Source organism: Shewanella sp. ULN5 (genome assembly GCF_030731885.1).
Lineage (GTDB): Bacteria > Pseudomonadota > Gammaproteobacteria > Enterobacterales > Shewanellaceae > Shewanella > Shewanella holmiensis.
This window is the reverse complement of record NZ_JAPJEE010000010.1, coordinates 70,520-128,190: the sequence shown is the minus strand read 5'-3', so window position 1 is coordinate 128,190 and position 57,671 is coordinate 70,520. Positions and strand designations below refer to the sequence as shown.

Sequence of the window (57,671 nt, the reverse complement as noted above, 5' to 3'; positions counted from 1 at the left end):
CACCCTTGCGCCAGAATATGAACCTTTGATCAATATGATGGCGATTGTTCATCGTCGTTTAGGAGATAATGTCACCACGGAAAAATTATATCGTTACGGTCTAAATATTGAGCCAGGCTCCTTAACAATATTAAGTAATTATCGCTTATTACTTGAATTACAGGGTCGTAAAGAAGACGTTGCTCGAATAGAACAACAATTATTATCTATTGAGTCTAGGGTCTGTTGATCTTTCAAGGTTGTTTTTGCAGCGAATTGTTGGCCTTTTATACAAGGCAGAGACTTTGAGGTGTAGTTATTCTACATAAAAAGTCGGTAACGCAGTAAAAATGGCCAACAAACGCTGCCCGGAGGGTTCGGCTAAAAACGTTTTGCTCTTTGTTGAATGGATTTTGCTTAGATGACTAGGCATCAATCCATTCGCCTCGATTAAAACGTTTTTAACTCGAACAAAATTTAACCAGCAAAGATCAACAGACCCTAGTAACCCTTATCGATACTACGGTTTGGGGATTGAAGCGTTAGAAAGTAAGGATTACCAAACCGCGACGGTTTTTATGAGCAAGTTTTTACGTGAAGCCCCTTATTTTCATCTTGGTTATCTTGCTTTAGCTCGGGCACAATTAGGAATGGGAAACAAAGAACAAGCTGAAGAAGCTTTAAATAAGGCGGTTATTTTGACGAATTTACCTGAACACAAAAAGGTTTATTTAGCCAAATTAGATTGGCTAAATAAACCTAGCCATTAATGTGTAAATTTAACCAAGCGTTAAAGCTATATTGGCAATAAATCAATTGGTTGAAATTGACTTCATTCTTTTATTTCTCTTAACCACGAAATTAAAAAATTTTAAGCAATATTTTGCTTTATGGGTAAGGACTCATTGACTGAATTTGCTCGTTTTATGACAAAGTCGATGAAAGTTTTTACTGATTGGCTTTGAGTCTTACCCGCCAAACTGATAATACTAAAATGTGCATTTAGTTTTGGCATGAGTTGGGGGGTTAGTTGAATTAATGTCCCCATTGTTAGTTCTTCCCGCACAGCAATTTCAGGTGTTAATGCGACTAAATCTGAATGATAAATAGAGGATTTGATGGCATGAAATTGATCAAAACGTACCAAACCAGCAAAGTTCTTTCTACGCAACTCAAACAGATCATCAAATTGGTTGGCAATATTAGTAGGCAAATGCGTAGGAATGGCTAAAGGATAGTCTTTGAATGAAGCCAAATATAATCGATGTAATGATGCTAGAGGGTGTTGGGGTCGACAACAAAAAATAACGGGAAAGGGGGGGAGCTCTATGACGTTAAAATGTGGGTGTTCATCGAGTTTAGTAAATCGTGATTCTGCAACAAATACATCGAGATTACCTGCTAGTAATTGCTCAGACAGCGATTGCCAACCATCTACTTTTAAATCTAGAGTCATGCTTGGCCTTGCTTTAATATATTCGCCAAGAATTGGGCCAACTAAACTGTTTGACGGAATTGGACTAGCACCAATTTTTATTTCAAATTCATTATTACCATGGAAGCTGGCTAGCTCTTCAATTAACTTATCGTGTTCGTTGATTATTTTTAAACAATGATTAAGTGTTATCACACCTAATGCCGTAATCGACATATTTTTAGAGTCGCGCTCAAATAGTTTACCGCCAACTAATGATTCTAATTTTTGAATGCTTCTAGAAAGTGATGGTTGGGTGATACTTAATTTTTGTGCTGCACGATTGAAGTGTTGAAACTCTGCTAGGGTCACAAAATGTTTAATGTTGCGTAATTCCATATTTCCTCCATATCGTATTGAATCAATTTTTACATTTAAGGTTTTGTATAAAAACAATGGTTTATTTTGCCCAAAAATAAGGCTGATGTTCTAGCGCGGGTCACGTCATTTATTTATGTTAACAACGTTAAATTAATGTGCTGACGACTGCAATGGCGTATTAACTCTGACATGTTTCATTTTGTATCCCACTCCCTTGATTGTATACGGTTCTAGTCGTTATTAATCTCTTATATTGATTTGATTTATATCTAATAAATATCAAGTTATTGTTTTAAAACTGTATTTTGTTTTTTACTTTTGAGCTAAACATGTGATGTATACGCATTGGCTATGGTTTGATGTTTTAAATGAATTAGCCCTGATACCTAATTAACCGTTAAATATGGGTGTGACAAATTTGTTAAAAAGTTTGAGTAATCAGACATTGATGGGAAGTCAAAACAATGAAACTAAAAAAAGTACATATAATGACCCTAGCGGCCATTTATGCTGGTGCAGCAGGAGCAAGTGCTGACAGTACAAATACGGGCGCTTCATATTCAGCGAATATTAAGCCAATCGTGATCACCGATGCGATAAAAAAATATAACGAAAATAAACACAAAGATCGTGTGTCAGGTGAAGTGGTTGCTGAAACTCGAAATAGTAATGGCCGAAATGTTCATCGTGCTATTTCAGGCGCTGACCAAAAAGTCCCTTTTGTTTATGAAGATAATATTGCTGGTGAGCAAATTTATATTATTCAATTAGCAGATAAACCTGTTTCTTTATATCAAGGTGGTGTGGCAGGCTTAAATGCAACGACCCCTAGAGCGAATAAACTCCCTGCAGCGTTAAGCCCACAACTACATGATAAAGTTGATCTAAACAGCAGTGATGTACGTTCTTATCGTAGCTACCTTGCTGATAAACAAGCAGGTGTTACCTCTCAAATTACCAGCTTAGTGGGTAATACTAAAACTATTGCTAACTATCAACTTGCCTTTAATGGTATGTCGATGAGGATGACCCAAGACCAAGCAGCACGAGTTGCTGATTTGGATGGTGTTGTCAGCGTCACTCGTGAGATCATTTATCAATTACAAACCGATGTAGGCCCACAACATATTGGTGCTGACAAGTTTTGGACCGGTGAAGTTACTGGTGAAGCGTTCACCGGTAAAGGTATTGTTGTTGGTGTATTAGATACCGGCATTAATACTGACCATGACTCATTTGCAGTGCAAGGTGATGATGGCTATGTACATCAACTACCCTCTCGGTATGCGGGTTATTTAGGTGATTGTGAACTTGAAGAGTTTGCTGGCATGTGTAATGACAAGTTAATCGGTGTGCACTCTTATCCAGTGATTACCGATTCTTATAGCGATGCAAGCTTTCAGCCTGATAAGGGCTGGTGGGAAATCGAAGGGCCACTGAGACCCGCGAATGGTGAAGATTATAACGGTCATGGTTCACACACAGCTTCTACTGCTGCCGGTAATATATTATTAGATCGCGCTTATATGGTGCCTGATGTTGGTGTCACTAGTGATGGTAAAGAAACCAACCTAGTACTACCGCGGATGTCAGGTGTCGCGCCACATGCTAACGTGATCATGTATCAGGTTTGTCATTCAGGTGATGGCAGTTTTAATAATTTCACCGGTTGTCCAGGTTCTGCGCTACTTGCCGGTATTGAAGATGCCATTGCTGATGGTGTTGATGTTGTTAACTATTCGATTGGTACTGCTTATGGTGCTTTTCCTTGGGAAGACCCAATGGAAATGGCATTTTTAGCTGCTCGTGAAGCAGGTATTTCGGTATCAGCCTCTGCGGGTAACTCGTTTGACCCATCACAAGCCGCTCAACGTCGTGGCGCCATTGACCATTTATCTCCTTGGGTGACTTCGGTTGCGGCAACCACCCATACACGTGAATTCAGTGTGGAAGGTAAAATGCTAACTGGTGCAACAGGCGGCGTGCAGGAGTTACCTGAGCTGGTTGGTGGCGGGATCACTGAAGGTTACACAGGCCCTGTGGTTGAGGCAAAAGCTTATGGTTGGGAGTATGGAAAGTGTAACAACCCATTCCCAGCAGGCTTTTTTGATAACTCTCCTGATGGTATTCCATACGACACTGCACCAATTGTAGTGTGTCAACGTGGTGATATTGCCCGCGTAGAAAAAGCCATTAATGTTGCCGAAGGTGGCGCTGGTGGTTTTATCTTACGTAACTCCAGCTCAAGTGAATCGGTTAACAATGATGCTTATGTGATCCCTGGTATCCACTTGTCTACCGCTGGTTACTACGGTGATGCATCAACTAACTGGTTTGGTTTATCAAGCTGGTTATCTAAAGGATCTGACCATAGGTTAACCATTACGCCATCAAATGTGGTGACTAAAGAACGTGTTGCCAATACCTTAGCTGACTTCTCTTCTCGTGGTCATAACTTTGATAATCCAGAAGTGATGTCACCCAACCTTGCCGCGCCTGGTGTCGATATCTATGCGGCATGGGCTGATGATATGCCATTTTCTGGTGTAGGCGTTCCGGGTGATTTTAATAGTATCAGTGGTACGTCGATGGCTGCGCCACATGTTGCTGGTGCAATGGCATTGTTAAAGCAAGCTCAGCCAAGTTGGACGCCTGCTCAAATTCAGTCTGCATTAATGACGACAGCTAATTTAGCAGAGGTGACACGCACAGTTGAAGCCTATCCATTTACTGACATTGAGCCTGCTGGTTTTAGCGATGCAGGTAGTGGGGTGATTAACGTTGCCCGCGCTTATAAAGCGGGTCTAGTGATGGATGAAACCGGTGATAATTATCGCGCGGCCAATCCTAAAAATGGCGGCACAGTGAATACGCTAAACGTGCCATATTTTTACAATGAAAGTTGTAACGGCACTTGTACCATGATGCGTACGTTCACCGCCACAGCTGATGGTAGCTGGACTGTTGATGCACAGGCATTAGCAATGGAAGGTGCTGACATGTTGTCGCTTGAAGTGTCACCTAAGACATTTAGTCTTAGCAAGGGTGAAACTCAGGCAATCATGCTGACCGCTAAAGTGTTAGAGGTGCAAGCGCCTAATGCAGATTCATCCTCATTACGCTTATTAGGTGATGTGACCATTACCCCTGACAACACCGATATGCCAATGCAGCACTTACCTGTCAGCATTCGTTATAGCGGCACAAGTATGCCTGAAAACGTGATGGGTAAAATCCATCGTCAGCAAGGTCATATTTTAACGCCAGAAATTCATAGCGAAGAAATTCAGACGTTTAATAGCCGTGTAAATGGCTTGGTTAAAGCTGAAGTTTTTGACGTGCAAATGCAACGTAGTGAAGTACGTAACTTAGATTACAGCGCTCAAGAGCGTATCGATGATGGCCAAGTGGTTAAGTTTTTTGACGTACCAGAAGGCACTAAGCGTATCGTGTGGGAAGTGGTAAAAGCTGACTATAATGCTTATGCATCAATCGATATCGGTATGGATGTCAATAACGACGGTGAAATCCAATGGAATGATGAAGCTATTTGTTATTCACGCATCGATAACAATGACTATTGTGCTATCAATAATCCAACACCTGGAACCTATTGGGCCTTTGGTTCAAACTATAAGTATGACTATGAAGATGAGGCTAATTTAGCCGACAGCATGATTTTTGCCTTAGCCATAATTGGTGACGAAGATTTTGCCAATCTAACCGCAGTAGGTCCTGATTCATCGAATGGTATTGACCCATATCGCGTGCAGCTAAACTATGATTTAGCAGATGCACAAGAAGGTGATGTTTACTATGGTTACGTGGGGCTTGGTAGCGACAGTTATAACGATGATAACTTGGGTTACATTCCAGTAAAACTTGTTCATAGCGGTGCAGATACCAGTGTTGAAGCCAGTCAAACAAGTGCTAAAACGGGTGATGTTATTAACTTTGAAGTGACTTTAGCGCCTAATTTATTAGGTGGTGAGCGCCAAGTAACGTTAAACACTGAACTTGCTTCAGGCTTCCAACTGTTACAAGACAGCATTAAGGTGGCTGGTTTACCACAATACGCACAAGACATGACCGTTGAAGGCAACACTATTAGCTTTAACACAGTGCAGCCATCGTCAGCCGATACACGTCGTCATTATGTATTTACTACAAGTGTTGAAGATGCGACTTGTCGTATTCCTGCACAAATACAAGACGGCAGCGATACCTATATTGATCTTCCATCAGCGTATCAAATGGATGGCTTAGTGGGATATTCAAACCAGTACCTAAGTATACCAATGTCATCAAGTGGCTTGCCTCATGTACCATTATATGGTGCACAGCAAGACATGCTGCATGACTTACTTGAAATCTCACCGTTTGGTTATGTGAAGTTTGATGAAATGCCTGATTTCTATAACTATCATGTTGAGTTTAATGATGAGTTTCAAAACTTCCCAGACACCATTGTTGCACCGTTATGGCGTGGTGATGTGATGATGCCAGAACTTGCCTTCCGTGAAGATCTTGGCGTAGCAACTAACCGAGTTTACGGCGCGGTCATTGATGACTACTACGTGTTCCAGTGGAAAGGGGGGGAAGAAATTTATAACCGCTTTACTGGCAACCGTAACCCAGACCCATCAGCTTACTTTGATGTTGAAACCATTATTTCAACTAAGTTAGATTTTGCACCAGGTGCTCATGAAATCATGTTTGGTTATCAAGCTATTCAAACGGCTAACGCCCACTTTGGTTCAATTGGTCTTCATGGTTATTATGGCGAACGAGGCACTTATGGTCCTGTTGAAGGTTGGTTGAATGATGGTTTTGCATTTAACAATGTCGATGAAAAAGTCGCTGAAGGTATGTTAGTTTGTGCTGACTACCAAGGCCCTGAAAGCTCAGGTTTAACCGTAAGCTTCTCTGCTCGGGTATCAGCCGCTGCTGTGGGTATTGATAATGCTGTTACTGTAACCAGTCAATATGCTGATTCAGAGTCAGTCATGGTTAGTGCAAGCGTATCATCACCAAGCAACATTCAGGTGGCCGGTATTGCTGACCAAAGCATTGGTGAAAACACCTCAATCACTTTAGATGTTATTTATGCAGATCTTAAAGCCACTGCAAATGGCATTATGGTTGCTGGTGATAACATCACTGCGGTAGTTGAAGGTGATAGCATTACGATTACCCCAGATGCCGATTGGTTTGGTGAAACTATGGTGTCGGTAACTGTGCATGATATGGCCTACCCATCGGATGCAGCCTCTACCAGCTTCATGCTAACAGTAAGCTCTGACGGTATTGAAAATGGTTGTACCGATTCAAGTGCAACTAACTATGATGCAAATGCCAATACTGATGATGGTTCATGTACCTTCCCGGCCCCACCAGTGAAAGAGGATACCTCATCAAGCGGCGGTAGCTTAGGCTTCTTAGCTTTAGGGGTTTTAGGCTTTATGGCTGGACGTCGTCGTAAAGTTCACTAATAGATAGGCATGTTAAGCAAACAACACCTATAAAAGAGGCCCTCGCATGAGGGCCTTTTGTTTTCAATTTTTTATTAACTAATTATTTATCAATTAATTGTTAGCGCGACTATCTTCAATGGATGATTATCATCAAATGCAGGAAAGTCCTGATGACAGTCTAACCATTCAAAATGGGTTACTTTACGGCCTTGTTTTTCAACACATCTGACTAAGCTGTCTAGCCAAGATTGGCGCTCCACTTTGGCGACATTATTACAGCACACTATGGTGCCGCCGGGTTTTGTGGTTAGCATGGCGGGTTTAAATAAGCCTTGGTAATCATTGATTAAATCGACGACGCCGAACGCGCTTTTAGCAAAACGTGGCGGATCTAAAAAAACCAAGTCAAAAGTGGCTTTAGCCAGTTTAGGGAACTTGGGCAACTTTTGATTACGACGTCCACCCACAGGTAAACCTGCAAGTTGACGTAGGGCTGGAAACGCATCGCTTTGCACAAACTCACATACAGAATCAACCTGATTTAGCGCTGCATTTTTTTGGCCAGCAGCCAATGCAAATGATGAAAAATCGACATTCATTACTCGCTTGGCGCCACCAACAGCCGCCGCGGTACCAATACCGCAGGTGTAAGAAAATAAATTTAATACCGTTTTGTTATTACTGTGCTGGCGAACGTACTCACGGCCAATACGCATGTCTAAAAATAATAATGGGTCTTGACCTTCATGGCGTAATTTAGTGGTAAATGCGATGCCGTTTTCGTGCATCACTTGTTCCGACATCGCATAGTCTTGTGCTTCATTGACTAAGTTATTGGCAACGCGAGAATTTTTTTGCGAGCGGTCGTTATACACCAGGGGGAAATCGCCATGCTTAATCAATACTTGGCTTATTTGTGCTAGCTGTTGCTCTGATAATGTCTCGTGAAAAGATTGCACTAACCATGCATCGCCATAGCGGTCGATGTTCAAGCCATTAGCGCCTTCTACCGTGCCATGAAATACACGATAGCAGTCAGTATTGTGCTGTTTTGCATGCGCAAAAAAGTCTTCTCGTTGGGTAAAGGCATCAGCGAGCACTTGTGTAAAATCGATTGCCGCTTGTTCAGGTGTGGCAATGCTAGCAGAAGTTGGGGTCGTCATAGAAAAAGGCCGCTGAGTTAGGGTAGAAAGCGCGTCATTATATCAGAGTCTTATGCAGGAAGCAGTCAAAGTCATCAGTGGGTTTAGGTAAGAGCTGATTGAAAAAGGTGCCTTTATAAAAATAAAGGCACCGAAGGTCTTGCTTGGGTTGTTGCGGGGGAACGAATGATTGGTGCTAGGTATCACCTAGCACCAATAGGGTTATAGCTTGTGACCGTGATGCTCCATAATTTTTTCAGGGCTATGACAGGTAGCACAGGCTTCTTTAGCTGATTTAGCTTGTTGCTTATCTGGGCCAAAGTACGCGCCATTACTTTGCATATGGGCCATTGCCGCATCTGAAAGATACTTCTGGTGACAGCTAATACATGATGCAGCATCAGATGATGCGTACCAGGTTTCAACTGGTGTTAGGCTAGGATCGTTTTGTTTACCAGGAATAAAGCTTGGTACAGCATGTGCCTGCCCAGCATTACGACCTAACTCAAATCCGTAAGCTTTACCGCCCCATCCTTCAACTTCAGCATGACATGTCATACAGTCGGTCTTGAGTATGGTGCCACTACCACCATGGCCATTATCATGTCCTTTGGCTCTGTGGGCTTTATACATAAAGCTTGTTGACTTCATTTCACCCCATGCCACAGCGTCACCGTTAGTATCTTCAACCGCACCAAGTTTCTTATCATTGGTGTGGCAAGCAATACAGTTTACGCCGTTTGAGTCATGGTAAAACTCAAAGCTATGACAGCTATGACAGGTTTGGTTATCAACAATTGCACGGCGCATCGCAACCACAGCTTCATTGTCATCTAGCACTGTGCGGTACGCGGGTGTTTGTACATAAGCTGGATAAGCGTCGGTATTATCACACGCTGTGCGTGTAGATGTTCCTTCGGTAAAACACACTTTCAGTACTGGTAACACTTCAAGCGAACGAGAAGCAATGTCAGTAGGGAAGTTCATGCCCACTTTTACGCTGACACTATTGTCTGCATTCCAGGTGGCTTTGTTGGCATCTTTGATGTCAATACGACGCTCACTATAGGGTGATTGATCAAAATCAGGGTAGTCTTTTTCAACATCCCAGCTGATCACTACATAGGGCTTGCTATAGCCTTTTTTGTAGATTTCATTCTGCGCAACAGCGTTGCCAGTGCCATCTACAATCTTCATTTCGAAGCTGATTTCATTGGCGGCACTAATTGCAACATTACTGACAGACACGTCATACTCTTTTGCCCCTTGGTAAGGCTTAGTATGATTGTCATGCACCGCAGCGCTATGACAGTCGGTACAGGTCAGTTGTGGGTTTTTATCTGATTTATGCTGTGCTGGTGAATCAGTATGGCAGCCAATACAAGCATTGGCATTGGCATTGGCAAGCCACAGGTCTTTGTCGGCTAAAGAGTCATCTTCTACGTGACAGGTTGCACAATCCATAAAGGGTTTAGTTGGGAACGCTGGGTAATCAAAGGCATGATCACCGCCATAACCTGCAATGGTATATGGCATAGGAACGATATTGCCTTGTTCGTCTTTACCTTCCCGGTTAGGCCCCATATGAATCGCGTGAACCATATGACCTAGCTCAACCGATACAGCATTCGGATCGGTCACAATACCATTATGGCAAGATTGACAGTTTTCCATGTCTAAACGACGTCCGCCATGGGCTTTAAGGCTGTCTGGCTGATGACAGGTATAGCAGGTTTGTAATGTGACTAGATCACGGGTTTCTATGCCTTCAGACGCATTTGTTGCGGGTATCCAGTCAAAATGGGCATTCTCTGCTAACTCTTTCCCTGAGTCATATTCAAATTGCATTTCAATCGCGATACGTTGGGTTAATGCAGGGTCAAAAGTCACTCCCGCTGGGTCATCTGATGCAGTTAGATCGGTTTTGAAGGTGTAACTGTAAGTACCATTTTTATGATCGACTAAACATTCAACGCAGTTTTTAATTTGTTCAAAACCTTGTTCAAAGGTTGTGCCAGCATCATTGGTGGTTTCGTTAAGTAGCGACATCCACTGTTTTAACTCGCTGCCTTCTGTGGTTTGCAATTGCGCTAATGAGAAGCGGAAATCATGAAATGGATTCGTGCCACTTAAACCAAATAAGCCAACACCCTGTTTGTTTTCTAATTCAAAATCAACGCTAATAATGCCGTTGCTATAGCTTGCTTGGGTAATATTAGCGATAGCTTCATTCGCCATATCAATATTTAAACCGCTAGTGCCAGGCGTACCAGGAATACCTGGGGTGCCGTCTTCACCATTTTTACCATCATCGCCATCACTACAGGCCGATAACATCATGGTGGATGCGATCAGCAGTGCAAGTGTGGTTGTTTTTGTTTTTATCATCATCTTTATCTCCAATGTTCACTCTAGGTGTCACAGGTGTAAATGTTAATGATTGGTAGGAAATCTGATATGAAGCTCATCACTCAAACAGCTATTATTCCGTTTGTTTTTTGTGCTGTACTTTTGTGGTTTTTAAGTGATTAATATGGCTTATATAGCCGTTATGGCGAATGTTAGTGACATTTATATTGTCAATGTGGTGTATTGCTAGTGTTTTGTATCAAATTTCACAAAGTAAAACTCTAATATCTATATTCAGCAAATCACAATCATGCATTTTAAATACTCTAACCAAGTACAATTATCACTTTGTTTATGTTAGCTATTTATTATCCAGCAGGCTTCACAGTTATGCACTAAATACAGGAATATCAGCAGTAGTCTATGTAAAATAATGATCAATAATGTTATCAAGCTTGCGCAGCACAAAGGCGTTCACTACCAACTCACGTAAAATTGCATAACCAACCTTAAGATGGCTAAAGTTGACGTTTACCAGGGAGAGGCATGAGCCGGATTAATTCTAATACGCTATTTAATATCAAAGTCTTTGTTTTACTATTTGAAACCTTAAATTCCTCAGAAGTCGCTCAACAATTAGGCGTGGCAGCATCTAAAATTAGCCGCAGTCTTAAAGCTTTACGCCACTCTTTTGATGAGCCGTTATTTATTCGTAAACAACACGGTTTTGAACACACGCCTTTTGCACAGGAAATTTATCCGCAATTAAAACAAATGCTGCTTTTATCTGAGCAATGTTTAGCTCTGTCGGAGTCTGAAAGTAGCGATATTAGACAAGAGGTGATGATTGCCTGTCCGCCATCATTATCATTGAATTTACTCAGCTATTTACAAGATAAAGCCTCACAGTTAAAGCAACCTTTAACTTTTAATATTAAGCCTTGCAGCCACAATATTGACAAGCTGCTGAATCGTTTTGATGTTGATTATGCGATTACTTTTGAGGCATATAATTCTGAACGATTAGCTTCCACGTTTGTGGCAAAAGCCAATGCATATGTACTGCTTGGAAATGCTGAACACCCTGTTTTTCATGGTAATGATTTTGTCGATATCGATACCATCATTAAATATCCATATATCAGTTTTAACGGCCATGAATTTGAACAGGGGCATGACCCTTTGTTGCTATATGCCTTAGATAAACACTATCGAGTGGATGTGGTTGCTAAAATTTGCTTACTGGCGGATTTGATGATCCAGCTTGAACGCAGTAACGCTTTAACCTTGGTGTGTTATCGCGATGCGGTTGAGTTTTTGTGTACCAAAGGCAACATACAAGCAATGTCACTGCCAGAGGAGCAAAATAGACTGCTTAATCAACGCGCGGATGGGCATAGGCACTATTTAACTATGTTGAGGGAAAGCCACAGTAAACCCCAATGGATAGCAGATGAAATTGCTTCGTATATTCAGGGTAATGTCATTTTAAATTATGAAGGTAAGACAGATGCCAAAAGATAAATTACTCGATATTTCATTAGAGACAATTGAGATATTCTGTCAGATATACCTCAAAAAAAATGCTATTGAGGTGGCAAATCATTTGGACTTATCTCAGCCTAAAGTTAGCCGATCCCTTGGTGCGTTAAGAAGCGTATTTGATGACCCATTATTTTTACGCCGTGAAAATCAATTTCAAGCCACCGATATTGCCCATAATCTCTATCCCATATTCAATAACATGATCCAATGCCGGCAAACGCTGGACGACATGATGCGAGGTTCCGCAGGTATTATTGCCAATGCGGTTGAAGTGGCCACAGTGCCACAATTACAGGTTAATTTAATTCAAAGCGTTAAACAGGCGGTAGTGGAATTAACCGCGGCCGACATTATGATTTCAACCACTCAATGGGGAGCGGGCACTGCACAACAATTATTGAATGATGAAATTGACGCCGCCATTTGTTTTGAGCGGGCCCCAAGCCATTCAATTTTGTCTAAATCCATTATTCAACATCGGGGGGGGTATTTGGTGGCGCGAAAGCACCATCCCATTTGGGATAACCCCTGTATTGATAAGATGATTAATTATCCATTGATTAAGTTAATCACTATGCCGTTTCCTGCTAATAAGTCTCCCTTGGGCAATTATGCCAAGCGCTTAGGCAAAACATTGCAGTGTTATGCCACAGTGCCAGATCTTGGCACCGCCGCCAGTAACTTGCTTCAGTCGGATGCGATTATTGTCGTCGGGGTGAAAGAGGCGGTTAACTTTTTTAATAATGTAAATGGTTTGCATGCGCAAAAAATTGATTCAGCGCAAGACCAATCCATTTTAGAAAATTTCAGTCATCCCACAGTGTATTTGTGGTTAAAACTGGATGCTAGCGGCAAAGTGACTACCCCGTTTTGGCTTCAAAGATGTTTAGAAGATTACATCATTCAAGCGCATCAATAACGGGGCGTTAAGGTGGTTAGTGTGGCGCGTTATTATCCTGTACGTGTTTAAGCGCAGCTTGTAATGCAAACTGATAACCTTGTGCGCCCAATCCACAAATGACCCCAAGCGCTTTATCAGAAAAATACGAGTGATGTCTGAATGGCTCACGAGCGTGAACGTTAGATAAATGCACTTCAATAAACGGAATCGCCACACCCAAAATCGCATCGCGGATCGCCACACTGGTATGGGTAAATGCGGCAGGGTTAATAATCATAAACTGTGCATCAGTTGCGTGAATGGCATCAATAATTTCATGCTCAGCATTAGACTGAATATGTTCCAGCACGACACCGGCAGCACTGGCAGCGCTTTGTAATTCAGACACAATAGTCGCCAAGTTTTGCGTGCCATAATGACCCGGCTCGCGGCGGCCGAGTAAGTTTAAATTAGGGCCGTTTACTAATAAGATTTTTGCAGTTTGGCTCATGATAATCCTTTGGCAATCACAACTTATGGCGATTATTCACCGTTTTAGTTAACCTAATTTCAGGTTGCTTAGTTTGTTTTTAACGCAAGTTAGTTGTTCAGTAAACCAAAATTTATTCATTAATCAAACTTGGGCTTACTTTGACGTAATGCTTTGGTGGCGCCGCGTTGTTTCTTGGTTTCAATACGCCGCTTTTGGCTGCCTTTAGTGGCCTTAGTCGCAATGCGTTTTTTGGCCACAATAGTGGCACTTTTTATGAGCGCAATAAACTGCTCTAACGCCAGTTGGCGATTAAAATCTTGGCTGCGAGATTGCTGACACTTGATGATGATTTTACCGCTTTGGGTAATACGATGATCTGCCTTGGCCAATAATTTTTGTTTATAAAAATCAGGTAAAGACGATTGATTGATGTCGAAAATCAGCTGTGCAGCAGTCGACACTTTATTTATGTGTTGGCCGCCTGCGCCACTTGAGCGGACAAATTGCCACTCAAGTTCTTTATCTTCGATTGTCACACTATTGGAAATATTTATCATAGTGTAAAGGGTATCACTTTTTAGATTAAAAATAGTTATATATTGGCGGCGGTAATATTTGTTATGATTTGCGCCATTGAAGTGAATGGGTTGCTAATCGATATTTATCGGTTAGTCACCATGACTCCGGAGCTGTTTATGTTATGCCAAATTTCTGATATCACCAAAGGGGTTATCAGCCTGTTTGTAAGCGGGCGATTATCGGCACAAGATTACCGAAGCCGTTTACAGCCCGCGATTAAATCTTACCGCAAAGACTGGGGGCAGGTGTGCTTGTATATTGAAGCGGATGTGCTGTTAGAGGGCTGGGAGTTTGGCTCGCTAACTGGCAGCGGCGAAGTACAATTGCCCGCATTTGATGCATTAGTATTTGTTGGTGGCCCTGACTGGGTAGGTAACTCTGTCAGATTAATGGGACCGTTTATGCAAGGTGAGGTGGCCTGGTTTCCGCTTTCACAAAAACAAGATGCGATAAACTGGATCACTAAGCGATCACAACATTAAGATCATTACTCTCTGCAAGTTTGTTATGTGGGGGAATTATTGTTAACTCAATCAAGGAAGTATTATGTTATTCAAAAAACTTTTAGCACTATCAGCAGTGAGTATTTTCACGTTAGGTTTAACAGCATGCGCACCAGAAGTGGGTAGCGAAGCATGGTGTAAGCAAATGAAAGAGAAACCAAGCGGTGATTGGTCTTCAAATGAAGCTGCCGATTATGCTAAACACTGCGTGTTCAAGTAAACGCCGTTTTAGATGATTAATATGATCCACCTTAATTCGTTTTCAATGATGCGATCAATCAAGCTTTTGATCGCTATTATTGTGCTGCAATTTGCCGGCGCGAATTTAGGTGGGCATCAATTACACCTAGGCAATAGTGCTGAAGATAAAGGCAATCATGCCCATGTTCAGTTCACGCCAACCTTAGATATTGCCGCCCTTAGTCAACTTGCTGAATGTATACAATGCAGTTGCGCTGCAGAGGGGGCCCGTGAACATGCGCCTTCAGATGATCATTCTCACCCAGCGCCTACTAACAAGACGGTTGATTTGTGCCTAGACTGCCAGTGTCACGGTGGTTTAGTGGCTATCGTGCTGCCCGAACAACTCTATACGGCTGATCAAGCTAATCAACAACCGCTTCAAACCGCTCAATCTTATTTAGCCCCCGCTTTAGGTGCGACTTACCGCCCCCCGATAATATAAATCCTGTTTAAATTCATTCATTAAAGGTTTGCTGTTTCGACAGACAAGCTTGATTATTTTTATGGCTAAATTGAATGCTTATCGAAGCATTTCAACTTGGTCATGCTTGAGTTCTAGGATTTATTTATGACAATTCCAGTTATCAATTTGCCGGTAAATACTCGGTTTTTAGCATCGTTTAGTTTCATTGTACGTCAATTAGTGTGGCTAGCCGTTATCGGCCTTGGCTTAATGCTTTTTAGCAATACGGTTATGGCAAGTGATGATCATGAACCACAGCCGTCTGCAGCTCACCCCCAAGGGGATGAGGATGAGGATGAACATGACGACGCCTTAACGTTAACAGCGCAGCAACGCGAGTTGGCTAACATTCGAGTAGAAACCCTCAATAGTAGTCCTTTTGATTTGACTTCCGTTGCCACAGCTCAGCTGGTGGTTGATAAAGATAAAACCGTCACCATTGCCCCGCAGTTAGCAATGCAAGTATTAAAACGCCATGTGGTGCCGGGGCAGCAAGTGTTAAAAGGGCAAGCATTACTCACTTTAGGTGGCACCGACATTGCTCAAGCTCAAGCCGATTATATTAATGCGGCGACAGAGTGGCAGCGCGTGAGTCGTATGGCTAAAGGGACGATTAGTGCCAGTGAGAAAATGCGCACAGAAGTGAATGCCGAGCTTAAACGTGCGGTGCTTAATGCCATTATGATGACGCCAGAACAAATTAGCGCCCTGACAACTTCGCCTCAATCGATTGGCCAATTTCAATTATTAGCGCCAATTTCAGGACGGGTTCAGCAAGATGCCGCCATGCTAGGGCAGGTATTAGCAGCGGGCACAGCGTTAATGCAACTTACCGACGAGTCGTTTTTATGGGTTGAAGCACAATTAACCCCTGTGCAGTCTGAACGTGTCGCCATTGGGCAATCGGCCTTGGTGCGCGTTGGGCAGCGAAATGTCACCGGTGTTGTGATTGGTCGCTCGCATGAGCTTAATGCCATTACCCGCACAGAACAGGTGTGGATCAGTATGCCGAATCAGCAACATGTGCTGCATGCCGGCGAGTTTGCCGAGTTGTACTTTCAGCAAAGCGGCCTTGATACCAGTAAACCAGTGGGTGGCCATACTCATGAAAAAGGGAGTTTACACGGCATTATTGTGCCTGATAGCGCATTAACCCGCAGTAGTGATGGGGATTGGCAAGTGTTTATTGAAGATCAAGATGGCTTTGAGGCAGTTGAAGTTGATGTGGTGCAAAGTCAGCGTGGGCTGAACCTTGTCAGCGGAATTGAAAGTGGCTCAAAAGTGGTGGTGTCAGGGGCGTTTTTTCTAGCATCTGAATTGGCTAAATCTGGCTTTGATATTCATAACCACTAGGAGTTTGGCATGTTAGCAACATTCATTCGTTCGGCGATAACTCAGCGACTGCTGGTGGTATTGGCGTTACTTGCAGCAATGTTCGGCAGTATTGCTGTTTTACCCAAATTGAATCTGGATGCGTTTCCAGATGTGACTAACGTACAGGTAGCGATTAACACTGCCGCCGAAGGCTTGGCAGCCGAGGAGGTTGAAAAGCTTATTAGTTACCCGGTTGAGTCGGCAATGTATGCCTTACCTGCGGTCACTGAGGTGCGATCGTTATCGCGTACCGGGTTATCAATTGTGACCGTGGTGTTTGCAGAGGGCACCGATATTTACTTTGCGCGCCAGCAAGTTTTTGAGCAGTTACAAGCTGCAAAAGAATCGATTCCTGCTGGGGTGGGCACACCAGAAATTGGCCCTAATACTTCAGGGCTTGGGCAAATATATCAATACATTTTACGCGCTACTCCAGAATCTGGTGTGGCTGCTGCCGAGCTTCGCAGCATCAATGATTACTTGGTAAAGCTTATTTTGATGCCAGTATCTGGTGTCACTGAGGTGTTGTCGTTTGGCGGCGAGGTATTGCAATATCAAGTGCAAATCGACTTAAACAAGCTACGCAGTTATTCACTGTCGATGGCGCAGGTTATTGAAGCGCTTGAAAGTAATAACCGTAATGCGGGTGGCTGGTTTATGGACCAAGGGCAATCGCAGCTAGTCGTTAGGGGTTATGGATTATTGCCGTCCGGTAATGCCGGATTAGAGGCCATTAAGCATATTCCGTTGACTGAATTTAATGGTACGCCCATTAGAGTGATGGACATCGCTAATGTCGATTATGGCAGTGAAATTCGCGTTGGTGCGGTCACCATGACGCGCAGAGAAGCTAGCGGCGAATCAAACCCATTGGGTGAAGTGGTTGCAGGCGTGGTGCTTAAGCGCATGGGCGCAAATACCAAGCAAACCATTGATGATATCAATGCACGCATTAGCTTAATTGAACAGGCTTTACCCGATGGGGTAACGTTTGAAGTGTTTTATGACCAAGCGGATTTAGTTAAGCAGGCCGTTGATACCGTGCGTGATGCTTTGCTGATGGCCTTTGTGTTTATTGTGGTTATCTTGGCACTGTTTTTAGTCAATATCCGCGCCACTTTACTGGTGTTGTTATCGATACCGATTTCAATCGGGCTGGCGTTAATGGTGATGGCGTATTTTGGTCTGTCAGCTAATTTAATGTCTTTGGGCGGCCTAGCCGTTGCCATTGGTATGCTAGTTGATGGTTCGGTGGTGATGGTTGAAAACATTTTTAAGCACTTAACCAAAAATGACAACTTGCCAGCACTTCATTCTCAGGCCGACACCCAAACTCAAAGTGGTGATGAAGCCAACTCGATTAGTCACAAAGTGTGGCTAGCAGCCAAAGAAGTGTGTAGTCCAATTTTCTTTGCCACCGCCATTATCATCGTGGTGTTTGCCCCGCTATTCGCCCTAGAAGGGGTGGAAGGTAAACTGTTTCAACCTATGGCTACCAGCATTATTTTAGCCATGATTGCTGCGTTAGTTGTGGCGCTATTTGCGGTGCCTGCGCTTGCGGTTTATGCCTTTAAACGTGGGGTGGTGATCAGACAAAGTTGGTTGTTAATGCCAGTGGAGCGGGTTTATCGTCAAGGGTTAAAGGCCACATTAGCTCGGCCAAAAATCGTGATAGCTATCGCATCATTGATGTTTATTAGTAGCATGGCGTTGCTGCCACGTTTAGGCACTGAGTTTGTGCCTGAGTTAGAAGAGGGCACCTTAAACTTGCGGGTAACACTTGCACCTACTGCCAGTTTATCTACCTCAATTGATATCGCCCCTAAACTGGAAAAGCTGCTACTTGAGTTTCCTGAAGTCAATTACGCCCTTAGCCGTATTGGTGCGCCAGAGTTGGGGGGGGACCCTGAGCCTGTCAGCAATATTGAAGTATATATTGGCTTAAAACCGGTTGAACAGTGGCAAAGTGCCAAAGACCGATTTGAGTTACAGCGTTTAATGGAACAAAAACTCAGCGTATTTCCGGGGTTATTATTGACGTTTTCACAACCGATAGCCACTCGGGTAGATGAGTTGTTATCAGGGGTTAAAGCACAATTAGCCATCAAAATATTCGGCCCCGATTTAGACGTATTATCGGCAAAAGGTCAGCAACTGACTGAATTAGTGCAAAAAATTGACGGCGCAGTCGATGTGTCGTTAGAACAGGTCAGTGGAGAGGCACAGCTTGTCGTTAGGCCTAAACGAGATGTGTTAGCCCGTTATGGTATCAGTGTTGATCAAGTGATGAGTTTGGTCAGCCAAGGAATTGGTGGTGTTAGTGCTGGGCAGGTGATTGATGGTAATGCTAGGTATGATATCAATGTGCGCTTGGGGGCAGAGCAACGCAATTCGCCAGATGCCCTTAGGGATTTAATCCTCACAGGGGTAAACGGTGCCACGGTGCGTTTAGGCGAAGTGGCAGATGTGGTGGTTGAAATGGCACCGCCTAATATTCGCCGTGATGATGTGCAACGCCGCGTGGTGGTGCAAGCAAACGTATCGGGGCGTGATATGGGATCTGTGGTTAACGATATTTATGCCATCGTGCCACAAGCTAATTTACCTGCAGGTTATACCGTGGTGGTGGGTGGTCAGTATGAAAATCAGCAACGGGCACAAAAACGCTTAAGTTTGGTAGTGCCTATTTCAATTGTGTTGATTGGATTGCTGCTGTATTTCTCGTTTGGGTCGATTAAGCAGGTGATGTTGATTATGGCTAATGTGCCGTTAGCATTAATTGGTGGCGTAGTAGCCTTGTACGTTACCGGTACCTATTTGTCTGTCCCTAGCTCAATTGGGTTTATCACCTTGTTTGGTGTGGCGGTCCTTAATGGCGTGGTGCTGGTGGACTCGATTAATCAACGCAGGCAAGCCAGTGTCGATAATCACTCGGGTGAAACCCTATATGATAGTGTGTTTGAAGGTACGGTTGGCCGTTTACGACCGGTATTAATGACAGCGTTGACCTCCGCATTAGGCCTGATCCCTATTTTGTTATCAAGCGGTGTCGGCAGCGAAATTCAGCAACCATTAGCCGTGGTGATTATTGGCGGATTATTCAGTTCAACCGCATTGACCTTATTGGTATTACCCACGGTTTATCAATGGCTGTACAAGGGCAAATAGCACTCACTTAAGTGGATGACACCAAGCCCAATCTTTCGATTGGGCTTTTTTATTGCAATCATTGCTAATAAATAGATCAAATAACTGCTTGCTTATTTTAGATTACAGTTGTAATTTAATTATATGGATTACATGTGTAATCTTAATAAGTGAACCACAACCTAGTAAGTGACTAAGCATGAAAGAAATCAGTAACAGTGAATTGTTAGTATTACAGCAACTTTGGCTGCGGTCGCCATTAACCTCTAATGAGCTGGTAGAAGCATTAGAGCAAAGCCATGATATGCATGAGAAAACAGTAAAAACCTTGCTGAATCGTTTAGTTAAAAAAAATGCGTTGAGTTTTGAAAAGCAAGGGCGCACATATCATTACTCGCCGTTAATTGCTGAGCAAGAATACACATTAAAAGAGTCAGTGTCTTTTGTAGATAGACTATTTGCCGGAAAATTAACCCCATTAGTGGCCGGTTTTGCTGAGAAAAATAAGCTATCGGCTGAGGATGTTGCTGAGTTACAAAGCTTGCTTGATGATTGGCACAAGGAGCAAAAGTGATGATCAGTTGGTTTATGGAACAAACCCTATTACTTAGTTTGGTTTGTATAACATTATTAATTTCACATCGTTTTTTATTGTCAAAAATAGGCGCGCATTATACTTATAGTCTTTGGCTTGTTGTGCCATTGTTACCGCTGGCGGATGTAGTGCAAACTCTGTTACCACAGTACTTTAATTGGTTAAGCCCAAATCAAACACTGGGTGTTATTCAACAATATTATGTGCAGACTACTGATACCGCATCGATGTCGAGCAGCTTGTTTAAGTTATTATATTTGCCTTACCTGTATGCTGCTGTTGTGCTGGTATTGGTGGTTAATTTAGTCTCAGATTCTATTCATCTGCAACAGCTCACGCGACGCGCCAAGCCTTTTGTGATTGAGTCAGGCAAGCTTAATGTATTTATTCATCCCAATATTGAATCGCCCATGTTAGTTGGGTTAATCGCGCCGCAAATATTAGTGCCAAACAGTTTTACCTTGCTTGATAGTCATCAGCAAGACGCCATTATTCAGCATGAGCTTTATCATTATCAGCGCGGTGATTTATGGGCCAATATATTGGCTTATAGCTTAACGATTATGTTTTGGTTTAACCCGCTGATGTGGTGCGCTTACCGTCGTTTTAGGCAAGATCAAGAGCTGTCATGTGACGCACAAGTGACAGCCAATATGGAAACAGATTCTAAAATTGCCTATAGCAAAGCGCTATTGGCTTATTCGCAGCATGCACCGTTAAGCATGCTACATACTCACTATGGGGACAAAACCATACTTAAAGAAAGGATCTTACAAATGAAAAAACAACATGGAAAAAATACCTTGGTATTAATGGGAGTGACGCTATTACTTAGTGTTAGTGCGCTAACCTTAAATCAGCAAGCGCAAGCAGGCGACAATCAAAGCCATACGCAAGCTAAAGCTGATGGAATACACCCTACAATCCGTATTGAACCTGTTTATCCTATTGAGGCTGCTAAAGAAGGAATGAATGGTTATGTGCAATTGTCGTTTGATATTAATCCAGCAGGAAAGGTATCAAATGTGATGGTGATTAAGTCATCTCCTGCCGGGGTATTTGATGCCTCAGCGGTGACAGCACTTGAGCAGTGGCAATATCAAACCTCCGCTAATGGCATGAAAGGTGCGCAGGTTCAATTAGACTTTGTTATTCATCAGCCAGATGCTTCAGTGGAAAGAATACAGGTCCGCTAAAATGATTAAAGCTAAGTTATTAAAGCTAAGTTATTAAGGCTAAGTTAGTCTGGCTAAATTAACAGGTTAAGTACAACGCTGAGGTGTCAGCTTGAGCCTGTAAATAATAATGTGCCCGTATTAGCATTGCACTAGCGTTTGTGTAGGTTTGGCTTGATCAACTAAACCTTACACTTAATCAATATTGAGATGAATTTTCTGTGTTTACTTTCCAATCAGTTTTACTGATGTCTGCTTGAAGTATTACCTCCTTAGTGATGACTTTATATTTCTATTAAGCTTAAATTTATCTTCAATAAGCGTGATTTCGTCAAAACACGATACATTTACGACATTTTTGTGAAAAAAATAATTCCCTTAAAACATACTCAAAGCCGCATTCTCACAGGGTTTTCATAATTTCGTCATGTTATAGAAATGTTGCTGTCATTTTAAAGCAGTCTTTTTGTCATTTTTACTCGTTAGTTTTATGCACCAGCAAATGCGTATGCCTGTGGCGCGCAATAAAACCTCACTAACGTTTAATACAATCCGTCTTCGGAGATGATAATGGAACTGAAAAACCTTTTTAAACTTACCGCGCTTTCAACTGCTTTAGCTGCAACTTTAGGCCTTGCGGGTTGTGGTGGTGATATTAATATCAACACTGGTAATGAAACCACAACACCAACAACACCGACGACTCCTACAACGCCAACAGAATCGGCACAGCAAAAATCTTACAGTGGTTTTGCCACTAAAAGCACTGCGTTTACTACGGTCGATGGTAAAGAAGTTTGGGAGTTAACAGGCACATTATCACCGTCTAGTGCAGCATCAACGATTTCAACGGGTGGTCAAGACGGCGATAAAATCGTGTTAGGTAACGACGTTGTTTGGTTACTAAATGGTGCAGTGGTTGCCGGTGGCGACAATGAAAACTCTGTTGAGTTATCTATATTACCCGGCACTAAAGTATTGGGTGGCAGTGATTCATATTTAGTCATTAGCCGTGGTTCAAAAATCATGGCAGAAGGCACTGCTACTGCGCCTATCGTATTTACCTCGGCTGAAACGGCCTTAGGTCAGGAAGGCAAAGCTGGCCAATGGGGCGGTTTGGTTTTATTGGGTAATGCACCGGTAAACACCTGTCCAGATTTAGCCAATTGTGATGCGTCATTCGAGGTCGGCAACCATAACTATGGCGGCGACAACACCCAAGATAACTCGGGTGTGATCCAATATGTGCGCGTTGAGTTTGGTGGATTTAAAATTAACGATACCCAAGAAATGAACGGGATTAGTTTTGCCGGTGTGGGTAGCGGCACTCAAGTTGACCACATTCAAGTGCATTTAAATAACGATGATGGCGTTGAGTTTTGGGGCGGTAACGTGTCAATTTCAAACGTCGTGTTAACTGAAAACTTTGATGACTCGCTAGATTGGACTAACGGTTGGCAGGGTAGCGCACAGCACGTTTATATTCGTCAAGCTGATAACGGTTCTAACCGTGGTATTGAAGCTGACAGCAACAGCGATGCCAACGCAATGCCAATGTCTAAACCTGCATTAGCTAACATTACTATCGAGGTGGCTGACGGTACAAACTCTGGTGGTGATGATGCTGAAGGGATTTTGTTCCGTAAAGGCACTGGTGTTATGGCCTATAACCTACTGGTTAAGGGCGGTGTGGATTCTGGTGAATGCTTAGAAGTGAATGATGACAACACGGTCAATAACGCCAATGGTGCAGAGTTAACCGTACAAAACAGTCTAATTGACTGTGTAGAGCCATTTAAAAATGCTAAACCCGATGCTGCAGAAGGCCGTACTTTAGCGCTAGATGTAGAAGCTTGGTACAAAGGTCAAGATGGCAACTTAGTCGGCGCAGCAGATTTAACTGATTATATGCCAAACGCTTCATCAGTAGCATTAACGGGTGGTAAAGCAGATTTAAGTAACCTAGATGATCGCTTAGTCGACGCCCAATATATTGGTGCCTTTGATGGTTCAAACGATTGGACAGTGGGTTGGACAACCGCAATACATGACGATGCCGCGGCGACTCCAACAGCCTTACCTACATTGACATCTTGTCCTGTTGGCACAACGGCTGAAACCGTAGTGGCAGGTTTATACAAAGATGACAAGGTGACTTTAGTGTGTACCTTACAGGGTAATGTACTCAGCAATACCACCTTGTTAGCAGGTCAAAATGTGATGTACAAAATTGATGGCGGCGCAGTGGTTGTTGGTGGCGATAATGAAAACGCGACTACGTTAGCGATTCAAGCAGGTACCAAGTTATTTGCCACAGACAACAGCTATATTGCCGTAAGCCGTGGTTCTAAAATTATGGCTCAGGGCAGTGCAACACACCCAATTGAGATGACTTCACAACAGGATGTGATTGCCGGCGCAGAAGGTGCACGCGGTCAATGGGGCGGCTTGGTGTTGTTAGGTAAAGGTTTAACCAATACTTGTCCTGATAAAAATGCATGTGATGCTTCTTTCGAAGTTGGCGATTTCCCTTACGGCGGTAACGACAACGCAGACAGTAGCGGTCAAATCAGCTATGTAGTGATTAAGTATGCTGGTTTTAAAGTGAATGACACTCAAGAAATGAACGGTATTTCATTTGCCGCAGTGGGCAGCGGCACTCAAGTTGACCACATCCAGGTGCACGCTAATGGCGATGATGGTGTTGAGTTCTGGGGTGGTGCGGTTAACTTAAAATATGTTTACCTTACACACAACTTTGACGACAGCTTAGATTGGACCAACGGTTGGACCGGTAAAGCCCAGTTTGTTTACATTACCCATGAAGATGGCAATGCTAACCGCGGTATCGAAGGCGACAGCCATAAAGGTGCAACCGATACCCCAGTATCTAAGCCAAAACTGGCTAACTTCACTATCTTACCGGGTGTTGACATTGAAAATGCGAGTGGTGATAAAGGCGAGGGTATCTTACTTCGCGTAGCCACAGCAGGTGAGCTTTATAACGTGCTGGTTCAAGGTCGTAAAGGTAGTACAAGCACGACTGAATCTGGTGAGTGTTTAGAGCTAGATGGTAGCTATGCAGGGTTAGTTGACAATGTTAATAACAACACCTTAACCATGTCGCACTCAATTATTGACTGTAACGAACCATTTAAATACAGCTCAGATAATGCTGCAACCGCAGATGCTATCAATGTTGAAACCTGGTTTATGGGTCAAGAAGGTAACGCGACTACTGCGGTAACCTTAACTGACGGTATGCCAGCAACAACCGATGCGGCATTAATCGGAACAGGTAAAGACTTAAGTACAGATGACAACTTCTTCGAAGCAACCAACTTTATTGGTGCATTCGATGGCCAAAACGATTGGCGTCAAGGTTGGGCTTACTTTCCACAGTAAACCAAACGATTAAGTATTTAAGTTAATAGCCGCCCCATGCAGTCATATTGGGGCGGTTATCTCTGAACCGCATACAGGACTTATCACGTATGAAAACCAAGCCGAGTTTTACCGCCAACAAATTAACGCTCGCGATTCTATCAGTGCTTTCAGTAACATCATTGGCCGCCACTCAGGCAATCGCTCAAGATGAAACACTCAATGAGCCAACATCTAAAACGCAAACGTCAACACAAGCCACTGGTGAATCTTTTCCGATAGAACCCATAGAAGTGATTTCGGTTACCGGGCGATTACGTACCTCAGCTTCGGCCGCGACAGAAGAGCGTCGCGAACAAATTGCTGTAGCCGATATTATGGGCTCAGAACAAATTTCTAGAACGGGTGACAGCGATGCGGCCGCCGCATTACGCCGTGTAACCGGTTTAACCTTAAAAGACGGTAAGTTCATTTATGTGCGTGGTCTAGGTGAGCGTTATTCAAGCACCTCATTAAATGGTGCGACAGTACCCTCACCGGATCCGACCCGAAATGTGGTGCCATTAGACATGTTTCCCGCATCGATAATTGAATCATTATCAGTACAAAAATCAGCCTCTGCTGACAAGCCAGCCGCATTTGGCGGTGGCCACGTGGATATTCGCACCAAAGCGATACCGGCTAATTTTTTCTTTAAAACCTCTGTTGGCGGACGCTTCAACACTAACGACAGCAATGATACCTACACTTACAATGGTGGCGGTGATGATTGGACAGGCAGAGATGACGGCACCCGCGGCATGCCAGCCAGTATTGATAACACCATTAATCAATATGGTGGTATTAGCCCTATTGATATCGTTAGCGGCTCAAATGGGGCAATCAATTATCCTGCAGCCCAAAAAATGAATCGCGAATTGGCCTTAGACATGTATCGTGACATGGCCGTTAACACTAAAAGTACCGATCCCGGTTTTAGAGGCGACATCGCGATTGGCGATCGCTTTGACATTTCAGACGATATGGTCTTTGGCGCATTGGCGGCTTATTCCTATAAAGAGCAAGCTGAAAACTACACCAAGTACGAAGTTGAGCTTGATGGTGACAGCGAACAAACCCAAATTGAAAACCAAAAAGACATTATCGGCACCGACTCTATCGTACAAATGTCGGCCATGCTTAACCTAGGTTTAGAAATTGGTTACAACCATAAAATTGAAACCTTCAGTACCTATTTGCGTGACACCTCAGATGATGTTTCCGTTGGGATTGAAGAAACCATAGACACCCTTGGCGAGCCTAATGCGCTACAGGTTTATGGTATTGATTATGAAGAAAGAACCTTAACCAGTAATCAAATTAAGGGGCACCACTTTATTGAAGCATTCAACGATGCTGAATTTAATTGGATGTTTTCTGATGCTAAGTCAGAACGTAATGCCCCAAATGAGTTGTCTTACACTTATAACGTTATTTTAGATGAAGCCAACAGCCCCGTATCGCGTAATTTGAATACCCAAGATGCGCCAAAATATGTGTATTCAAACCTACAGGATGACAGCCAAAACTACGGTTGGGATTTTGCGTATCCTGTGCAATTTGATGCTGCCCTGATGAAAGTCAAAGTCGGTTATCAATATTATGAACGTACCCGCGAAAGCTATGCCACTCGCTTAGGCTTTGATGTGGATTTAAGCCCAACCGATCCCAATGGCGATATTTTGTCTGAAGAGTTCGACAAGATTTTTTCTGACGATAACATCAATAACAATACTTTAGGCCTTGAATTAAAAGACGCCTCAACAGACACAGAAGACTATATTGCCGCTGAGAAAAATGATGCTGGCTTTATCAGTGTTGATGTCGATTTTGATGACGTGTGGCGCTTCTACGCTGGTGTGCGTTATGAAGATTTTCGTCGCGTGACGTTACCGATAACCCCTGAGGGTGAAATATCTGACGAGGGCGGCCGTTACGACCTACAAGACTACGCCATCGCCGAAGACGGTTGGTTCCCTTCAATGTCATTAACCTGGAAGCAAACCGACACCACTCAATGGCGTTTAGGCGCAAGTAAAACTATTGTGCGCCCAGACTTACGTGAAGTGTCACCAGTGCGATTCCAAGACCCAGTTACCGGATTTGATTTCTTCGGTAATCCTGAGTTAACCAGTTCTGACATGTACAACCTAGATTTGCGCTGGGAATATTACTCAGATGAAGGTGATAACTACAGTTTAGGGGCATTCTATAAAGATGTTGATGCGCCTATTGAGCCTATTCAACGTATTTCAGAAGCTGGCCGTCAGCTTAAGTTTTATAACGCTGAGTCTGGATACGTATACGGTATTGAAGCCGAGTTTTTACAAACATTAGACTTTTTGGGTGAAGGTTCTGCATGGGAAGATTTCTTTATTGCCGGTAACTTAACCTTAGGTGATTCAGAAATTGATATTGTGCCTAATGGTGAAATCGACCCAACTAATACTAAGCGCCGCATGACAGGACACTCTGAATGGGTGGCTAACGTACAGTTAAGTTACGACTCATCAAACAGTTATCACAGCGCAACTTTAGTTTATAACGTGTTTGGTGAACGTATTGCTTACGGTGGCCGTGGTGGTTTAGATGATGTCTATGAAAAACCATTCCACAGCTTAGATTTCACCTATAGCTATTTTCCAACCACTAGCTTTGCAATTAAGCTAAAGGCTAAAAATTTGTTAGGTGAAACAACAGAGTATGATCAACAAGATATATTAGTTTACGCCAAAGACCCTGGCACAGAATACACCCTACAATTTAGCTATGAGTACTAGGGTCTGTTGATCTTTGCTGGTGGAATTTTGTTCGAGATAAAAACGAATTAAGCGCGGCGAGTGGAGTGTAGCCTAGCAATCTAAGCAAAGTTCACTCAACAAAGCGTAATTCGTTTTTAGCCGAATCCTTCGGACAGCGTTTGTTGGCCATTTTTACTACGTTATCGGCTTATTATGTAGAATAACTACACAGCAAAGCCTCTGCCTTGTATAAATGGCCAACAATTCGCTGCAAAACAACCATGAAAGATCAACAGACCCTAGAGATTAATACTGGAAAACGCATAACGTTAGGGAAAACGAGTACTGATTTTTAGGCGCATTTACTCATCATTTCTGCGGTTAAAAATGTACATGGCCACTTTCTTTTGGAACAAGAAAGTGGCCTTTTTATTGATCTGTTAACCGCAAGTTTTGCACCTAGGTGGTGTTAGTTGCAATTCGCTCATGCCCGTGTCAAATTAATTCAATCTGTTTTATCCGCATAGTGATTAGATTAGGTATTACATCAATACATAATCTGGATGTTCTTCTGGTTGGTTAAGGCTGAGTTATTAAATTAATTTGGATGGGATTTTAGGGGCAAACTGCCCCTAGTCTTCTTGACTCAAAATAAAATTATTCAACGCTTTTGAGATCAAATCTTTTTTCATACTGGTACGCGCTACTTTTTGGTTAAACCAAAAACTCATGGGTTGATCAAAACCGATACCGTGCATGTAGTTATAAAGTGCTTTACGTAACCCTTCGCCTAACATGTCGTGATCGGTGCCGGTTGGGTCAGTGAACTCGACATCGTTTTCAGCAAAAAAGACCTCAGGGCGTTCATCAAGCGTAATACCAAACTGCTCTGGGTTCATGCCTATTGGGCTGTGGGCTGTGGCGACAAATCGATGCCAGTAAGCAGATTGAAAACACCCTTGTTGCATTAATTGGCGGACCATTTCTAACGAATCAACGGTTTCCTGCTCGGTTTGAGTAGGAAAACCATACATGAGGTAAGCATGTACCAATATGCCTGCGTCGCTGAACGCTTTGGTTACTTGGGCCACGCGCTCAACACTCACGCCTTTTTTCATCAGCTTGAGTAATCTGTCTGATGCCACCTCAAGGCCACCGCTGACGGCGATACAACCTGAGTCGGCCAGTAATTGGCAACGGGCAGGGCTGAAGGTACGTTCAAAACGGATATTGCCCCACCAACTGATCACTACATTGCGTTCAATTAAGCGTTTGGCGAAGGCAAATAAGGTTTTTGGTGGCAAGGCTTCATCAACAAAATGAAAGCCTGTTTGGCCAGTTTCGGCGATAAGCGCTTCAATTCTGTCAACCAGAATATCGGCACCTGCGGTATCGTAGCGGTCAATATAATCTAAACTGACATCGCAAAAACTGCATTTACGCCAATAACAACCGTGGGCAATGGTGAGTTTATTCCAGCGGCCGTCACTCCATATGCGATGCATTGGGTTAAGCATTTCACATAGCGACAGATATTCATCTAATGGCAAGCCATCGTAAATTGGCGCGCCGACTTCTGACTGTGGAATGTCGTGTAGCTCGCTGTTTTGATTCAGATGAACATAGGGCAGGCCCTGTTCATCTTCGGCTAAAAAGTAAGTGCGTACTAGCTCGTCAACTTCTCGTTTGCCTTCAAAGTATTCCAGCAAGGTGATTAATGGGCGCTCGCCGTCGTCTAAACAAATAAAGTCGATAAACTCAAATACCCGTGGGTCTTTAAGTGCGCGCAGCTCGGTATTAATAAAGCCGCCACCCATCACTATGGGGATATCTGGGTTGATGGCTTTACAGGTTTGTGCAATCCGCAATGCGCCTAACATATTACCGGGAAACGGCACGGTAAGTGCGACAACGCTAGGTTGGGTGTCTTCTAAATAGTGCTCTACGAGTTGTTCTAAAATTTCTGAGCTAAAGCTGGGTTCACCGGTAAGGGTGTTGTAAAGGTCGTCAAAGCTTGGATTAGCAGCGGCGAGGCGCTCACCATAACGGCTGACCTCAAAATATGGGTCAACGCCTTGGGTGATAACTGATGATAAATCATTGATAAACAGCGTGGCTAAATACTTGGCTTTATCCTGTACGCCTAAATTACCAAACGCCGCCTGTAAAACATCACCCGATACAGCTTCCATTTGCGCTATGGCATCAAAGGCTGGGCCTTCGGGTAAAAAGCGGCGGGTGTTAATCCGCATGGCAAGGCTAGGATCTTTACCCTGTAAAAAGCGGATCGCGCTTTCTACGGTAAGGTGGTAACGATCAAATTCGGCTAGAAAAGTAAAGATGGCATCAGGCAGCTCATCGTCTTCAAAGTGTTCGAAATTTTCTTCCACATGTTGACGAATAATCTCTAGTGCTGGGGCTGTCATCATTTCAAGAAACAGCTCGATTGCCGGATCTCGTTGTACCGCCTCATAGCCTCTTGAGCGTAAAAAACCAGTTAAATACGCAGTTGCCGGATAGGGCGTATTCAATTGGGTCATTGGAGGTGTCATTAGCAGAACGGTCATAGCCAGCCTTTATCGTCACAAGCGGATCAAAATAAGGCGGTATTCTAGCAGCAAACAGGGGGCAAATCCTGTTAATTAACATCTGCGATGCGTCATTCTGTTGTTGGCGATATCAAGATGAATGACGCAGCAGTAATCTGCTAATTGCGTCAAATTAGCTTTAATCGTTCAAAATGGGCGCAAGATAATCATTACCCAGTTGGCGCATTTGTCGTTTAACCCAGGCAACCCGTTGTTGCAGGTATGGGGTTAAATCATGCGGGTTTCGCTTACGAGGGCTGGGTAATAATATGGCTAACTGAGCTGCTTCATCAATGGTGAGATATCTAGCTGATTTATCGAAGTAATGTAGGCTAGCGGCTTCAACGCCATAAATGCCTTTGCCAAATTCTGCGACGTTTAAATACACTTCTAGAATACGTTTTTTACCCCAAACCACTTCAAAACTCACCGCTAACATAGCTTCTAATCCTTTACGTACATAGCTACGTCCAGACCATAAAAACAGGTTTTTTGCGGTTTGTTGGGTAATCGTGCTGGCCCCCCTAAGCCCTTTACCTTTGTCATGTTGGGTCAGGGCGTCGGTAATCGAGGTTAAATCAAGACCAAAATGCGCTGGAAAATGTTGATCTTCTGAGGCCACAAACGCCAGTGGTACGCGGGAAGGCAGTTTATCAATATCTATCCATTGGTAGCTTATCGGATACGGGCTTTGAAGCATAAATGAAGTGGTTGGTGGTGGAACAAATCGTAATACCAATTGGCACAGCACTAATAATAATGTGCCACTCCAAGTAATAAGCCATGCCCAACCAAAAAATCCGCGTTTAGTAGCTTCCATTCATTGCCTCATGTTGGGTTAACAAATATCAGGTGCTTAATGTGCCCAAAGTATAGATTATTGCGCTGTTAACTAAATTATTACAGCAGTGCTATTTCCATTAACTCATTTTACTCGACTACTTTGGTCAAATCGAGGTTGTCATATTATTTCGATATTTTAGTCATATTCATTTTGTAAGCTAGCCGTTTTAATGAGTTACACATGACAATATGGAGTATTAACATGGCAAGGCAATCAGGTATTACGTCGAGCATCGTTTCAGTTTTGATCAGTGTTTTATGGGTTTCGGGCTGTAATAGTAATGATAATGATCAGGCTAACATTGACTCAATAAAGTTCGATAACAGTGTCAGTGTGCAAGTCGGTGTAAGGCCGCTGTTTTTAGTGGACCAGATGCAGCCGGGTGATCTTCAAACCCAATTGGCACAATGCAAAAATGGAGCCTTTTATCGCACCGATTTTTCAATTGGTCATCGCGGTGCGTCAATGCAATTTCCAGAGCATACCAAAGAATCTTATCAAGCAGCGATTGATTCGGGGGCGGGTATTGTGGAATGTGATGTGACCTTTACTGCAGACAAAGAGCTGGTATGTCGTCACTCACAATGTGACCTAGCAACAACAACCAATATTCTTGCTATTCCGACTCTTGCTAACAAATGTTCCGTACCTTTTTCACCAGCTGATGCCGCTAATGGTATCAGTGCGACGGCAACCTGTTGTACGAGTGATATTAGCCTTGCAGAATTTATAACCTTGAAAGGTAAAATGGACGGTTTTAATCCTAATGCAACAACTGTGGATGAGTTTATGGACGGCACACCCCATTGGCGTACCGATTTGTATGCTGGAAAAGGTACGTTAATGACACACGCCCAAAGCATCGAACTATTTAAAGCCGCTGGAGTGAAAATGACCCCAGAGCTTAAATCAGCCAGTGTAAGTATGCCGTTTGATGGCTTTAGTCAGCAAGATTATGCCCAGAAAATGTTAGATGAATATACAGCGGCTGGGGTCGAAGCATCACAGGTTTTTCCGCAATCATTTAATTTAGATGATATTAAATACTGGATAGCCAATGCTCCGGAGTTTGCCGAGCAAGCCGTATATTTAGATGATCGTTACGATCTAAGTGGTTTTGATCCGCAAAATAGTTCGACCTGGTCACCCAGTATGGACACCTTAGTTGCAGATGGCGTTAAGATTATCGCGCCACCATTATGGATGTTAGTCACCTTGGACGATAACAAGAGCATTGTGCCGTCAGAATATGCGAAAGAGGCCAACGCAGCAGGGCTAAAAATTATTGCTTGGTCACTTGAACGTTCAGGTTTGCTTAGTGAGGGGGCGGGTGGTTGGTATTATCAAAGTATTGCTGACACGATTGATAATGAAGGCGACACCTATGAGTTATTAGATGTACTTGCGAAGCAAGTTGGGGTGATGGGTGTGTTTTCCGACAGGCCTGCCACTGTAACTTATTATGCGAATTGTATGGGCAAGTAACAGATAGCTAATCATTTAGATTTATAACTTTGTGCTTTCTAGCTGGTGCAACTAGATTAAAGCGGGATGTCATCATCCCGCTTTTTGTCTATTGAAACTGGTGTGAATTCAGTAACGTCGCTGCTTTATTTGGTTAATCTTATGTCTTTAAAAAGGGCGGCAAAGTGTCTAGCTAGGTCATCCTCTACTGATATTTTTGTTTTACCATTTCTATTAATACTTGCCATTGTGGGTATTCTTTAAAGCTTGTTGGCAAATCTCCCCATGGTGACAAGACGTTATTGATGTCTACCGCTTGATGTTGCTGAGTGGCTAAATACAGGTAATAAAATGCCGACGCGCGATAGTTTGCCGCGCAGTGTACCAGCACAGGTTGATTATTATTGGCCCGCATTAAGGCAAAAAATTGCTCAACGTTTTCAAGTGTCGGTTGTTGCCAATCAACACTGATATTGTGGTATTGCATGCCAAGGTCGGTAACAATTTGCTGCTCATTTTTAAGGGCATTAGGGTTGTTATTGGGGATTAAGTTGATCACGGTTTTCACCCCAGCTTGTTGTAATAAGCCAAACTCTTCTATTGTCGGTAGCCCAGCGGTAATAACCTGATTATCATTAAATTTAACTGCTTTAATCTGTTGCAATTTACGGGTATCTATCTGGTCGATGTTGGCCATAGTGTGGGTGCTTATCATGAGAAGTGATAACAACAGATAAGTGGCGAGCTGTAATAATTTCATAGTTTGCCTACTGTAGGTGATTGATGATTGGGTGCTAGCTTTCAATAAGGTGCTGGATGTGATGTAGACTTGGGTCTGCATCTTGATAATCAAGCTTTATAGGGTAAAACTGCTGCTGATATTGCAATACTAATGACGGAAAACCTTGAATGGGTAATTGCCTTGCAAAGGTGAGTTCTGCCATTAATTGTTGATTCAATTCATCACTGCTTATTTGCTGAACAAAATGCTGTTTGTCGATACCTAAACTCACGGCGATATCAGTTAACACGTCAATATTTGATGGGTTTTTAGCCTGTAAATAATAAGCTTGCTGAATGGCATAGATCATTTGTGCTTCTTGCTCAGATTGGCGAGCGATAATGGCTGCGCGACAACTTGGGTATGTCGAGCGTCTGGGGTAGCAGCATGTCCAAAAGTCATGGTTAAATACCGTGCCTAATTGCTGGTGGATTTTGTGCCAGGTTTGCTGCAAAAATTGCTGCATTTCATGTGGCATAGGCAGATCACTATCAGGGGCTAGCCCGCCCAACACATATTGAACTTTTACATCTGGCATTTTGGCTGCTAACTGCTTTTGTAGCCTTGTCCATGTGATGTGGTAACCCCAACACCAACTGCACATTGGGTCATATACATAATATAAGGTGGCTTTATTCATGGTTGCTAGAGTTATTCGCTGACGGTGGAAACATAATGCCATATTTTATTAATCAGTTGGTTAGCATTTATAAACAGTGTAGAAGCAGTGGATTAAAAATTAAATATTTTCAATGAACTAAATAAATACAACAAAGCTTGAGATGCCTAAGCGAGCCGTTATACTAATGTTCTAGATCACAAATGGAGACAAATATGTTCGTAATGGGCTTATCAAATGATGTGACTGATTCAACTCAGGCCACCATACAAAAAGGGGCATTTCGTGCAGAGGGCACCTTGTGGATTGAAGATGAACAGCTGCATTTTGAATCTTTTGACCCAGACTTAAAATACGGTCCTTATATGATTGATTTAGATAGTATTAAGTCAGTGGCAATGTGTTGGAGCCGAGGGGCTGGGCTTATTCCGATAGAGGCTGATTCTATTCAGGTGATCACCTTTGATAGTCAGAAATTTCGCTTCATTTTAGCATCACCTCAAGTGTGGCATGAGATTATTAGTTCAACCATAACGCCAACGGTATCGCTTAAATCTGCATCAGAACCTTTTTCTAAACGCCCTGCCAATGACAACTAACCCAATTGAACTGTTGCCAATAACTGAGGCTGACTTAACAAAGTTGTTTGAGTTTGAGCATGATCCTATAGCGAATAAAATGGCCGATTTTCGCCCAAGAGAGCGCGCTGCATTTTTTCAGCATTGGCGACAAAATGTGCTTGGTGTAGCGGGTAATATTGCCATGGGGATTTGGCTGAACAACACCCTTATTGGCAGTATTTTAAGTTGGCATAAACCTGCGGATGATAAAGCCATTGCAGGTCGCTTAATCGGTTACTGGATTGATCAAGACTATTGGGGGCAGGGTATCGCCTCTCAAGCATTAAAACAGTTTTTACCTTTGTTGCCCCAAGCTCCACTTTTTGCCTATGTTGCATCGCATAATGCTGGGTCTTTGGCGCTGATTAAACGCTATGGTTTCGTCAAAGTGCCACTTACCGATGAGCAGCGTAAAGATTTACCAGCCAGCTTAGATTTATATCAGCAAGCCTAAGCCTTTATGGGGTAGGAACAGTGATGAAATCTACGATATTTAGTGGTTTAGATTAGCGTTTTTCCATCTTGCATTTATCAAGCTTGTGCTAAGATCCTTTGTTCACTCTGGGAGAAACAAACATGGCTTTTGGCGCGTTAGCATTACATCCGCAACTATTATCTCGTTTAAGTACACTTAACTTTATACAACCTACCGACATACAAGCGCAGGCGATCCCGGTTATTTTGTCAGGTAAAGATGTGATGGCGGGCGCGCAAACGGGTACGGGCAAAACAGCGGCGTTTTGTTTACCCATTTTACATCAATTGCTAAGCCAGCAAGCGCTAAGCCAACACCACCATCAGCAGGCGAACGACACCGCGTCAGACAAACGGGTTAGCGGATTAATTTTAACCCCAACCCGCGAGCTGGCTCAGCAAGTGCATCAAAATTTAAGCCTACTTATTGGCGATAGCGCCATCAGCGCAGCGCTGCTATACGGCGGCGTGAGTACCCAAGCCCAAAAAGCGCAATTAACCGCAGGCGTTGATATTATTGTGGCGACTCCTGGGCGATTATTAGATTTACTACGCCAACGCGCGACGAGTTTGTCAGCGGTTGATTATTTTGTCATTGATGAAGCTGACCGCATGCTAGATATGGGCTTTCGTGATGAAATTATTGAGGTATTAAAACGTTTACCTAAACAGCGACAAACCTTGCTATTTTCAGCCACATTAGACGATCGAGTTTTTTCGTTCAGTAAGCGTTTACTGACCCAGGCCAAAGTGATTGAAGCCCATGCGCGTAATCAAACTGCGGTGACGGTAACCGAGCGGGTTTATAATGTAGATGCTAAACGAAAATGCGATCTATTGTGCCGACTTATTCAGGCTGAACAATGGCAGCAAGTACTTATTTTTAGCCGAACTAAACAGGACGCTGATTTACTTGTAAAGCAGATGAGCCATCGCGGCGTAAAAGTGGCTGCATTCCACGCTGATTTATCACAATCAGTACGTGAGCAAGTACTTACTGACTTTAAGGTTGAGCAACTTACTGCGCTGGTCGCCACCGATGTAGCGGCACGTGGTATTGATATCAGTCAGCTCAATGTTGTGGTGAATATGGAGCTCCCCTTTAAGCTGGAAGATTATGTTCATCGTATTGGTCGTACAGGCCGTGCAGGGCAAACTGGGCATGCAATAACATTGTTGAGCGTTGATGATGAGCCTTTGCTGATCAAATTAGAGGCTTATTTAGATAAACGGCTACCGCAGCAATGGTACCCAGGGTTTGAGCCTGATTTAACCCAAATCGCCCCTGTAACCCGTAAAACTAAGAAAGGCTCATTGAAACAACAGGCAAGGCAAAAAGCACTCGCACAATCAAAGAAGCGTTAGGGCTAAATGAATACATGGTATAAGGAAGTATTATGTCAGTTAACCTGATCAAATCCTCTATTGCTACTGTGCAGAACGGCGTAGCAAGAGCTGATGGCAAGCTTCAGCTTACTGAAACTGAAGTGATTTTTGAGCCGTTTAACCAATTGTTCGGCCTAGGGCCTTACAAATTTAAGTGCTCAGAAATTGCTTCTGTGGGTAAATGTTTAGGCAAAGGCGGTGGCATTATTCCGCTCACGACCGAGGCTATTCGCATCACTTTATTCAACAAACAGGTATACGAGTTTATGATTGCACAACCGGACCTGTGGATAGATTTATTGGTGGGCAATGTTCATTAATCGTGCTGCTGTCAGGGGGGGCAAATATTAAAGCGAACCCACTAACGCCGTTTATTTTGGACTACGAAGCCTTTTTCAGGCATTGCGGATAGAACATGCCCTTGCCTCAATACCCTGCGTTTTGGTGAATAAAGAAAACTCGGCGTTATTTAAATTAATTACCCATCTCGTTTGTCTTTAAACTGCCATTTTTATGTCATCTAATTTACGCTGAATTGTCACACTCAGTGCTTATCTTGTGTCCGGAAACTAATCTTATAAAAGCAAGTTTATTCGTTGCCGATGACAACTTAGAGACATTTAAAGGACATATTATGAGCAAAGCGACTTTTGATCCCCGCCGTTTTAACCAAAGCAATAACACGCCTTTTGAGCAAGTGATGGAAAAACACTTATCTCGTCGTAACTTTGTGAAAAGAGGCCTAGGGATCAGCGCGATGACGGCATTTGCGGGTGTTGGATTAACCGCTTGTGGTTCTGACGATAATTCAGTGACCACGACGCCAACCACGCCAACTACTCCGACAACACCCACAGCGCCCACAACAAGTTCTGCCGTGTTAGGTTTTGACTCAATTGCGGGCTCAAAAATCGATGCAGTCGCTGTGCCAGCGGGTTATTCAGCTTATGTATTAGCGCCGTGGGGAACGCCACTAAATTCAAAAGCATCAGAGTGGAAATCAGACGGCAGTAACACAGGTGAAGATCAAGCTAACTCAGTGGGTATGCACCATGACGGCATGCATTTTTTCCCATTAAATGATGCTGGCGACGATGGCTTATTGTGTATTAACCATGAGTATATTGATGAAGATGCCCTGCATCCAACCGGCCCCACATTTGATACCAATGGAAATCGCACAGTAATTGATGAAATTCGTAAAGAAATCAATGCTCATGGCGTTTCTGTAGTGCGCATAAAATTAACTAACGGTATGTGGGAAGTGGTAGCAAACGATGCACATAATCGTCGCTTTACCGGCGCTAGTGTGATGGATGTTGCAGGACCTCTGGCGTACACCAGCTATTTAGAAACCCGCTATTCACCAGACGGCAGCCAAGCCCGTGGTACGTTAAATAACTGCGGTAATGGCAGCACGCCTTGGGGCACGTACTTAACCTGCGAAGAAAACTGGCCAGGTTACTTTGTTAATAAAGGCACATTAGCAGCAGATCAATCACGTATTGGTATTGCGACTAAAGGGACACGTTACGGTTGGGAGCATTTAGCCGGTGATGACGATGAGCGCTTAGATGAGTTTGCCCGTTTTGACATTACGCCTGTAGGGGCTAATGCGGGACAAGATTATCGTAATGAAGCCAACGGCCATGGTTATATTGTTGAAATTGATCCATATAATCCAAATTCTCGTGCCGTTAAACGCACTGCGCTAGGTCGTTTCCGCCACGAAGGATGTACCTTTGGTAAGTTAGCCGAAGGCCAACCTATTACGTTTTATTCTGGCCATGATTCGCGTTTTGAATACCTGTATAAGTTTGTATCTGACGCGGTATGGGACCCTGCAGATGCCAATAGTAGTAATCGCATTGCTATGGGTGATAAGTACATGAATGCGGGCACACTTTATGTAGCCAAGTTTAACGAAGATGGCGTCGGCGAATGGTTACCATTAACCCTAGATGCAATCACAACAGAAGGCAGCACTTTAGCCAGTACTTTTGATTCACAGGCCGCAATTATTTTAAATACCGCTGGCGCGGCCGATTTAGTGGGCGCAACACCCATGGATCGTCCTGAGTGGGCGGCGGTCGACCCATTCACAGGCAGTGTATATTTAACCTTAACTAATAACACCAAACGTAAGGACAGCACTAACCCTGCTAACCCTCGTTTAAATAACAGTTTTGGTCATGTTATTCGTTGGGATGAAGGCGATAGCGCAACAGAATTTAGCTGGGATATCTTTGTATTTGGCGCGCCAGCTGCGGGCGACGCAGACACTAACTTATCGGGTTTAGATGATTTAAATCAGTTCGCAAGTCCCGATGGCTTAGCATTCGATGCGCGCGGTATTTTATGGGTGCAAACCGATAATGGTGCTGATGAAGTGACGTCTTACACTAACGATCAAATGCTGGCGGTAGTGCCATCTACTCTGGTAGATACTAATGGTAAACAACAGGTGATAAGTTCAGAAACCCAAGCACAGTTGAAGCGTTTCTTTGTTGGACCGAATGACTGTGAAGTGACGGGTTTTGCCATTACGCCTGATTATAAAACGGCATTTGTGAATATTCAGCATCCAGGAAACTGGCCATATTCAGCAACTGCAACTGAAGCCACTCCCGCAGGGATGCAAATTCGTCCACGTGCGGCGACAGTGATGATCCGTAAAAATGATGGCGGTGAAATTGGCGTGTAATGCCAACGGCATCTATTTTGCGCCCAGTAAAAAAGCCCTCTTTAGGGCTTTTTTACTTTTAAGCAATCTTGCTTAACGCAAGTGGACGTTTTCTCTAACTCGCATTGGCAAGGGCATAACCGCCTTTAAGGTGGGCAACATTGGTAAATCCAAGGCGGTGCATAGCTTGTGCTGCTACCAATGAGCGACTGCCGCTACGACACACCAACACCCATTCGCTACGCTTGTCATGCTGATGTTGCTGCATAAACTGCACTAAGCGAGTTAATGGCACGTTTTCGCATGAGTCTAATGAATGTTGTAAGGCGTATTCGTGGGGCTCACGTATATCAATTAACTTTACTTTTGAGGTATTCAAAGCAACATCTAAGCTGGCCGCAGAATACTCAGTGATTGGGGTGACTTTATGACAACTGCCAGCAGGCAGCGCGCCGCAGAGGATCTCCGTGCCAATTTGATCATTTAATTGGCTGTCTATTTTCGCTTTGTGACTCACAAATTCATCTACGCTGATAGTGCCTTGAATAACCTGCTGCAATAGCGTGTTACGTAAACATTCTGCTGTAAGATGGGTGGCAAATTCATGTTGATAATCATGACTGGGACAAATCAGGCTTTGTGGCGCAAGCACGGCACTTAATAACTCGATACTGGCATACATGGCTTTAGCGGAACTACTTTCAAAGTTGGTTCTGCCTAAGGTGCCCATTAAAATCGTGTCGCCACAAAATGCAAACAAAGTGTTATTGGCTAAGGTTTGTGAGCCTGTAATAGGGTGACATAGTAGCAGACTGATACTGTCGGCGGTATGCCCTGGTGTCGGCACTTTAACCAGCCATTTGTCTGCTACGGTAATGTATTCAAACTGCTGGTTATTTTCTGTGAAGGTTAGCGAGGTTTGTGGCCAGCCTAAGGCGTCAGTGTGGCCCGTAATGCCTCGCTTTAGCGTTAACAACTCACGACCAGAAATATGATCAGCATGGCCATGGGTATCAATGAGCGCTACTAGAGTGAGTTGTTGGCATTGCAGTAGAGTATCTAATCGCTCTGTAAGTTCAGGTAGCGGGTCGATAATAAAAGCCTGTTTAGAGGGAGCATCGACATAAATCCAAGTACAACTTGCACCAGAGCGTAATTGCACTAAGCCATTTAAAGGTGTCTTGTCATTCATGTTAGCACTGTCTAAAACCATACAGCTTTGGGTTAATGCATTGGCTGCACTAGAAATGCGATCGCAAGCTTGGTTCACTTCATCCTGGGTCATGGCTGGACCAAATGATAATCTAATTGCAGATTCACTTTGCCAAGCTGGTAACCCCATAGCATCAAGCACAAAACTGCGAGTCACTTTAGATGAACAAGCCGAACCTGAGCTTACCCGTATGTTTGCGGCATCAAATAAATCCATGATTTCTTTGCTGCTGAAGCCTTTAATGGCGAAGTTTAATGTGGTTGGGACACTGTTGTCGAAACTGTGGTTAAACACGATTTGCGGGAAGGCTTGCTTGAGGGTGTCAGTGAATTGCTGGCGAAATGTATGCAAAGTTTTATGGTCGGCAAAGCAAGATTCTTCAGCAATCAGCTGTTCAAAAATAACATTAATCGCTGCCATACCTGGTAAGTTTTCAGTGCCTGAACGCAGGCCACTTTCTTGCCCCCCTCCAGCAATAACAGGTGTAAAAGGGGCATTTTCACGGATATAGACAAAGCCAATCCCTTTAGGTGCATACAGTTTATGGCCGCTAAACGGTGCGTAATCTATGCTAGTTTGGGCTAGATTTAAGGCAATTTTACCCAGAGCCTGCACGCAATCCACCATCCAAAAAATGTCAGGGTTAGCGTGACGAATCGTGTGCTCTAAGCGACTGATATCCTGATAAACACCGGTTTCATTATTCACCGCCATTGTGCATATCATTAATGATTTAGGGGCGTATTTGCTAATAAAGTCGTGATCTAAATTTCCCTGGCGATCCACTGGTATCGCGATGATTTTTGCATTAATACCTAAAATAGCATTCCAGTGTTTAAGTGATTCTGGCACGGCTTTATGTTCAGTTGCGCCGTATAGCAAATAAAAATCTTCACCCTGCTGCGAGCTTGATACTAAGCGAGTTCGAGCACTGACCAATGCCGACAAAATAGCGGTTTGTATCCCTTCTGTCGCACCACTGGTAAAGATAATTTTGCCATTAGCCGAACCAATAATTTGCTTGGCTTTAGCTCGGGTTTGTTCCATTAGATTTTTGGCGCGCAAACCTGTGATATGGCTTGAGCTCGGATTACCAAAAAGGTGCTCCATGGCAGACATTGCGGCATTTGCAGCCTGAGGTAATACAGGGGTTGTGGCGTTAGCATCGAGATATATTTGGCTTAAATTATTGTTATTATTCATTTATGTCAGCTCTATACTTTTTTGTTAAGAAATGAAATTAATATTTCTTTTTGTTATATGTAATTTCGTTTGAGTATATTAGCAGTTTGTTATTGGGTTACAAGCCTAAAATGTGTTTCAAATAATGTGCGCAATTCACCAACAGGCTGGGGCTATTTAATGGCGAAACAAAGGAGTGTGTTTTAGGAGGGATGAAGATTGAATAGCAATACCCGCACAGCAAAAATACATCATAACAGCGACTTCACAGATAAAGTCGCTGTCCATGAAAAAACCTAAATACGCACTTTTATAACGACCTTGCGCACTTTTTGTGGTGATGCACTGGTTCCTGGCATGTGCATGTCACCAGGAAAGAAAATCGCAAACATACCAGACTTTAATGGTATAAAGGCTGCGTCATCTTTGTTTGATTCGAAATCAAACTCAGCGTAATCGTGTTTGTCATAATAAGGTTTTGACGGAATTTGGTCTGCTAAAGGCAAATAACCAAATTCTTCTTCTCCACTGACAACATATTGCACATCTATGTATTGTTGGTGAACTTCAAACGGCTCAATTTCACGCGGTTTAGTTTCATAATCATTCACAATCACGAACAGGTTTTTACCCTCTAATTCATAGTTGCCAACCGGCTTACTGGTAAAATCTGTTTCAGATAAATGTGTTAATGCTACCGCCAAACGTGGATGCAGTTGAGTATATAGGTGACGATTTGCTAGAGTATCGACAATCATAAGAGTTCCGTTAAGTGAGCGAGCATTAATGGGGCTGTTTATGGCAATAATACCACTGTTTAAATATATCAAAAATGAGAGGATCGACATTTGTCAGCATTACGACTTATAGCAGGTGAAACAGCTTTTAAGCAGATAGAAACGCAAGGTCTTCAGCAAAGCATGTTTACTCAGCTATTAGCTGCCTCTGGTGGACCTAAGTGGATAGGTATTGCAGGATTAGATAAGTATATTTTTGGCGAGTTTTTTAAAGAACGTCAAGATCCATTATATATGCTGGGTGCATCATCTGGTGCCTGGCGATTAGCGTGTTTAGGCCAGCAAGACCCACTAGCGGCCTATGGCCGATTCGAACATTTTTATATCAACCAACGCTATGACAATGTACCAACCAGAGAGCAAGTGACGAGTCAGGTGCAAGCTGTGGTCGATGGTATTTTAGGTGAGCAAGCTGGGGCAGACATTATTGCTAACCCGTTATTTCGCCAACACATTATTGCTTGTCGTGCTCGCCATGTTAATCAAAGTAAATCAAAAGTCGGTTTAGCGATTGGTTTAGCGCTTGCTGCTGCCAGTAATAGTGTTAATCGTAAGAGTATTGCATGGCATTTTGAACGCATCATGTTGAGCCATAAAGATGCTGCCTCGCCATTTGGGCGCCTGAAAGATTTACCCACCAAACAAATGATGTTAACCAACGAAAATATTCGGCAAGCTATGATGGCAACAGGGTCTATCCCGTTGTTATTAGATCCAGTTAAAGACATTGATGGTTTACCTAAAGGTAAATATTACGACGGTGGTATTACCGATTATCATTTTGATTTACCGCTACCCAAAGAAAGTGGCTTAACCTTATATCCGCATTTCTATCCGCATATGAGCCCTGGTTGGTTTGATAAATCATTGGTGTGGCGTAAAGCGAAGCAAAATTACCATAATGCGCTGATATTGGCGCCATCGCGTGATTTTATTGCTTCATTACCCTTTGGCAAAATTCCTGACCGTGAAGACTTTAAAAAGCTGGACACTGAGGCACGTATTAATTACTGGCAAACTGTTGCTCAGCAAAGTGGTCAGTTGGCCGATGAACTAGCGAATATTGTGGCCAAAGGTTCGATTATGGACCATATAGAATCATGGTAGCGTTAGATGTTTGAGCCAGTTTAGTTGATCTAAATGTGCTGGTATCACTAATGAGGTTTCAGGCATTTTGTCGCGCATTAGCATTAATTAATGGAATAAATTTGTTGGTTTTTTAGTCGTTGACTACACTTATCATTGTTAACGTTTTCTGTGACGTTAGCTATTGATACGACTTCACCTAAGGTGTAGGAGGCGGTTATGCAATCACGTGAAATGGCGTTATTTATTCAAGATGCCGTGCTATTGCCAAATGGGCGGCTTGAGTTTCGAGTCGCTCTCGCCAGTGAGCTATCCTTAGTCGCGTCGGTGTTGAAAGGCGAATATGGCCTGGCAATGGCGGCGTTAAAATCTAACAGTAACTTGCCCTGTTATCGCAGTGTCACCGAATGCGAAATTATCGATTTTCATCAATTAGAAGATAACTCGTTAAGTATTGTGCTTGAGGGTAAACAACGTTTAAAGGTGTTGTCTGCAGCTAAACAGCGTAATGGTGTATGGATTGCGCGAACCCTACCTTGTGCTAATTGGCTTCATGAGCCCATCGCTGGTGAATTTGAAATTATCAGCGCAGCACTGGAGCAGTTTTATCAAGTTAATCCCGATTTATATGACCTTTATTCACATGTGCATCTAGAAGACGCAACTTGGGTCAGTCAGCGATGGCTGGAGGTATTGCCTATGTATAATCGAGATAAATTACGTTTGGTTGAGCAGCCTAATTGCCATAAAACCATGGATTTTGTCCTGCAACTGCTAAAGTCCCATGTTGATGTATAACCTGATAATATAAGCTTATCTTTTGCCTGTTATTTTGCTCTTATGTCATCAAACTCTGTCGACGCCTCCTCACCATTAGGCGCAATTGCTGCACAACCTTCTTACGTGGTATTACCGCGTATTAGTGCTTCCGGTCTTCGCTTTCATACTGTTTTGGATTTTCTGACGGCTAAATTTGATCAAATTCCGCCCGCGGTGTGGTTAGAGCGTATCGAGCAGGGAAAAGTGCATTGGCAGTGTGGTCAATTGATAACGGCAAACACCCCCTACGAAGAAACCAAGCGAGTGTATTATTTTCGTGAAGTGAGTGTTGAGAAAAAAGTGCCATTTACCGAAGATATTTTGTATCAGGACGAACATAAGATCATTGTGTATAAACCGCATTTTTTGCCAGTGACCCCAGGCGGAGATTACGTTAATGAGTGTTTAGTGCATCGATTGCGAATTCGTACAGGAATCGACACCATAGCGCCCGCCCATCGACTAGATAAAGATACCGCGGGCGTGATGTTAATGACGGTCAATCCTGACACTCGCCATGCTTACCACCAACTTTTTCTTGATGGAACAATCCGCAAAACCTATCAAGCGGTCGCTAAGCTAAATGACTCGTTGCCGACACCGGCATTACCGCAAACTTGGACGGTTAAAAATCGCTTAGAACGAGGCGTGCCAAGTTTTACCATGCAGATTGCTGATGGGGTCAGTAATAGCCACTCCGAAATTACATTGCTACAAATTAACCGTGGTTTAGGTTTGTTTGAACTTGAACCTGTAACAGGTAAAACCCATCAATTAAGAGTACACATGCAGAGTTTAGGGATGCCAATTTTGTATGACCGTTTTTACCCAGAATTACAACCTAAAGGGGATGATAATTATCAGCAACCGTTACAGCTGCTGGCGAAGCGATTACAGTTTATTGATCCTATTACCCAGCAAATAAATGATTGGCAAGTGAATGACTTAGTTATTTAAATTGGTGTGACAAAAGTAAACTACCTTAAAGCTTAGAAACTCGGTATATTAAGTTTAAGCAATAATTAAGGTGGTCATTCATGGGACGAATAATATATTACGTTGTGTTTATATTGGTATTTTCAATTTCACTAGCGGGGTTAAAGGGGCTCGATCATTTTATAGCAAAGCAAGTGATAGTGCGTGATGCTCAAATACTTACCGATAAATTTCAGCGACTTCTTCAAGACAGTGCTAAAAAATTAGATGAGTTACCCGACATTTCACTGGCTACTTTCGACTGTAATGACAATTTGGCTTCACAACTTAAGCGCACCGTGTTTGAAGCAAACTTTATTCGTTGGTTAGGTGTTACTAAAAACAATGTTATTTACTGCGAGTCAAATGAAATAATTAGAGAGATAGCAAGTGTAAAAACGCATCGAGTTAGCCAAAATTACAGTTTAGGAGTAGTCGAGCTTTCTAACAGTACTCACCATGAGTTAGTGTTAGTAAAACATGTGAATGACATGTTTTACACCGCCAGTATTATACCATTAGAGCCAAGTTACTTTGTTCCTGTTGATTGTGATAATTGCCTTGAATACAAAATGTCTTTCGACTCAGATCCGTTTTTGACATTTGGGTTCGATGAGTACGATGGGGTCAATTTTGTGTCTGAAGAGGTAACCTTGTCTTCCCCTTATTTTAATGCAAAGTTCGAGCTATCAGGTAGTTACGATTTTTATAAGCAATACAGTACTATATCCTGGTTTGTTATTATTTTGATAGCGTCAGCCTTTGCAGGCTGGGTGACCTATTTGTATTTTCGTTGGCAACAGCATTCCATTTCTGCATATCGACAAATACTTATTGGCGTTAAAAAAGAAGAGTTTATTCCTTATTATCAGCCAATTGTTGATTCAAGATCTAAAGAAGTTGTAGGCTGTGAAGTGTTAATGCGCTGGCAACGCGCAGATGGCTCCTTAATGCCTCCTAATCAATTTATCCCCTACGCTGAAGCTAATGGGTTAATTATTCCAATGACCAAAAGCTTATTGGTTCATTTAGTTAACGATATACAGCTTTTAGGTCAACACAAACCCGCGATGTTTTTTAGCGTAAACATTGTGCCTGAGCATTTAGAATCTGATGAGCTATTAACATTAGTTAAAAGCTATATTGATGATAAGGTATTTGGTCATCATCGCTTGTCGCTTGAAATTACCGAGAGAATGCCCATTAAAGACTTAGAAAAAGCACGTGTCATGTTAGATAAGTTTTATGCAATGGGTGTCGACCTTAAATTAGATGATGCAGGTACAGGCTATGGAGGTTTTAGTTATGTCCAGAAACTGGGTATGAGCACCTTGAAAATTGATAAAATGTTTGTCGATACCATTGGTCAAATAGACACATTTAACGCTAAAACTATTGATGCAATTATTTCATTTTCAGAAAAATCTGGGTTAACAACGATTGCTGAAGGTGTAGAGCATCAAAGTCAGGTTGATTATCTTGCACAGCAAGGCGTATACCTTATTCAAGGGTATGTTTATTCTAAGCCTTTACCAGCAGAGCAGTTTTTTAATTAACCGTTTATAAATGCTGATGTAAAAATGCCTTATCAAATTGACAAGGCATTTTTTTTAAGTATTTTTAAAGTGTTAAGTTTGGTTGTGTATCGAGTTTAATGCTGAATGCAGCAGATCATCATTCGATTGGCTGTCATGTTCAATGATAGGCTCATCAATCAAATCGAAATTATGATTTTTATGATGTTCCATGTCGTCATCTTGTAATGGATTGTCGAAATGATCGTGTATCGATGTGTCGAGCATATCGATATCAATATTACTGTTATTACTCGCATATGTACCTGGCAATGCATCAAATGTTGGTGATTCAATTGCAGGTACCATATCTTGATGGTTCAAACCAACCATTTGTAAATAGTGGTCAATCGGTGAGTCCGATAGCGGCACCGGAGATGTTTCAGTGGTATCCTCATTTTGATGATGGATGTCAGCGGGATCATTTGGTGCATCTTGATGAGCCATTATATTTGCTAATACATCGATATCATCAATGACAATCGTACTATCGTAATCGTGTGGTACATCATGCATATCTGACGCAGGCGCTGCTAATGGCGCAATAATGATCGGGGCTTGGTAAGGGTCTATATGAATAGTTAAGTTGTTCTGACTATTGTCAGCATAATCACCATTCGTGTCTGTGACGCGGTAGATAAGATTAGGCACTTGCCCGCTAAATTGATTGTTAGGGGTAAAGGTGTAGTCGCCGTTGGCTGAAATTGCGATAACCCCAACACCAGTAATGTTATGAGTTTGCCCAGCTTGAACCGTTACATAGTGATGCGTTACTGGGTCTTGAAATTGCACATCATGAAGCACTAAGTGAGCGCCATCATCAACATCCGTAGCACCCTGCAGTAAGTTGCCTGTAACGGGGCCGTTATTCTGCTGAGAATGTGGATTAAAACTGTGAATGATTGGACGATCACTGGTGCCTGTGACGACGACTTGAGCTTGCTGCTGCAATGTCTGCACATTGCTACCAGCTCCTTGTTGTAGCTCATACTTAATGTCAACTTTTAAGGCGATGCCGTTGGCCAAATGGTTGTAGCTATTGTGCGCCGGATCGACCTGTAATGTATGGCCATCGCTCGTTAGCATAAAGCCATCGGGTACCTGATTAGTGTAATGAACACCGTCGGTCGAAAATTGCATGTGGCTCACTGTGCCACTGCTCAGTCCACCGAGTAAATCGAGAGATTTACCCGCGCCACCTTCATTAACGCTCAAGCTTGGCGTGTCATCATGGCCATGAATTTGCACATTGATGGTGTGGCTAGCAGTGCCGTCCGGTGAGGTAAGGGTAAAGCTTTCGGTCACAACTTGCCCGGCAACCAAACCATTAGTGGTAGCGAGTGAATTGTCTAAGGTATAAGACCAATTGCCTTGCTGATCCATTGACAGATAACCATACTGCCCCGCTAACTGACTGATTGTGGCAAACTGATTTTCGCCACTGTCGACATCTGTCAGTGTTAACTGCCCCGTCAGACGACTCGTTGCACCATCTTCGAAGATATTGACGTTCGCTGATGCTTGTGACTGGCCATTGATCAGGGCAGCATCGTTCACCGCTGCGAGCGTGGTGCTAGCGCCAGTGTGTGTCATACCACCGTGGGCATCCTTAACGTCATAGCTAAAATAGACATCGCCGTTATAGTCTTTTTCTGGGGTAAAGGTGAAGGTGCCATTGCCATTGTTCAGTATCGAACCATGGTCGACATGGAGGTTTTCAATGGATAATTTGCCAATATCGTTGTCATCAACATCGCTAGTATTAGCCAGTAGCTGTGCTGGGGTTAGGACAATTTTGCTATCTTCTAAGCCATTCGCCAAACGCACTTCAGCTGATGCAATTGGAGCATCGTTGGTGCCATGAACGGTCACTGTGATATCTTTTTTAGCACTGCCATCAATAGATTCAACGGTAAAGGTTTGCTGGAAGCTTTCCCCTGCGCCTAAATGTTGGACTTTATCATTCTCAATATTGTATGACCAATGACCTTGTGCGTTGATATTGAACCGACCACCTTCGGCGGTGGTGATGGTTTGTGCAATAAAACCGGCTTGGTCATGATCGGGGTCAATTACGTGTAACGTGCCACCACTGCTGAGCTGATGGGTGGTATTGCCAAAGGAAGTGTGATCTTCATAAACATGATTATTGAGGCTGGAGTATGGTGTCACTTCAATTTTTGCTTGGTTATCTTCGCCGGTCACTTTCACCATAATGGTGAGCTTTTGACCATCACTGGTTTCGACTTCGTAGGGAAGTTCCATGGACTCGCCAGCATGCAGGCTACCAATGAGATCGTCCGCATGACGATTGGTACCAGCATCTAATCTGAATTGATAAGTGCCATTAGGCCAAACATCAAGGTGACCAGGCTCAAAACCTTGACCTAAATACTTCCCGCTAAAAACAAACTGAGTGTTATCACCACTATCAGGGTCAATTAGCTGAAGCTGGCCTCTATAGGATTTAAATTCACTATCCAGCGCTTGTGTTTCTGTAAGCTGAATGACATTAGAAACCAGTGTGGCTTTATCATCTGTCCCGGCAATCGTAAGCGTGGCGGTTTGTTGCGTACTTCCACCATGGCCATCTTCTACTTGATAAGTGATAGCGATTTGTTGCGACTGACCACTTGCCAAATGGTTAAATGCGGGATCAGTGGCATCAACAATCAACGTATGCCCATCAGCAGCTAATGTGATGCCTGCGGGGATTTTCCCTGCCTGAGGTTGACCATCGATGGCATATTCAAGGTGGCTGACGCTTAAAGCATCGCCCTCTTTATCTGTGGCGCCTACTAGCAGATTGAGGGTGTGATGATTATCGGCCCCCTCACTGACGCTGTCTGTTAAAGGCGTCACATCAGGGTTGTCGTTAACCGCAGCTAAGTTGGTGGTTGCGCCGGTGTGGGTCACACCACCGTGGGCATCTTTCACATCGTAAGTAAAGTGCACCTCGCCGTTGTAGTCTTTATCTGGCGTGAAGTTATAGGTGCCGTCTTTGTTGTCGGTGATCGTGCCGTGGTCTGCACTGAGGTTATGTACACTGAGCTGTGCTGTTTCACCATGATCAACATCTGAAGCATTGGCCAGTAGCTGCGCTTCAGTCAATGTGACTGCGGTATCCTCGGTGCCCGGCGCTAAAGTCACACTCGATGAAACCACTGGCCCATCATTACGCCCTGTCAGCGAGATTTGGAAGGTTTCTATCGCGGTATTCCCAGCTTTGTCTGTGACCGTAAACGTGAAGGTTTCTTGCTGGTGCTCATTGAGGTTTAGTGCTTGCGCTCGTGCATCAGGCGTATAGGTGTAGGAGCCATTAGCATGGATCACAAACTTGCCATAGCTGCCCAGTTGTTCGCCGAGCCCGCCAGTCACTTGAACACCGGCTTCGTCATCAGCAATCAAGTTGCCATGAATGCTGGGCTGATTTTCGTTCATGCTGGCGTTGTTATTGTGCACGCTGGCCACGCTATCTTTGATGATCGTGTCAGTCGAGGTTGCGGTTGTACCGTCGTGACTTGTCGCATGCGCCGTCACAGTCAGCGTTCCGTCTTTTAAGGAGGAAAGATCTGCGGTTGTTTGATAGCTGCCGTCTGCAGCAACGTTGATATTGCCCTTGTCTACGGTGACCGTCGTTGTGCCATCGGTGATTTCAATGCGATCCAGTGTGGAAGCCACGCTCGGATCAAGCGCCCCTGATATAGTAGCCGTCCCAGATTCGCTGGCATTCAAAACATTGTCCGCCGTATCCGCGATATCAACATTCACGATCGGTGTATCTGCCACAGCCGCTAGGCTCATTGATGCAGAGGCAGCGACTGTCGCGCCCTGCGGGTCTTGCACGTCGTAGGTAAAATGGACAGCCCCATTATAATCAGCATCCGGCATGAAGGTGTAAGTACCGTCTTTGTTGTCGGTGATCGTGCCGTGGTCTGCACTGAGGTTATGTACATTGAGCTGTGCTGTTTCACCATGATCAACATCTGATGCATTGGCCAGTAGCTGCGCTTCAGTCAAGGTGACTGCGGTATCCTCGGTGCCCGCCGCTAAAGTCACGTTTGATGAAACGACAGGAGCATCATTTGTGCCTACAATATCTACAGTGATGGTATGAGCGGTACCGTCTTTAGAATGCACAGTGAAGGTTTCTTGGATGGTCTGATGTTCAGCCAATGCCTGTATCTTTAAGCTCGTATTATCAGCAATAAACGTCCATGTACCGTTCGCATGCACGACAAACTGCCCGAGACCATGGTCACCTGCGACCGGTGTGCCACGCTCATGAAGTCCTGCCTGATGATTAGACTGACCAGTCACTGTAAACATACCCTCACCAGAATCCACATCTGCGACGCGAAGCTGCCCACTGACAATCAAATTATTGGAACCATGAGAACCGCTATCTTCAGTCGCAGTCCCTGTATCAACCCCAGAAATACGAGCGACGTCATTGGTGCCGGTCATCGTGATCGTCAGCTTCTGGGTATCGGTCGCGCCGGCCGAGTCGGTGACCGTGACAGGGATAGTCACGGTTTGTGTCTGACCATCAGGCAGTGACTGATAGGCTGCATTGGACGGATCAAAGCTATAGGAACCGTCGGCATTGAGGGTTAAACCAGCCACCGGCGAGGCCACGCTATAGGTCAGACTGTCACCTGTATCGGGATCCGTCGCGCTTAGCTGACCTGTCGCCTGTTGTCCGTCTTCATCGACACTCACAGAAGCAATCGGGTTTAAGGTCGGTGCGTCATTGGTGTTGTTCACGACGAGATCAAAGGCCGTGCTGACGGTCGCGCCATGTGCGTCAGTCGCAGTGACCGTCACTTGTGTGGTGCCGACATCCGAGTTCGTCGGTGTGCCGGTAAAAGTGCCGGTTGTGGGATCGAAGCTTAACCAGCCAGGCAATGAGCCTGCACTCAGTGTGAGTGAGTCTTTCGCGTCGATATCATCAAACGTGCCCGCAGGAACGGAGAAGGCAAATGCCCCATCTTCTGTCGCTGTTTGACCTGAAATCACCGAGGCGACTATGGGCACATCATTGGTGCCATGAACGGTCACTGTGATATCTTTTTTAGCACTGCCATCAATAGATTCAACGGTAAAGGTTTGCTGGAAGCTTTCCCCAGCGCCTAAATGTTGGACTTTATCATTATCAATGTTGTATGACCAATGGCCCTGTACGTTGATATTGAACCGCCCACCTTCGGTGGTGGTGATGGTTTGTGCGATAAAACCGGCTTGATCATGATCGGGGTCAATTACCTGTAACGTGCCACCACTGCTGAGCTGATGGGTGGTATTGCCAAAGGAAGTGTGATCTTCATAAACATGATTATTGAGGGTCGAGTAGGGCGTCACTTCAATTTTTGCTTGGTTATCTTCACCGGTCACTTTCACCATAATGGTGAGCTTTTGACCATCACTGGTTTCGACTTCGTAGGGGAACTCCTTCGACTCGCCAGCATGTAGGCTACCAATGAGCTCATCCGCATGACGATTAGTACCAGCATCTAATCTGAATTGATAAGTGCCATTAGGCCAAACATCAAGGTGACCAGGCTCAAAACCTTGACCTAAATACTTCCCGCTAAAAACAAACTGAGTGTTATCACCACTATCAGGGTCAATTAGCTGAAGCAGGCCTCTATAGGATTTAAATTCACTATCCAGCGCTTGTGTTTCTGTAAGCTGAATGACATTAGAAACCAGTGTGGCTTTATCATCTGTCCCGGCAATCGTAAGCGTGGCGGTTTGTTGCGTACTTCCACCATGGCCATCTTCTACTTGATAAGTGATAGCGATTTGTTGCGACTGACCATTTGCCAAATGGTTAAATGCGGGATTGGTGGCATCAACAATTAATGTATGACCATCAGTATCTAATGTGATGCCTGCGGGGATTTTCCCTGCCTGAGGTTGACCATCGATGGCATATTCAAGGTGGCTGACGCTTAAAGCATCGCCCTCTTTATCTGTGGCGCCTACTAGCAGATTGAGGGTGTGATGATTATCGGCCCCCTCACTGACGCTGTCTGTTAAAGGTGTCACATCAGGGTTGTCGTTAACCGCAGCTAAGTTGGTGGTTGCGCCGGTGTGTGTCACACCACCGTGGGCATCTTTGACGTCATAGCTAAAATGGACATCGCCGTTATAGTCTTTTTCCGGGGTAAAGGTAAAGGTGCCATCGGTATTTAAGGCAATAGCACCGTGGTCAGCCTGTAGGTTTTCAATGGATAATTTGCCAATATCGTTGTCGTCAACATCGCTACAATTGGCCAGTAGCTGTGCAGGGGTGAGGACTATTTGGTTATCTTCTAAGCCATTCGATAAACGTACTTCAGCTGATGCAACTGGCGTATCATTGGTGCCGTGAACGGTCACTGTGATATCTTTTTTAGCACTGCCATCAATAGATTCAACGGTAAAGGTTTGCTGGAAGCTTTCCCCTGCGCCTAAATGTTGGACTTTATCATTGTCAATGTTGTATGACCAATGGCCCTGTACGTTGATATTGAACCGCCCACCTTCGGCGGTGGTGATGGTTTGTGCAATAAAAGCGGCTTGGTCGTGATCCGGGTCAATGACCTGTAACGTGCCACCACTGCTGAGCTGATTGGTGGTATTGCCGAAGGAAGTGTGATCTTCGTAAACATGATTATTGAGGCTGGAGTAGGGCGTCACTTCAATTTTTGCTTGGTTATCTTCACCGGTCACTTTCACCATAATGGTGAGCTTTTGACCATCACTGGTTTCGACTTCGTAGGGGAACTCCTTCGACTCGCCAGCATGTAGGCTACCAATGAGCTCATCCGCATGACGATTAGTACCAGCATCTAATTTGAATTGATAAGTGCCATTAGGCCAAACATCAAGGTAACCAGGCTCAAAACCTTGACCTAAATACTTCCCGCTAAATACAAACTGAGTGTTATCACCACTATCAGGGTCAATTAGCTGAAGCTGGCCTCTATAGGATTTAAATTCACTATCCAGCGCTTGTGTTTCAGTGAGCTGAATGACATTAGAAACCAGTGTGGCTTTATCATCTGTCCCGGCAATCGTAAGCGTGGCGGTTTGTTGCGTACTTCCACCATGGCCATCTTCTACTTGATAAGTGATAGCGATTTGTTGCGACTGACCATTGGCCAAATGGTTAAATGCGGGATTGGTGGCATCAACAATTAATGTATGACCATCAGTATCTAAGGTAATGCCCGTTGGAAGTTGGCTCGACTGAGGTTGACCATCGATGGCATATTCAAGGTGGCTGATGGTTAAAGCGTCGCCCTCTTTATCTGTGGCACCTAATAGCAGATTGAGGGTGTGATGATTATCGGCCCCCTCACTGACACTGTCGGTTAAAGGCGTCACATCAGGGTTATCGTTAACCGCAGCTAAGTTGGTGGTTGCACCTGTATGTGTAATACCACCGTGGGCATCTTTAACGTCATAGCTGAAGTGTACATCGCCGTTGTAGTCTTTTTCTGGGGTAAAGGTGAAGGTGCCATCGCCATTAATTAATATCGAACCATGGTCGGCGTGTAGGTTTTCAATGGTTAGCAGTCCGGCATCATTTTTATCGACATCGACGGTATTCGCTAACAATTGCGCTGTCGTCAGAGTTTGGCGTGTATCTTCGCTACCATTTGCAAGCATAACCTCAGATGAACAATAAGGACGGTTGTTACTGCCGTGAATGGTGATGACAATATCGTGTGTTGTACCATCTTTTGAATGGACTGTAATCGTATCGGTTAGGCTTTGGCCTTCACCGAGTTGGTCAATAGCGGTGCCAAGCGTTGTGGGTCTAGCACCTATACCGGCGCGATGCCCAGCATCGGCATGGTAATGCCAGGTGCCATCGGTGAGTAAGATTAGATCGCCATAGGTGCCGTGATAGTCATAACCATTGCTGCCTTGGCGTTCAAATCCTGACTCGCCTACATCGGGGTCTGTGATGGTTAGCTTGCCATCAGCATAGAGTGTTGTATTGCCAAGTGTGGCTATGCCTGGTTGGGCATAGTCGGGTGACATGTCGACACCCGCGCTGTTTTCGTTTATTGAACCCGTATCAACGCCAGCGATTTGGGCTTTATCGTCGGTGCCATTGATGGTCACGGTCACCTTCTGTTCGGTGCCATCGAGGCTATGAACCATCACGGTATCCGTGAGTGACTCACCGGATTTAAGCCCCTGGATCACGGCTTGTGAGTTATCAGCCGTGTAAGTCCAATGACCGTTTGAGTCAATCGACAGTGTGCCAAATTGGCCTTGAAGACTGGTGGCAACAAACTGGTTTTGTCCGCTGTCGGGATCGGTGACGGTGAGCGCGCCATCGACGCGCAGTTGTCCCTGGTAGAGGTCTTTGTCTTCGGTCACTGAAGCCGTAGCTGTACCGCCAATGACGGCTTTATCGTCGGTGCCGTTAATGGTCACAGTCACCTTCTGTTCGGTGCCATCGACGCTATGAACCATCACGGTATCCGTGAGTGATTCACCCGTTTTTAAGCCTTGAATGGCGGTTTGAGAGTTATCGGCGGTGTAGGTCCAGTGACCTAATTCATTGATTGATAGAGTACCAAACTGACCTTGTAATGAGGTGGCTTGGAATTGATTTTGACCGTTATCCACATCAGTAACAGTGAGTGCGCCGTCGACTCGAAGCTGTCCTGAATGAACATCTTTATCTTCAGTTAAGCTGGCCGTTGAATTGCCTGCAATCACCGCTTTATCGTCAGTACCGTTAATGGTGACAGTGACTTTTTGCTCAGTGCCATCAACCGAGTGAACCATCACGGTATCTGTGAGTGACTCACCGGTTTTCAAGCCTTGAACAGCGCTTTGAGCATTATCGGCGGTGTAAGTCCAATGACCGTTTGTGTCAATCGACAGTGTGCCAAATTGGCCTTGAAGACTGGTGGCAACAAACTGGTTTTGTCCGCTGTCAGGATCTGTGACGGTGAGCGCGCCATCGACACGCAATTGGCCTTGGTAGAGGTCTTTATCTTCGCTAACTGAAGCGGTTGAGGTGCCTGCAATCACGGCTTTATCGTCAGTACCGTTAATGGTGACAGTGACTTTTTGCTCTGTGCCATCGACGCTGTGGACCAATAAAGTATCGGTGAGTGACTCACCCGATTTCAGCCCTTGAATAGCCGCTTGGGCATTGTCGGCGGTATAAGTCCAATGACCGTGTTCATCTATCGACAGTCTGCCGAATTGGCCTTGCAAACTTTCAGCGTTGAACTGGGCTTGACCGTTGTCAGCATCAGTCACAGTGAGTGCGCCGTCGACTCGAAGCTGTCCTGAATGAACATCTTTATCTTCAGTTAAGCTGGCCGTTGAATTGCCTGCAATCACCGCTTTATCGTCAGTACCGTTAATGGTGACAGTGACTTTTTGCTCAGTGCCATCAACCGAGTGAACCATCACGGTATCTGTGAGTGACTCACCGGTTTTCAAGCCTTGAACAGCGCTTTGAGCATTATCGGCGGTGTAAGTCCAATGACCGTTTGTGTCAATCGACAGTGTGCCAAATTGGCCTTGAAGACTGGTGGCAACAAACTGGTTTTGTCCGCTGTCAGGATCTGTGACGGTGAGCGCGCCATCGACACGCAATTGGCCTTGGTAGAGGTCTTTATCTTCGCTAACTGAAGCGGTTGAGGTGCCTGCAATCACGGCTTTATCATCCGTACCATTAATGGTGACAGTGACTTTTTGCTCGGTGCCATCAACCGAGTGAACCAGCACGGTATCCGTGAGTGCCTCACCGGATTTAAGCCCCTGGATCACGGCTTGTGAGTTATCAGCCGTGTAAGTCCAGTGACCATTTGAGTCAATCGACAAGGTACCAAATTGGCCTTGTAGTACAGAGGCTTGAAAATGATTTTGCCCTGCATCGGGATCAAGTAAGTTAAGTTGCCCATCGATATGTAGCTGTCCTGAATCGACATCTTTATCTTCTGTTAACGATGCACTCGATACGCCGTTGATTTTGGCTATTTCATCGGTACCGTGAATTTCAATTTTGACGATTTGATTTACAGGTAATCCACTACTGTCTGTGGCGGTAACACTAAATGTTTCAGTAACTACTTGACCATTATGTAGCCCAAGGGTACTTGCTGAACTGTTGTCTAATTGATACTGCCAGGCACCGGTAGTGGGATCAATAATGAGGTGCCCATATTGGCCTAAAGCCTTTGTTACCGCCCAAGTTAAGGTGTCTGCATGGTCTGGATCTGTGGCAATTAATTGACCGCTAACAGTATCAACAGTTCCCATTTCGTTAAGACTTGCATGGTGCAGCCCTGAAATAGTGGGGAGATCATTGGTACCTTCCACTTCAATACTGATAAGTGTGTTGACTGAATGCCCTTGGCTATCAGTGGCTTTAATAACAAACTGTTCGGTTTGATGCTCGCCAGAAGATAGGGCATCTGTTTGAGGTGAATTGTTATCTAAAACGTAATGCCACTGACCTGTTTGCGAATCTAAAATGAGGCTACCAAACTGTCCCTGTAAGTTAGAAGTTGACCAAGTAACTGCATCACTGCCATTACCATGGGCGGTAAGTTGACCATTAACTGTATCAACTGGGCTATTTTCTTTAACATGTTGATTTTGTTCTTGACTCTGTATCTCTAATGGCTTTTCATTCGTG

Annotated in this window: 36 protein-coding genes (1 of these 36 cut by a window edge); 24 read left to right on the top strand and 12 right to left on the bottom strand. The window is 43.9% G+C overall.

Annotated elements, in window-relative coordinates; genetic code table 11:
• Nucleotides 1-229: the 3' portion of a hypothetical protein gene (locus tag ORI98_RS11440; RefSeq protein ID WP_306135297.1), read on the top strand. 17 nt of this gene lie to the left of the window's left edge; only the last 229 of its 246 coding nucleotides appear in the window; the start codon falls outside the window, past its left edge; its stop codon occupies nucleotides 227-229.
• A gap of 277 nt (nucleotides 230-506) precedes the next feature.
• The gene (locus tag ORI98_RS11430) at nucleotides 507-749 is read left to right on the top strand and encodes a tetratricopeptide repeat protein (RefSeq protein ID WP_306135296.1); all 243 of its coding nucleotides are present in this window, start codon (nucleotides 507-509) and stop codon (nucleotides 747-749) included.
• Between the two features lie 101 nt (nucleotides 750-850).
• Here ORI98_RS11430 and ORI98_RS11425 read toward each other — a convergent pair whose 3' ends face one another.
• The gene (locus ORI98_RS11425; RefSeq protein ID WP_306135295.1) at nucleotides 851-1,792 is read right to left on the bottom strand and encodes a LysR family transcriptional regulator; all 942 of its coding nucleotides are present in this window, start codon (nucleotides 1,790-1,792) and stop codon (nucleotides 851-853) included.
• 446 nt (nucleotides 1,793-2,238) lie between these two features.
• Between ORI98_RS11425 and ORI98_RS11420 the strand changes: the two genes are divergently transcribed.
• Nucleotides 2,239-7,266, top strand: a complete 5,028-nt coding sequence (locus tag ORI98_RS11420) for a S8 family serine peptidase (protein ID WP_306135294.1) — start codon at nucleotides 2,239-2,241, stop codon at nucleotides 7,264-7,266.
• A gap of 89 nt (nucleotides 7,267-7,355) precedes the next feature.
• Here ORI98_RS11420 and ORI98_RS11415 read toward each other — a convergent pair whose 3' ends face one another.
• The gene (locus ORI98_RS11415; protein ID WP_306135293.1) at nucleotides 7,356-8,411 is read right to left on the bottom strand and encodes a class I SAM-dependent rRNA methyltransferase; all 1,056 of its coding nucleotides are present in this window, start codon (nucleotides 8,409-8,411) and stop codon (nucleotides 7,356-7,358) included.
• A 201-nt stretch (nucleotides 8,412-8,612) separates the two neighbouring features.
• Nucleotides 8,613-10,781 carry an OmcA/MtrC family decaheme c-type cytochrome gene (locus ORI98_RS11410; RefSeq protein ID WP_306135292.1) on the bottom strand — a complete coding sequence of 723 codons (2,169 nt, stop codon included), beginning with the start codon at nucleotides 10,779-10,781 and terminating at the stop codon, nucleotides 8,613-8,615.
• 504 nt (nucleotides 10,782-11,285) lie between these two features.
• Here ORI98_RS11410 and ORI98_RS11405 point away from each other — a divergent pair.
• Both ORI98_RS11405 and ORI98_RS11400 read left to right on the top strand, forming a co-directional pair.
• Complete coding sequence (locus ORI98_RS11405; RefSeq protein WP_261299412.1) at nucleotides 11,286-12,263, top strand: LysR family transcriptional regulator; 978 nt, start codon at nucleotides 11,286-11,288, stop codon at nucleotides 12,261-12,263.
• The gene (locus tag ORI98_RS11400) at nucleotides 12,250-13,203 is read left to right on the top strand and encodes a LysR family transcriptional regulator (RefSeq protein WP_261299411.1); all 954 of its coding nucleotides are present in this window, start codon (nucleotides 12,250-12,252) and stop codon (nucleotides 13,201-13,203) included. Before ORI98_RS11405 ends, ORI98_RS11400 begins: the two co-directional genes overlap by 14 nt.
• 16 nt (nucleotides 13,204-13,219) lie before the next feature.
• Here ORI98_RS11400 and aroQ read toward each other — a convergent pair whose 3' ends face one another.
• Together aroQ and arfB are read right to left on the bottom strand one after the other, a co-directional pair.
• Entirely contained in the window at nucleotides 13,220-13,675 is a 456-nt protein-coding gene (aroQ, locus tag ORI98_RS11395) for a type II 3-dehydroquinate dehydratase (protein WP_306135291.1), read from the bottom strand.
• Between the two features lie 119 nt (nucleotides 13,676-13,794).
• Nucleotides 13,795-14,214: an alternative ribosome rescue aminoacyl-tRNA hydrolase ArfB gene (arfB, locus tag ORI98_RS11390; protein ID WP_261299409.1), complete on the bottom strand. Its 420-nt coding sequence runs from the start codon at nucleotides 14,212-14,214 to the stop codon at nucleotides 13,795-13,797.
• Between the two features lie 138 nt (nucleotides 14,215-14,352).
• On the opposite strand from arfB, the gene ORI98_RS11385 reads away from it, so the two are divergent.
• The 9 genes from ORI98_RS11385 to ORI98_RS11345 all read left to right on the top strand — a co-directional run bounded on the left by ORI98_RS11385 (nucleotide 14,353) and on the right by ORI98_RS11345 (nucleotide 27,939).
• Nucleotides 14,353-14,718 carry an STAS/SEC14 domain-containing protein gene (locus ORI98_RS11385; RefSeq protein WP_261299434.1) on the top strand — a complete coding sequence of 122 codons (366 nt, stop codon included), beginning with the start codon at nucleotides 14,353-14,355 and terminating at the stop codon, nucleotides 14,716-14,718.
• Between the two features lie 64 nt (nucleotides 14,719-14,782).
• Nucleotides 14,783-14,959 carry a DUF3012 domain-containing protein gene (locus ORI98_RS11380; RefSeq protein WP_306135290.1) on the top strand — a complete coding sequence of 59 codons (177 nt, stop codon included), beginning with the start codon at nucleotides 14,783-14,785 and terminating at the stop codon, nucleotides 14,957-14,959.
• A gap of 21 nt (nucleotides 14,960-14,980) precedes the next feature.
• A complete protein-coding gene (locus ORI98_RS11375; RefSeq protein ID WP_306135289.1) occupies nucleotides 14,981-15,424 on the top strand; it encodes a hypothetical protein in 444 nt (147 codons plus the stop codon).
• A 126-nt stretch (nucleotides 15,425-15,550) separates the two neighbouring features.
• Nucleotides 15,551-16,798, top strand: a complete 1,248-nt coding sequence (locus ORI98_RS11370) for an efflux RND transporter periplasmic adaptor subunit (RefSeq protein WP_306135288.1) — start codon at nucleotides 15,551-15,553, stop codon at nucleotides 16,796-16,798.
• Nucleotides 16,799-16,807: 9 nt separating this feature from the next.
• A complete protein-coding gene (locus ORI98_RS11365; RefSeq protein WP_306135287.1) occupies nucleotides 16,808-19,987 on the top strand; it encodes an efflux RND transporter permease subunit in 3,180 nt (1,059 codons plus the stop codon).
• 178 nt (nucleotides 19,988-20,165) lie between these two features.
• A complete protein-coding gene (locus ORI98_RS11360) occupies nucleotides 20,166-20,540 on the top strand; it encodes a BlaI/MecI/CopY family transcriptional regulator (RefSeq protein ID WP_226413031.1) in 375 nt (124 codons plus the stop codon).
• Complete coding sequence (locus ORI98_RS11355) at nucleotides 20,540-21,757, top strand: M56 family metallopeptidase (RefSeq protein ID WP_306135286.1); 1,218 nt, start codon at nucleotides 20,540-20,542, stop codon at nucleotides 21,755-21,757. The genes ORI98_RS11360 and ORI98_RS11355 overlap by 1 nt, the downstream gene beginning before the upstream one ends.
• A 549-nt stretch (nucleotides 21,758-22,306) precedes the next feature.
• Nucleotides 22,307-25,141: a hypothetical protein gene (locus ORI98_RS11350; RefSeq protein WP_306135285.1), complete on the top strand. Its 2,835-nt coding sequence runs from the start codon at nucleotides 22,307-22,309 to the stop codon at nucleotides 25,139-25,141.
• Between the two features lie 89 nt (nucleotides 25,142-25,230).
• A complete protein-coding gene (locus ORI98_RS11345; RefSeq protein WP_306135284.1) occupies nucleotides 25,231-27,939 on the top strand; it encodes a TonB-dependent receptor domain-containing protein in 2,709 nt (902 codons plus the stop codon).
• Nucleotides 27,940-28,532: 593 nt separating this feature from the next.
• Here ORI98_RS11345 and ORI98_RS11340 read toward each other — a convergent pair.
• Nucleotides 28,533-30,467, bottom strand: a complete 1,935-nt coding sequence (locus ORI98_RS11340) for a radical SAM protein (protein WP_306135283.1) — start codon at nucleotides 30,465-30,467, stop codon at nucleotides 28,533-28,535.
• Between the two features lie 160 nt (nucleotides 30,468-30,627).
• A complete protein-coding gene (mtgA, locus tag ORI98_RS11335) occupies nucleotides 30,628-31,308 on the bottom strand; it encodes a monofunctional biosynthetic peptidoglycan transglycosylase (RefSeq protein WP_306135282.1) in 681 nt (226 codons plus the stop codon).
• A 225-nt stretch (nucleotides 31,309-31,533) separates the two neighbouring features.
• On the opposite strand from mtgA, the gene ORI98_RS11330 reads away from it, so the two are divergent.
• Nucleotides 31,534-32,817 carry a glycerophosphodiester phosphodiesterase family protein gene (locus tag ORI98_RS11330; protein WP_306135281.1) on the top strand — a complete coding sequence of 428 codons (1,284 nt, stop codon included), beginning with the start codon at nucleotides 31,534-31,536 and terminating at the stop codon, nucleotides 32,815-32,817.
• Nucleotides 32,818-33,001: 184 nt separating this feature from the next.
• Here ORI98_RS11330 and ORI98_RS11325 read toward each other — a convergent pair whose 3' ends face one another.
• Nucleotides 33,002-33,556 (bottom strand): protein tyrosine phosphatase family protein, encoded by a 555-nt coding sequence (locus ORI98_RS11325; protein ID WP_306135280.1) that lies wholly within the window; start codon nucleotides 33,554-33,556, stop codon nucleotides 33,002-33,004.
• A 34-nt stretch (nucleotides 33,557-33,590) separates the two neighbouring features.
• Nucleotides 33,591-34,217 carry a DsbA family protein gene (locus tag ORI98_RS11320; RefSeq protein WP_306135312.1) on the bottom strand — a complete coding sequence of 209 codons (627 nt, stop codon included), beginning with the start codon at nucleotides 34,215-34,217 and terminating at the stop codon, nucleotides 33,591-33,593.
• 194 nt (nucleotides 34,218-34,411) lie between these two features.
• Here ORI98_RS11320 and ORI98_RS11315 point away from each other — a divergent pair, with 194 nt between their 5' ends.
• The 5 genes from ORI98_RS11315 to ORI98_RS11295 all read left to right on the top strand — a co-directional run bounded on the left by ORI98_RS11315 (nucleotide 34,412) and on the right by ORI98_RS11295 (nucleotide 39,380).
• Nucleotides 34,412-34,795: a hypothetical protein gene (locus tag ORI98_RS11315; protein WP_261299397.1), complete on the top strand. Its 384-nt coding sequence runs from the start codon at nucleotides 34,412-34,414 to the stop codon at nucleotides 34,793-34,795.
• Entirely contained in the window at nucleotides 34,785-35,270 is a 486-nt protein-coding gene (locus ORI98_RS11310) for a GNAT family N-acetyltransferase (RefSeq protein ID WP_306135279.1), read from the top strand. Before ORI98_RS11315 ends, ORI98_RS11310 begins: the two co-directional genes overlap by 11 nt.
• Before the next feature lie 122 nt (nucleotides 35,271-35,392).
• A complete protein-coding gene (locus tag ORI98_RS11305) occupies nucleotides 35,393-36,655 on the top strand; it encodes a DEAD/DEAH box helicase (protein WP_306135278.1) in 1,263 nt (420 codons plus the stop codon).
• A gap of 32 nt (nucleotides 36,656-36,687) precedes the next feature.
• Nucleotides 36,688-36,996 carry a hypothetical protein gene (locus tag ORI98_RS11300; protein WP_306135277.1) on the top strand — a complete coding sequence of 103 codons (309 nt, stop codon included), beginning with the start codon at nucleotides 36,688-36,690 and terminating at the stop codon, nucleotides 36,994-36,996.
• Between the two features lie 314 nt (nucleotides 36,997-37,310).
• The gene (locus ORI98_RS11295; protein ID WP_261299393.1) at nucleotides 37,311-39,380 is read left to right on the top strand and encodes a PhoX family phosphatase; all 2,070 of its coding nucleotides are present in this window, start codon (nucleotides 37,311-37,313) and stop codon (nucleotides 39,378-39,380) included.
• Nucleotides 39,381-39,474: 94 nt separating this feature from the next.
• Here the strand turns inward: ORI98_RS11295 and ORI98_RS11290 are convergent, their stop codons facing one another.
• Both ORI98_RS11290 and ORI98_RS11285 read right to left on the bottom strand, forming a co-directional pair.
• A complete protein-coding gene (locus tag ORI98_RS11290) occupies nucleotides 39,475-41,775 on the bottom strand; it encodes an aminotransferase class V-fold PLP-dependent enzyme (RefSeq protein WP_306135276.1) in 2,301 nt (766 codons plus the stop codon).
• Between the two features lie 275 nt (nucleotides 41,776-42,050).
• A complete protein-coding gene (locus ORI98_RS11285) occupies nucleotides 42,051-42,512 on the bottom strand; it encodes a YhcH/YjgK/YiaL family protein (RefSeq protein ID WP_261299391.1) in 462 nt (153 codons plus the stop codon).
• A gap of 90 nt (nucleotides 42,513-42,602) precedes the next feature.
• Here ORI98_RS11285 and ORI98_RS11280 point away from each other — a divergent pair, with 90 nt between their 5' ends.
• The 4 genes from ORI98_RS11280 to ORI98_RS11265 all read left to right on the top strand — a co-directional run bounded on the left by ORI98_RS11280 (nucleotide 42,603) and on the right by ORI98_RS11265 (nucleotide 46,987).
• Nucleotides 42,603-43,658, top strand: a complete 1,056-nt coding sequence (locus ORI98_RS11280) for a patatin-like phospholipase family protein (protein ID WP_306135275.1) — start codon at nucleotides 42,603-42,605, stop codon at nucleotides 43,656-43,658.
• Between the two features lie 198 nt (nucleotides 43,659-43,856).
• Nucleotides 43,857-44,435 carry an LON peptidase substrate-binding domain-containing protein gene (locus tag ORI98_RS11275; protein WP_261299389.1) on the top strand — a complete coding sequence of 193 codons (579 nt, stop codon included), beginning with the start codon at nucleotides 43,857-43,859 and terminating at the stop codon, nucleotides 44,433-44,435.
• A 42-nt stretch (nucleotides 44,436-44,477) separates the two neighbouring features.
• Nucleotides 44,478-45,413, top strand: a complete 936-nt coding sequence (locus ORI98_RS11270) for a pseudouridine synthase (protein ID WP_306135274.1) — start codon at nucleotides 44,478-44,480, stop codon at nucleotides 45,411-45,413.
• A gap of 80 nt (nucleotides 45,414-45,493) precedes the next feature.
• Nucleotides 45,494-46,987 (top strand): EAL domain-containing protein, encoded by a 1,494-nt coding sequence (locus ORI98_RS11265; protein ID WP_261299387.1) that lies wholly within the window; start codon nucleotides 45,494-45,496, stop codon nucleotides 46,985-46,987.
• 72 nt (nucleotides 46,988-47,059) lie between these two features.
• On the opposite strand, the gene ORI98_RS11260 is transcribed toward ORI98_RS11265, so the two are convergent.
• The coding region (locus tag ORI98_RS11260) for a VCBS domain-containing protein (protein ID WP_306135273.1) at nucleotides 47,060-57,671 on the bottom strand (10,612 nt) is incomplete at its 5' end.

What these genes read in the sequence shown, in the direction of transcription:
- ORI98_RS11425 (WP_306135295.1), bottom strand. Translation starts at nt 1,792, where the DNA reads ATGGAATTACGCAACATTAAACATTTTGTGACCCTAGCAGAGTTTCAA.
- ORI98_RS11420 (WP_306135294.1), top strand. Translation starts at nt 2,239, where the DNA reads ATGAAACTAAAAAAAGTACATATAATGACCCTAGCGGCCATTTATGCT.
- ORI98_RS11415 (WP_306135293.1), bottom strand. Translation starts at nt 8,411, where the DNA reads ATGACGACCCCAACTTCTGCTAGCATTGCCACACCTGAACAAGCGGCA.
- ORI98_RS11410 (WP_306135292.1), bottom strand. Translation starts at nt 10,781, where the DNA reads ATGATGATAAAAACAAAAACAACCACACTTGCACTGCTGATCGCATCC.
- ORI98_RS11405 (WP_261299412.1), top strand. Translation starts at nt 11,286, where the DNA reads ATGAGCCGGATTAATTCTAATACGCTATTTAATATCAAAGTCTTTGTT.
- ORI98_RS11400 (WP_261299411.1), top strand. Translation starts at nt 12,250, where the DNA reads ATGCCAAAAGATAAATTACTCGATATTTCATTAGAGACAATTGAGATA.
- aroQ (WP_306135291.1), bottom strand. Translation starts at nt 13,675, where the DNA reads ATGAGCCAAACTGCAAAAATCTTATTAGTAAACGGCCCTAATTTAAAC.
- arfB (WP_261299409.1), bottom strand. Translation starts at nt 14,214, where the DNA reads ATGATAAATATTTCCAATAGTGTGACAATCGAAGATAAAGAACTTGAG.
- ORI98_RS11385 (WP_261299434.1), top strand. Translation starts at nt 14,353, where the DNA reads ATGTTATGCCAAATTTCTGATATCACCAAAGGGGTTATCAGCCTGTTT.
- ORI98_RS11380 (WP_306135290.1), top strand. Translation starts at nt 14,783, where the DNA reads ATGTTATTCAAAAAACTTTTAGCACTATCAGCAGTGAGTATTTTCACG.
- ORI98_RS11375 (WP_306135289.1), top strand. Translation starts at nt 14,981, where the DNA reads ATGATCCACCTTAATTCGTTTTCAATGATGCGATCAATCAAGCTTTTG.
- ORI98_RS11370 (WP_306135288.1), top strand. Translation starts at nt 15,551, where the DNA reads ATGACAATTCCAGTTATCAATTTGCCGGTAAATACTCGGTTTTTAGCA.
- ORI98_RS11365 (WP_306135287.1), top strand. Translation starts at nt 16,808, where the DNA reads ATGTTAGCAACATTCATTCGTTCGGCGATAACTCAGCGACTGCTGGTG.
- ORI98_RS11360 (WP_226413031.1), top strand. Translation starts at nt 20,166, where the DNA reads ATGAAAGAAATCAGTAACAGTGAATTGTTAGTATTACAGCAACTTTGG.
- ORI98_RS11355 (WP_306135286.1), top strand. Translation starts at nt 20,540, where the DNA reads ATGATCAGTTGGTTTATGGAACAAACCCTATTACTTAGTTTGGTTTGT.
- ORI98_RS11350 (WP_306135285.1), top strand. Translation starts at nt 22,307, where the DNA reads ATGGAACTGAAAAACCTTTTTAAACTTACCGCGCTTTCAACTGCTTTA.
- ORI98_RS11345 (WP_306135284.1), top strand. Translation starts at nt 25,231, where the DNA reads ATGAAAACCAAGCCGAGTTTTACCGCCAACAAATTAACGCTCGCGATT.
- ORI98_RS11340 (WP_306135283.1), bottom strand. Translation starts at nt 30,467, where the DNA reads ATGACCGTTCTGCTAATGACACCTCCAATGACCCAATTGAATACGCCC.
- mtgA (WP_306135282.1), bottom strand. Translation starts at nt 31,308, where the DNA reads ATGGAAGCTACTAAACGCGGATTTTTTGGTTGGGCATGGCTTATTACT.
- ORI98_RS11330 (WP_306135281.1), top strand. Translation starts at nt 31,534, where the DNA reads ATGGCAAGGCAATCAGGTATTACGTCGAGCATCGTTTCAGTTTTGATC.
- ORI98_RS11325 (WP_306135280.1), bottom strand. Translation starts at nt 33,556, where the DNA reads ATGAAATTATTACAGCTCGCCACTTATCTGTTGTTATCACTTCTCATG.
- ORI98_RS11320 (WP_306135312.1), bottom strand. Translation starts at nt 34,217, where the DNA reads ATGAATAAAGCCACCTTATATTATGTATATGACCCAATGTGCAGTTGG.
- ORI98_RS11315 (WP_261299397.1), top strand. Translation starts at nt 34,412, where the DNA reads ATGTTCGTAATGGGCTTATCAAATGATGTGACTGATTCAACTCAGGCC.
- ORI98_RS11310 (WP_306135279.1), top strand. Translation starts at nt 34,785, where the DNA reads ATGACAACTAACCCAATTGAACTGTTGCCAATAACTGAGGCTGACTTA.
- ORI98_RS11305 (WP_306135278.1), top strand. Translation starts at nt 35,393, where the DNA reads ATGGCTTTTGGCGCGTTAGCATTACATCCGCAACTATTATCTCGTTTA.
- ORI98_RS11300 (WP_306135277.1), top strand. Translation starts at nt 36,688, where the DNA reads ATGTCAGTTAACCTGATCAAATCCTCTATTGCTACTGTGCAGAACGGC.
- ORI98_RS11295 (WP_261299393.1), top strand. Translation starts at nt 37,311, where the DNA reads ATGAGCAAAGCGACTTTTGATCCCCGCCGTTTTAACCAAAGCAATAAC.
- ORI98_RS11290 (WP_306135276.1), bottom strand. Translation starts at nt 41,775, where the DNA reads ATGAATAATAACAATAATTTAAGCCAAATATATCTCGATGCTAACGCC.
- ORI98_RS11285 (WP_261299391.1), bottom strand. Translation starts at nt 42,512, where the DNA reads ATGATTGTCGATACTCTAGCAAATCGTCACCTATATACTCAACTGCAT.
- ORI98_RS11275 (WP_261299389.1), top strand. Translation starts at nt 43,857, where the DNA reads ATGCAATCACGTGAAATGGCGTTATTTATTCAAGATGCCGTGCTATTG.
- ORI98_RS11270 (WP_306135274.1), top strand. Translation starts at nt 44,478, where the DNA reads ATGTCATCAAACTCTGTCGACGCCTCCTCACCATTAGGCGCAATTGCT.
- ORI98_RS11265 (WP_261299387.1), top strand. Translation starts at nt 45,494, where the DNA reads ATGGGACGAATAATATATTACGTTGTGTTTATATTGGTATTTTCAATT.